The following is a 57,671-nucleotide window of genomic DNA, read 5'->3' on the forward strand; positions in this document are numbered from 1 at the left end:
CCAACATTCTGGGAATCCCCGTCTCGGCTGATGTAAGGATCAACAACAATGCCTTCAACTTTTCAGGCATGGAGACCAATATCAGTCGGCTGGACGCGTACGGCAACCAGAAGAAGTTTAAACTGGAAGTAGAAATTGCGTTGGGTGGGGATGAGGCGGCGTCTTTGTATGCTGAACATGCGGGTGGCACTGCATCGAACAATACTTATAAATGGTACAAAGACGGGACATTGTTCAGAACGACAACAAACGGTGGAAACTATATTGTAGTCCCAACCGGCGTTTACCGGGTAGAAGTGACAAACAGCCTGGTACCTGGATTGACTTTAGTTAGTGGTGACGAAGTAATTGCTGCAATGCCGGTAACGCTCGTTTCCTTCGATGGGAAACATGAATCCAACCAAACCAAACTCACCTGGAAAACCACTTCCGAAACCAATAACAAAGGCTTCGAAATCGAGCGCAGCGCCGATGCGCGGACGTTTGAGAAAATCGGTTTTGTAGATGGAAGCGGGGATACAAAAGAGGATCAGTTTTATCACTTTACCGATCTCAATCCGCTGGCGACGGGCTATTATCGGTTGAAGCAACTGGATTACGATGGACAATTCGAGTATTCGAAAATCACCACCGTGAAAAGCGGTAATGCAGTGCTCAAAATGTATCCCAACCCTGCCACGAATGAAGTCACCGTTTCAGGCGTTGAAGAGGGGCAGGATTTACATATTCTAAACGAGGTCGGCAGAGTGGTTCTGAAAGCGCAGACAGCCAACGGAAAACCGATGTCGGTGCGGGCGCTGAAACCGGGCTTGTATGTGATCCGGGCTGGCGCGGGGACCGGAAGATTGCTGATTGGTAGGTAGTATAAAAATTTTGTAACCGAATCTGATTTTAAATGCAAAAACGGGAACTTTACAAGGTAGCTATTCTTGTAAAGTTCCTCTATGAAACAAATTCTATCAATCCTTCTTCTTTTTTGTTCCATTCATTCTCACGGGCAGACACTCGAGGGTGACCGTCAGGCATTGGTGGCTATCTACAATGCAATGGGTGGTACGGGATGGTATTCCGAACGAGACGAGCCCTGGCCAATGCCCAGTCAGCCTGGCGACAACCCTTGCGGATGGTATGGAGTTACCTGTGAAAATGGACGAGTTACAGATCTTAATTTAAATGGAAACGAAATAACTGGCTACATCCCGGCCGAAATAGGCAACCTCACTGCGCTGCGGAACCTGGGTTTAACATCGGGAGGAATTATGGACCGGCCTCCTCTGGCAGGGAAAATACCAGCGGAATTCGGCAATCTGGTTAACCTCGAAACCTTGACCCTGGAATATAGCAAATTCGATTCCGATGGGTTCGATGTGCTCTGGACGCTTACCAGCCTGAAAGATTTGACATTCTCTCCCACAGGCCCCGTTTCGGAATCGATCGGAAATCTGACCAACCTCGAATCGCTTCTGCTGTATTCTGCCAGCACGACCACTCCAAACAACATAGGCAGCATTCCGGCATCCATCGGTAACCTCACCAAACTGAAAAAGCTGTCCATTTTAAACAGTGGCTTTTCTGGCCCGCTGCCCGCATCCCTCGGCAACCTCACCAGTCTCACCGCCCTCGATATCTCCGGTTCTGAGCTTTACGGCCCGATTCCAGGTAGCATTGATAAGCTGGTAAACCTGAAAACATTGAGCATCACAGGTCTTAAAAATGGCGGGCAGATTCCGGAACAGATCGGTAACCTGGTAAACCTGGAAAGTTGGGACTTCTCCGGTAACGAGTTGACGGGCAGTTTACCCGCATCCCTGAATAAAATTACAAAAGCCTGGCAGATAAATTTAAGCGGGAATAATTTGAGCGGACGCATTCCCGATGTCTCCAAAATCAGAAGCAACCGATTGGGGATTGTGGGCAACAAATTCACATTTGACGGCATGGAGGAAAACTATTCCAGATTGTCTTCCGACATTTCTCAGCAAAACATAGGTATCTCAAAAACGAATCGCGTGCTGTCGGTCTACGCAGGCGGGACGTTGGCCAACAATACCTATCGTTGGTACCGCTTCGGGGAGTTGGTGGCAACCAAAGTCGGTGACAGCACTTTTCTGGCAACGGAGGATGGAAATTACCACGTCACTGTAACTAATTCGACCGTTACCTCACTCACACTGATGAGTGAAACGAATAGCATGACGCTCCCCGTTACCCTCGTCTCGTTCGAAGGCAAATCCGAAAACAACCAAACCAAACTCACCTGGAAAACTGCCTCGGAAACGAATAACAAAGGCTTCGAAATCGAACGCAGCGCCGATGCGCGGACGTTTGAAAAAATCGGTTTTGTGGATGGAAGCGGGGATACGAAAGAGGATCAGTTTTATCACTTTACCGATCTCGATCCGCTGACAATCGGTTATTACCGCTTGAAGCAACTGGATTATGACGGGAAATTTGAATACTCGAAAGTCATTTCTGTAAAAAGAGGCGGCGCTATTGTAAAGATTTATCCCAACCCGGCGCAGACGGAACTGACGGTGGAAGGCGCCGCGGAAAATGAACCGGTATCAGTATTTACGCCGACGGGCGGGTTGGTGGTTGCGGACACGAAACTGTCGGGCGGGAAACTCGATGTGAAGGATTTGAAAGAAGGCATTTACACCCTCAAAATCGGCGATGTCGCAAAGAAATTGCTAATAAAGCGATAGCGCAGTAAGGTTATTTTTCTTTTTCGTGGTCTGAACTGTAACAAACATGGTTCAGACCATTTGTTTTATACCGAAACTTCCAAATCTCACATTAATTCTCGATTTATTTCAACATGCAGGATACAACAGGACGGTGTGCATTGCTAAGTTTCCTAATCTTGCACATACGTTCAGAGTAGTATTAATCTGTTAAAATCCTTTCAGGAAAGAAGAACTTATACCTCAAAAATGATAAATAATCAGGAAACAAATATGAGCAGTTCTAAAGTAAGCCAGTACAGGTACGTAAGCTATTTATGGGATGAAGAGAAAGCCGCTTCCCTGGGTGATGATCAGGTTGCACTTCTTCTGTACCGTTCAAATCTGTTGGGTGCCGATCTTCGCCTGACCAACTATGCTGGTGGAAACACGAGCTGTAAAACCATCGAAAAAGATCCGTTGACGGGTAACCCTGTCGAGGTAATGTGGATCAAGGGATCGGGTGGTGATATTGGTACTTTAACAAGAAGCGGACTGGCCGGTCTGTACGTCGACCGCCTGCACAGCCTGAAAAACATCTACCGCGGACTGGAATTCGAAGATGAAATGGTGGAGCTGTTCAACCATTGCATTTACGATCTGAAATCGAAGGCGCCGTCCATCGATACGCCGCTGCACGGTTTGCTGCCTTTCAAGCACATCGATCACCTGCACCCTGATGCATTGATCGCGATCGCTGCATCGAAAGAAGGCGAGGCTATTACCAAAGAACTGTTCAATGGCGAGCTGGCGTGGGTACCCTGGCAACGTCCCGGTTTCGACCTCGGGCTGCAACTGGAACAGGCATTGAATGACAACCCCGGCATTCGTGGGATCGTTTTAGGCGGTCACGGATTGTTCACATGGGGTGATACCGCTTACGAATCTTACATCAATACGCTCGACACGATCGAAAGGGCGTCGGAATACCTGGCTGAAAACTATGGCAAGAGCCGTCCTGTTTTCGGTGGCGCACGCCTGGAAAGCGAGCCGAAAGAACGCCGCGCTGCTATCGCTGGCAAACTGGCACCTTATTTGCGCGGTTTGGCTTCCGAGAAACAGGCGATGATCGGTCACTTCACCGATGATGAGCGTGTGCTGGAATTCATCGCAAGTCATGACCTGGACAAACTGGCCCCGCTCGGTACCAGCTGCCCCGACCACTTCCTGCGCACGAAGATCCGTCCGCTGGTACTCGACCTGCCATTTGAGAAACTGGAAGCGGCCGATGCGGAAATCCTGGATCACATTCGTCCGCAATTCGAAGCATATCGCGAGGATTACATCGCTTATTACGAGCGTTGCAAGCATTCCAACAGCCCGGCAGTGCGTGACCCGAACCCGGTGATCATCTTGTTGCCAGGCGTGGGTATGTTCTCGTTCGCGAAAGACAAGCAGACTGCACGCGTTGCGGCTGAGTTCTATATCAATGCAATTAATGTAATGAAAGGCGCCGAGGCGATCTCTTCTTACGTTTCACTGCCTGAACAGGAAGCATTCGACATCGAGTACTGGTTGCTGGAAGAGGCGAAATTGCAGCGTATGCCGAAAGAAAAATCGGTATCCCGCAAAGTCGCATTCGTAACCGGCGGCTCGGGTGGTATCGGTAAGGCAATTGCTCAGAAACTGTTGCAGGAAGGTGCTTGCGTGGTGATTTCGGATATCGATGAAAAAGCATTGGCTGAAACCAAAGCGGAATTCGATGCGAAATTCGGCAAGGATTTCTCCGACACCACCGTAGCGAACGTACTCGACGACCAGGCTATCAAAGCCGCATTGCACGCTACCAAATTGAAATACGGTGGCTTGGATATCGTGATCAACTGCGCAGGGTTGTCGATCTCGAAACCATTGGCGGATACGACCATCAAAGACTGGGATATTTTGCAGGATGTATTGGTAAAAGGCCAGTTCCTGGTATCGCAGGAGTCGGTGGCGATTATGCGTCAGCAAGGCCTGGGCGGTGATATTATCAACATCGCGAGCAAGAATGGAATCGTTTCCGGCCCGAACAACGTGGCTTACGGAACGGCGAAAGCTGCTCAGCAACATATGTCGCGTCTTTTGGCTGCGGAACTCGGTCCGGACAAAATCCGCGTAAACGTGGTGAACCCCGACGCGGTAATCGCCGGAAGCAAGATCTGGGAAAGCGGCTGGGCAGCCGGACGTGCGAAAGCATACGGTATCAAAGTAGAAGAACTGCCGGCTTATTACGCGAAAAGAACCGTGCTGAATGCGGAAATTCATACGGACGACATTGCAAACGGCGTATATATTTTCGTGAGTGGCCTGCTCAACAAGAGCACCGGAAACGTGATCAACGTCGACGGCGGTGTTCCTGCGGCATTCCTTCGTTAATGATCAAAATATGTTAAATCAGACTTGGCGGGTTGTTCCAACTTGCCAAGTCTTTTTAATTCTATCCAGATGAAAATTGAACAATATCAGATCGACCAGCACAACGACAGCCTGTTTTCGCGGCATAACAACCAGTTTATCTTCTTACAAGAGCAACTGGGCGAGCAGGGTATCAATGCGAAAGACATTGTAAAAGGGCTGGAAGCATTCCAGGTAGCGATTCCTAGCTGGGCATTGGGCACCGGCGGTACGCGTTTCGGACGGTTTTCGGGCGTAGGAGAGCCGCGTTCGCTGGAAGAAAAAATCGAAGATGTGGGCTTGCTGCACGCATTGAACCGTTCGAGCGGTTCCATTTCGCTGCACATTCCCTGGGATATTCCCGGCCAGGCGCAGCCGATCATCGATCTGGCAACGTCTCTGGATTTGAAGTTTGATGCGGTCAATTCCAATACTTTCCAGGATCAGAAAGACCAGGAGCATTCTTACAAATTCGGCTCGCTCTCGCATGTGGACGCGAAGGTGCGCAAGCAGGCGGTCGAACACAATATTGAAGTAATTAAACACGGCGAGAACCTCGGTTCAAAAGCATTGTCGATCTGGTTGTCGGACGGTTCCTGCTTCCCAGGTCAGTCAAATTTTGTAAAAGCATTCCAGAACACGCTCGAATCTTTGCAGGAAATCTACGCCGCATTGCCCGACGACTGGAAAGTTTATGTGGAATACAAAGCCTACGAGCCTAATTTCTATTCGACCGTGATCCAGGATTGGGGCAGTTCGCTGCTTTTCTGCCAGAAACTCGGCCCGAAAGCGGACGTACTGGTTGATTTAGGACACCATTTACCTAATGCAAACATCGAGCAGATCGTAGCGACACTGATGATGGAAGGCCGCCTCGCCGGTTTCCATTTCAACGACTCCAAATATGGTGATGATGATTTAACGGTAGGTGCCATTCGCCCATATCAACTGTTCCTGATCTTCGTCGAACTAGTGGAAGGTATGAAACGCGCCAACCGCGCCAGCGATACTTACGCCTGGATGATCGACGCGAGCCATAATGTGAAAGATCCGTTGGAAGACCTGCTGCAATCGGTAGAAGCGATATTGATCGCACAAGCGCAGGCATTGTTAGTAGACAGAAAGAAACTGGAACTGGCCCGCAACGAAAACGATGTGGTATTGGCCCAGCAAATATTGCAGAATGCATTCCGCACCGACGTGCGCCCGCTCGTACGCGAGGCCATGCGCCTGAGCGGCGGTTCGCTGGACCCGATTGGCTTGTACCGTCACATCGGCGTTCGCAACGAGTTGCTGAACGAACGTGGCAAATTGACGGTAGCCACCGGTTTGTAATACTCTGTCACGCTGAGCGGAGTCGAAGCGCATGTACGACGTCATGGTACTGACTGTCTTCGACTTCGCTCAGACTGACATCCTTCGACTTCGCTCAGACTGACATCCTTCGACTTCGCTCAGACTGACATCCCTTGACTTCTCTCAGAATAACACTACTCAGGGTGACATTACGCAACGAGACATCCCTCAAAGCGACTTCCGCCTGATCAGCGTAAACGGGTTTTTGACCAGTGCTCGTTTTCCTTCCTTGATAATCTCCGCGGCGGTTTTTCCCATTTGCTCATGATCGGTCGAAATGGTCGTAATACCGTCGAGGAGGATTTCTTTCAGGGGCGTCTCATTGTAGGAGATAATACCGACGTCCTTCCCGACCACGAGCTGTTGTTCCTTACATTTCTTGATCAGGTTCACCAGGTCGTTTTCTTCTATCACCACATAAGCGGTATCTTTCACCGCCATGCCGTTTTCGTGAAAATCATACATGATCTCGTGCTCGAACTCGTGCTGGATGCAGAATATCCGGAAACCTTTGATGATTTCCTTCGGATAGCGGATCATGGTCGGGAAAATGAGGATCAGCTTTTTGTAAACCTTCAATAAATCCACCGCTTCGTTGAGCGCATAGACAATGTCTTTTTCAAAATTCTGGAAAACAGACGAATGCTTTTTGCTGTTGAACTCGATGTCCTTGTCGAGCAGGATAAGCTTCTCGGGCGGGATCATTTTCAGCGTTTCGATGGCCTCCTCAGCTTTTTCGTAGAAATGCGGCATGATCACGTAATAGTCGTATTCGCCCAGACTGTTTTTGATCAGGTTTTTGAAAATATTGGTATTCGAGTGATGAATATGCAGGTCGACATTCACATTACGGCCGATGTTTTCGACAAATGCATTATAGACCTGCTTTTTGTAATTGCTTATCTTGTTAAAAACCAGCAGAATACGCAGCGAAGTTTCGATATCCACGCGGTTGATAAAATAGCCTTTTCCGCGAACTGAAATCAGCACGCCGTCCTTGATGAGGTGCTTGTAGGCCTTTTCGACGGTATCGCGGGAAAGCAGGTATTCCTCACTCAACTGGTTAATAGAAGGGATCTTATCGCCTCGTTTCAGCTTTCCTTTACTAATCGCCTGCAACAGCGATTTGATAATCTGCATGTACTTGGGTGCACTCTCCTTGAATTCAATGTCAAATTGTATTTCCATTCAATACCGTGGGTTGGGGATCAGGCTAAAAATAACATTTTTATCTGTTTCCAAAGCGTAAATCGAAAGTCTTCATAAACAAAAACAACCCGGCGGAAAATACTACTATCCCGCCGGGTTGTTTTTATGTTAAGGGCTGAAATTATCTCGGTCCCCGGCCGCTGCGTTCGCTCGAACCGCCGCCACCGCCACGGTTTCCATTATCGGCACCGCCGCGGTTTCCGCCTCCATTGTCGCCGCCGCGATTACCGCGGTCGTTGCTGCGGGGCTCCGGTGCACTTCTCTCCTGGCGTTCCACGCGCGGTGCCGGTTCGAATGTCCGGTTGCTGCGTTCCTGTCTTTCAGGGCGTTCGACGTTCGGACGTTCTACGCGTTCGGGGCTGTTGCCAGGGTTGCCGAAGTCGCGGTTACGTTCAGGACCATTGCCCGGGTTACCAAAATCGCGGTTGCGTTCCGAGCGGTTCGGCGCTTCGTTGCGCTCATTGCGGCCCGGATTGGGCGCTTCATTCCGGTCGTTACGGCTATCAACAGGCGCCGATTCGCGGTTGCGGTCGTTGCGACTGTCGCGGCCATCGAATGGGCTACGCGAGCCACGTCTTGAATTATCACCGGGTTCGATGCGGTTGTCGTCGTTGCGATTGCTGCGGTCGATGCGCGGGTTGGCGTCGATCGTGCGGTTTCCACGGCCATGATCGCGGGTACCGTAGTCGTAGCGGCCATTTCCGCGATCCGCGATGATCACCCGTCCACGGCCTCTCGGGCTGGCGTCGATCGTACGTATGGGGACGCTCCTGCGGGTAATGCGCTCGATCTCGTCACGGCGCGGGCCGTACACATAGGTGCGGTTGTTACTGCGGTAATAGTTGTTGATGACGACGGTATTGTTGTAGTAATGCGATACGCGTCTTTGCGGAGCGCAGTACGAACGCCACCCGGGACTCAGTACATAGCGTTGCGGCACAAAAACCCACCAGAACGACGGAATGTTGATCGACACATTGATATTCACACCCGGCCCCAGCGGTGCCCAGCCGTAATAGCCGCCACCCGAGCGCCAGTTAACCCACGCAGGGCCCCATTCGTAGTCGGGTACCCAAAACCAACCGTAATAATCGTCGTACGACCAGCGGCCGTAGTGGAACGGTGCCCAGCCCCAGTCATATTCCGAAACCCAGGTATTACCATATTCTGTTTGTTCCCAGTAACCCGCGGTGGAGTAAGGCTGGAAACCGCGGGGCACGTCGGGGATCCAGACGGAGCCATAATGCGGATTGCGAACCCAGCGGCCGTAGGGGGAAAGCTCGTCGTAGAAAGTTTCAAAAGAAATCCTGAAACCGGGCTGTGCTTCGGTTTTGTTAGAAACCGAAACGCCGACGAACATCAAAATGAACAGGCCGATTATCCTTAATGTACGCATGGTGTCCATTGCTTTATTCTTTTAATTGTTTTCCTGTTGTTTAAAAATCGATTCTTGGACGTTACTTTTAGATCCTGGTTTAATGGCCCCGCCGGACATTAACACGTGTTAACAAAACTTAAAATACAAATGATCGATCCTGAAATCCTGCACACCGAACTGGTCTTCCAGACAGCCAGGAGCGGTGGTAAGGGGGGGCAAAATGTGAATAAGGTAGAAACAAAGGTAGAACTGCGTTTTGACATCCCGAATTCGCAATTCCTGACCGGCGAGGACAAGCAAAGGCTGACCGAAAAATTATCCAACCGATTAACGAACGGTAAAGTGCTCGTATTATACCACCAGACCGAGCGCTCGCAGCTGGCCAATAAGGAAAAGGTCGTCGAGAAGTTCGACCGCCTCGTCCGCCAGGCACTTACGGTTGAGAAAGACCGCAAAGCTACCAGACCCACACTGGCTTCCAAACTCGAAAGATTAAAAGTCAAACAGCGCAACGCCGCCATTAAATCGCTGCGCCGCAAGCCTTTTGACGAATAAACGAAAACACCTTTATGACCGCCGTCACTCCTGTTCAGCCTAAACTCAGCGCCGTTTTTACACTGCCCGTTATCGTAGCCTCACTCGGCTATTTCGTGGATGTTTACGATCTGCTGCTTTTCAATATCGTGCGCGTCCCGAGCCTGAAAGACCTCGGACTTTCGGAGGAAGAAATCTCGCAGATCGGCGCCAACATTTACAATTGGCAGCAGGCAGGATTGCTGATCGGTGGTTTTTTATGGGGGATATTGGGGGACAAACTCGGCCGCCGATCCGTGCTATTCGGCTCGATATTGACCTATTCGCTCGCAAATATCGCCTGTGGTTTTACGCAAAATGTGGAAATCTATTCGATACTGAGGTTTATCGCGGGGTTTGGTCTCGCAGGAGAATTGGGCGCCGGCATTACCTTGATCGCCGAAATCTTGCCAAAAGAACTACGCGGCTACGGTGCCTCGGTAGTGGCCAGCGTAGGCCTCGCCGGGGCCATTGCCGCGTTCTTCGCCGTCAAACTGACGGATTGGCGCATGGCCTATTTCATCGGCGGCGGAATGGGCCTGATATTGTTGATCCTGCGCGTGAATGTGCTGGAATCCATTGTTTTTAATAAAAGCCTCGAAAAACGGGGCTCCAAACCTGTACCCTGGTGGACGATCTTTACCAGTTGGTCGAGGTTTGTGCGCTACGTGCGCTGCATGGGCATCGGCTTACCAACTTACATGGTGATCGGTATTTACTCGACATTCGGTAACGAGTTCGCGAAGGCATTGGGCATTACGGAGGAAATTCAGGCGGGTACGTGCGTGCTATACACGTATATAGGCGTGGTCACCGGCGACTTTTTCAGCGGGATACTGAGCCAATGGCTGCATTCGCGGAGGAAAGCGATATTGGTAATGATGCTGATGACGCTGGCCGGTGTGGCCTGGCTGCTTTCGGGTGGTATCCATACCGCGACCACCCTTTACATTTGTTACGTATGGCTCGGCTTCTCGATCGGCTACATTGCGATGTTCCTCACCACCACGGCCGAGCAATTCGGTACCAACCTCCGCGCGACGGTCACTACTTCGGTGGCCAACAATGTGCGGGCGACCGTGTTACTTACCCTGCCATTGTTCCAGTTTTTGAAAAAGGACTCGGGCGTGTTGCATTCCGGCGCAATCGTAGGCGCAATATGCTTTTCGCTTGCATTGCTTTCGCTCTGGCGAATGGAAGAAACCTATGGTAAAGAGCTGGATTACGAAGAAGCGTAACGACTCATTCTTCTGGCGTTTTGCCGAATATCAGTCTGTCGGGAGTAGGGTAATCGAGCAATTTGGTAAAATCCACTTTCCAGAAATCCAGGTCGAGCAAATGGCCGTTGCTGTCCTGTGTTAAGGTGATTACGACCGGCGTATCGTCGATATCCACGTACTCGGCCTGGATGAGATCGCCCGCGTAGCCATTCACATCGCCGCCGAGGCTGATACTGCCCATTTTTCCACCTTCGTACTCGTCAACCATTTCGGATACCGGGAAATCGATCGGGTCGAGGTTCAGCTTTTCGAGGAGGAAATGAATAAGGTCGAGTTCTTCGCCACGGATCGGTCTGATATTGCTCATGATAATGTTTTTGTACTAAGAATAAATGGATTATCCTGTGGTTTTGCCGCGCCATTGCTCGGCTTTTTTGGCCACAAACCAGAAGGATAACGCCAGCAGCGCAAAGAAAATCCCCGCATTGGTACGATCCCAGAAACATTCGAAATAGCGGGTATAAATATTCAAAAGGAAGAAAACCAGGCAAAGGTCGCGCAATGTTTCCTGCTTGTATTGAAATGCATAATAAAGCATTCCGGCGAGAACCAGCGTAAAACTGAGTGCCCAGAACCAGAAATGGCTTTGTTTAAGCGCCTTCCAGCCTTCGTAATCGGCATAGTTTCCAAAAATCGAAAGCGTCCAGCCAGCGATTAAAAAGAGGAGCAGTCCAACCGTATAAGTAACTTCTTTCAGGAATGCGGTCGGCTGGATTTTGCCGATGACAAACGACGATGCCCAGATTACCAGGCCAAAAACCGTCATACGAAGCGGATAATTCATGCCCATAAAACGATAGCTGCCTTCCGACCAGTAATGCGTCTGCGCGCCCCACCAGCCGGCCAGCGCGACGATCGCCGCCACCCAAAGCAAAGTCGAACGAAGGAAAATGGCAATGCCGGCGTAAGCCAGCGCCGCAAAAAGTAGGGGCAAAGCATAATTCCCCGGCCCATCCAGCAAGCCGCGCGTCCAGTAAGTGATTGCTATTGCGACGGTCAGTATGATGGCGATGTTATAGACCTCATTGCTGATTTTAGCGCGCGAGGTTTTATTGATACGCCGCTTGGCGAGGTACACAAAAAGTCCGGCTACGGAAGTGAACAGGATCCCGACAATATTTTCCGAAAAGCCCCAACGCTTGCGCAGCAACTCGATCCATTTTTCATCCAGCACCAATGCTCCGAACGCCAGCAACCCACAGGATACCGCGGAAATCAATGCATAAATAGCGATTGCATCCACATTTGCATTCCGGACGCTGTAACTGCCACGTAGTTCCGTCGCCAGTTCCTTCGATATGCGAGCCTCGTCTTCCCAGGACTGTATTGCCCGGTTCACGACCTCAGCCTCTTTTTTGTCGAGTTCCATTCAAATTTTTTGGTGTTGATGAATTAAAATCGTGCCGGGAACGCTAGTTGAATGCTTCAATTTTGTCGTTGAAAACAACTACGAGTTTATAGCTGCGGCTAAGCTCTGTAACCTCATCCCATACCTGTGAAATGAGTGCATGAAATGCTTTCATTGAAATGTTTCCGATGCGGAAATGAATGACGCGGGGAGGTGGAGATGAGACCAGGATTCTGGTAGCGAAATCTGAATCTTTCGTAACTACCGTTAGCTGTGACGTTTTCGCATAAGACCATATATCGGAGTCTTTCGCCGTACGCCCGATGTCCAACTGGTGAATGAATTTGGCGGTATTCCAAACCGAAAAGTAGTATGGTAAATTAACGTCGATCAGATATTCAGGCGACATGCTTTATATCTTTGATAAAATAGTTCCTGTTCATCATCTCGATCGCAAATTCATAACAAGCGTCAATGTCTTCGTTTTCGAGCGCAGGATATTGGTACAATAGTTCCTCCCGCGTAGTCCCGGCAAAAAGAAATTCCAGCACCGTTTGCACTGTGATCCGCATTCCCCTGATTATAGGACGGCCATTGCAAATATCAGGATCAATGGCAATTCGCTCGGTCAGATAAGCTGTCATGATTTAACTTTTTTCAAATATACCCAAATCATAGAGATAACAAACAGCGGCAAAAATTTGTCTATTAACATAAAAATAAACCCCGGGATCCTAAAATCCCGGGGTTTGTGCTTTAAGGTACTTTTCGGTTACTTCTTCAAACCCGAGAGGAATTCCACCACATCCCGTATTTCGCGTTTAGACATGATATTGCCCATAGGCGGCATGCTGGATGGTACGTTTTCGCGTTTCGCAATGCGTGAAGTCGCGATTTTCAATGGCTCGGCTTCCGAGGTTTTCAGGATCAGTTCGTGCTCGTTTTCCTGGGCCAGGATACCGGCTGCGGAGGTTCCGTCTTTCAATGTCAGCATTACCATGCCGAAACCAGGAGAAAGGCGCGCGCTCGGTTCAACGAGTGCCTGGAGAATTTGTTCGCGCGCGAGGACATTACCAATGTTCGAAAGGTTAGGACCTACTTCTCCGCCCTGACCGCCGATCGAGTGGCAACGCACGCATTCGGCAGCCGAGCTGGTCATAAAGTAGCGACGGCCCGCCTGCGCGTTCCCGCCGAACAATGCATCCTGGTAGTCGGCCGCAGTGTTGCCTTGCTTGCGCAGCGGCGCTATTTTGGCGATCAACGTGCTCGATTTGGTGGAGTCGACCGCTTCGCCCAGGTCGAGAAGCAGGTTTTGCGGCAGCTTGTTATCCGCCATTTTGCCGATCAACCCGTTGAAAATAGGCTCCGTTTTGGCTACCGGCAGGCTTCCCAGTACTTTCAGGATTTGCTGTTGCTCGCGCACGCTGCCTTTCTCGAAAATGGTATTCGAAATGTCCGCCAATGCTTCTTTAGACATATTCACACTTCCTACCATGCCCAAAGCTGCGGTACGAACGTCGGCGTCGGAATCGCTCATGCCTTTTTTCATGACGGTTTCCATATCCGTATATTTCAGATCGTTCAGCGCTACGAGCATTGCCGCGCGTACTTTCGGATCATTGCTGTCGTTCAGGATTTTCGCCAATGTTGCGTTGTTATCGCTCACATTCAGGTTCGTCAGCATTTGCGCCGTAGCGATCAGGATCGCCGGCTCATTTTCCTGCAAAAGATCGGCCACCATAGGCTTGATCTTCGCTTTTACGGCAGCAGGATCACGCTCCATCGGGCCGTGGTAGCGTCCGTCCACACGGTCGGTTACGGATGGGCTAGCCCAGGTTCCCAACGTTGCCAATGCTTCGGCACGCATTGCTTTGTCTACATCCTTCCGTTTCGCGAATGCAATCAGGTCGTTCAGTTGCGTATCGCCGCCCACACGCAGGGCTGCGTTGATGGCGCGGCGCAACAATGGCTCGGAAGTGAATCCTTTCTCGTTCAGCACCGCCGCCAATGCAGGCAATGCGGCAGGAATGGAAAGATCGTCGTTGATACCGCGGGCGGCTTCTGTTACGATGTATTCGTCCTTGTCTTTCAGGAATGCGCTGATCTGCTCGTTTTTCATGCGGCGAAGCACCAGTACTCCGGCAATGCGAAGCGATTTTTCAGGGCTGCTTGCCAGTGCGGCGATCGGTGCGGCTTCGCCTATGCGCGAGAGCGCCAGCACGCCCGCGTGGCGGATGTATACGTCCTGATCGTTATTCGCTTTGACCATATCGATCAATGGCTGCACGGCATTTTTGTCTTTCACCCGGCCAAGTGCCTGCGCCGCGAAGAATTGCACGCGCGGGTTTTTGCTTTGCAACATCGGGATCAGCATCGGTGCGGCTTCTGCGATTTTGGCATCACCCAGCACTTTCGCAGCCTGTACCGTAATTTCTTCGTCGGAATCCTTCAACAAGGTCATTAATACATTGGCATACGACTTATCCTGACGTGCCAGTTGCCCCATTCCCCAAATCCCGTGAATGCGGCCGAACTGGTTGCCTTTTTGTTCAATGGCTTTGTTCAACACCGCAGCGCCTTTCGCACCTCTTGAAGCAAGTTCAAACTGTGCCTTCTGGCGAATGCGCATGTCTTCATAGGAAAGCAGCGGCAGCAATGCGTCGTCGGATTGTTTGGTATAATCCAGTTGCATTAACCGTTTCGTTTCTGTACGGATCGCTTTCAGGTCGTTTTTCTCGTCGGTAACGTCGAGTTTCCACACGCGGCCATAGTTTTTGGTATCCCAACCATTGATCCAGTCGGCCACGTACAATGCACCATCCGGACCGAAACGTATGCCGGTCGGCAGGATACCTGTCAGAATGTTTTTCTCACCATCCAGCACGAATGAAGCGCCCTTAGGTTTCAAACCAAACGACCAGATCGGCGAACGCGCAGGGTTGCCCACGAATTCAACCAGGAAGAACTTGTTTTTCCAGTCCTTACCCAATGCCGTTCCCGGGTTGTATTGCATACCGGTAGGGCCATTGTGGAAGTTTTGAATAGGAGGGATGATATATGCCGCCTGACCGTCCCAGCGTGGTTTGAAGAGCTTTTCGTCCATCCATACCTTGTAGCTGTTGTTTTTCGGGTCGGTGTACTTGCCATATTGCCAGTTGGAGCGCCAGCCTGCGTCGGAGCCTTCCACTACGTGCACCAGACGCTCGCTTTCACCCGGGTGGTCACCGTCGTTATCGGAGCTGATGAGGTTGCCGTATTCGTCGAACACGAATTCGTGCGTGTTACGCAACCCGTGCGCGAAGATTTCGAAATCGCTGCCGTCCGGGTTGGAGCGTGCGATGATACCCGAGTTGGGGTGCTCATGTTTCACGCCTTCCGCAGTGGTAATATTGGCACCAATGTCGCCGATATTCCAGTAAATCTTCCCATCCGGCCCTTCGATCGGGTTCGACATCCCGTGCCCGCTGAAACCGATATGCACGCCGTAACCATGGCTGATCGATGTTTTTTCGTCTAGCACGCCGTCTCCGTTGGTATCTCTCAAACGCCACACATCCGGAGCGATGGCTACGAAAACGTCCTTCGCACGCACGAGCAAGCCGCCCGCCACATCGGAAACTTCGTCGAAGAAATCGTCGAGGATACGCATCGATACGTCGGCGATGCCGTCGTTGTCGGTGTCTTCAATGCGCCAAACCTCGTCTTTTTCCACGGCGAGGTCTTTCCAGTCGTGCGATCCGTCGCCGTTGAGGTCTTTCAGCCAGTTGTTTTCTTTACTTTTTTCAGGGGCGAAAGTCTTGTGTAAAAACTTGCGGCGATCTTCCACCGTCTGCAATGCTATGGATTCAGTGATCCAGTTGCGGTGGCCCCGAATGTCGAATTCGGAGTTTTTCTGGCGATTGGTACGGTTGAGGTACACCCTTCCCGCATCGTCCATCGCAATCGCTACCGGGTCCGGTGCGAGGGAATCGGATGCCCAGAGGTCGAGCTTCAACCCGTCGGCCAGTTTCACCACCGTCTTTTCACGGATTTCTTTGGCTCTCGCCTTGCCCGTCGCGGCGTCTTCTTTGACGACCACTTTGGTACTGTTCGTTTTCACGACCGGTCCCGAAGACATCGGGGCCATTTTCATACACGACACTACCGCCACCGCGGTAGCCGCCATCAGGGTTAGAGGTGTTCTGAGATGTTTTTTGGAGATCATTGAGGACGTTGCTTAATGCAGATTATTCAGGTTCAGTCATGAACCAGGTACAAAGGAATTAAAAATAGCGGTAAAATCTGCTTTTACCTTCTGTAAAGAATGCAGATATAACTTGGAAAGATGATTATTTGGGGATCTGGGTGGATAACAGTTCCCGCACCGAAATATCGAAATCTTCCATTACCGGATGTGCCGAGCAAATGTCGTGTTCTGTGCAGATTTTGACATTCTTTCTCGAAGTATAAACGTATACCACTTCATTGTCGGGGTAAATATGCCAGACGACCTTCACGGAAGAGTCGAAATATTCGGCCAGCTTTTCTTCTACTTTCTCGGCGTCGTCAGTGGGAGATATTACTTCGATGAGGAATTCAGGAACTGGCTCCTCGTCCGAGTTGGCGGAGTCGTCAATTTGTTTACCGGAGAAGAAGGCGAGATCGGGCCGGCGCATTTGAATGCCGCTCAACATCACATCCTGCTCCATAATCAGCGCGCCGCCTTTGGAGAATGCGGCTGTACCGAAGAATAGTTGTTGAAGCCTTCTGATGATGAAGAGGTGTTTTTTCTTCACTTTCCCGAATCTGATGATTTTGCCGTCGTTCCATTCATATTTAAATCCATCGACGGCCTCCCACTGGACGAATTCATCCAAAGTGCGGGGCAAAACCGAAGATGTGGAACGGAGTATCATAGCTTGGGTATCAGTTATTGTACTTGATATTCAGTTACAAAGACTATTCTAAAATTACGAATCAATTCCCCACCATCAAAACAACTCCAACTGCCCGTCCCAGCCCTTCGGTTTCTTCACTTTACCTTTCACAGTCCGGCCTTCGTACTTCCAGGAATCGTCGCGTTCCTTTTGGACAATGTCGTTGAAGCGGTTATTGGGCTGGAAATCCTTTTCGAGTTGGGCGGAGACCTTGGACAGGTTTTTCAAAGCATCGGATTTGTCCTTATCCCCCATTTTGGCAAGTTGAATGGCCCGGTCGAGGGTGAGAATGGATTCGTCGTAAACGGTAATGGGTACCGGAAACGGATGGCCGTCTTTGCCTCCGTGAGCGAACGAAAAACGCGCCGGATCGCTGAAACGCGAGGGCGTACCGTGGATAATCTCACTCACAAGCGTGAGCGACTGGATCGTACGTGGGCCCACGCCTTCGAGCATAAGCAGCGATTCCATATTATCGACCGGGTTATCGTGCGCCAATGCCAGTACCGCGCCCAACCGTTTAAGGTTCACATCTTCCGCACGGACGTCGTGGTGGTCGGGCATGACGAGCCTTGAAACTTCCCGCATGATCTTGTCCGGATTTTCTTTGGTGAGGTCCAGAATACCGGAGCGGGTTGGAGCGGCAGCTTTGGCGGTCAGGTTGAGGATATTCCCCTGATTTTGCCCATAAATGAATGTATGAGGCTCTTCAATGAACGACCGGATATTTGGAGAATGCCAGTGGTAACGACGGGCAAGTCGGTCGTCGGTGTTCATGCCTTGCTGAATGACGGCCCAGTTACCTTCTTTGGAAAGAACAAATGAATGCAGGTACAGCTGAAAACCGTCCTGAATGGCAGTATTGTCGACTTTTGCAGACAATTTGCTGTGATGAACAAGGAGGTTACCGTCGAGCCCGGTTTTATCCGCGATGGCGAGCAGTTCCGATGGGGTTTGCCTGGAATATTTACCCCGGCCACCGCAGATGTAAATACCCAGGTCGGACGATCTCCGGTTCACCGATTGCTTCAATGCGCCCATTACGGAGGTGGTAATGCCCGACGAATGCCAGTCCATGCCCAGCACACAGCCCAACGACTGAAACCAGAACGGATCGCTCATTTTTTGGAGCAATGCATCGCGCCCGTATTCCATCACGATTGCCTCCACAATGGCACCGCCGAGCGCGCTCATACGTTGCGCGAGCCAGACGGGCACTTTCCCGTAATGCAGGGGTAAATCGGCGTGGCCACTTTTCATAGGGGTTCCATCGGGGATTCCATCAGGATTCCATCGGGGATTCAATTTACGAAAATTCGGGGTAGTAGCGGGTAACCGGAAATGCATTAATGGCGGTCGCGGTTTCTCAATGGTACAATTTTTTGTTAAAATGCAGCTTTAAAACGCATTTTCACTTCAAAACGGATTCACCGGCCTCCATGCTTTTACAGGTTATCATTACCCTTGTACTCGTTCTGCTCAATGGTTTTTTCGTCGCTGCCGAGTTTGCAATAGTCAAAATCCGCGCCTCGCAGCTCGAACAGAAAGCCCAGGAAGGGAACCGGATGGCTATTCTTTCTAAACAGATTGTCTCGAATCTCGACGGCTACCTGGCGGCAACGCAATTCGGGATTACGCTCGCGAGCCTTGGATTGGGTTGGATAGGAGAGCCGGTCGTTTCGAAAATGATCATTGGTGCCATGGACCTGGTGGGGCTTTCGGTCGATCCCGAGCTGGCGCACCATATTGCATTACCAACCGCATTTGCCATTATCACGGTTCTGCATATTGTATTTGGTGAGCTGGCCCCGAAATCGATCGCGATCCAGCGGCCGGAATCGACGACCTTGGCTTTGTCCTATCCACTGCACGGCTTTTTCCTGGTATTCAGGCCGGTGGTGTGGTTGTTAAATGGCATTGCCAATGTGATTCTCAAAGGCGTAGGCATCACACCGTCGCACGGCAGCGAAGTGCATAGTAGCGACGAGCTGCGCTATCTGGTTCAGCAACAGAAAGATAGTGGAATGATCGAAGCCGCAGATTACGATTTGATCAAGAACGCATTCGATTTTTCCGAAAGGGTAGCAAGGCAGATCATGATCCCGCGGCCACAAGTCGTAGGCATCGACGTGAATGATTTTACAGAAGCCAAACTTGAAAAAGTAATAGAAGAAGGGTATTCCAGAATGCCGGTTTATGAAGATACGCTGGATCAGATAGTGGGGGTTTTGCATTTGAAAGATCTTTTACTCAAAATGCGGCAGGGCAAGGAGATCGTTCTCCGCGACTTGATAAGGCCCATCGCTACGGTGCATGGTTCGAAACCTATCGGGGCATTGTTGCGAGAGTTTCAGTTGAACCGCCAGCAGATGGCGGTGATTGTCGACGAGTATGGCGGCGTGGATGGTATCGTCACAATGGAGGATATCCTGGAAGAGCTGGTTGGGGAGATTCAGGACGAATATGACAATGAGGTGCCGATCGTAAAGAATGAAGCTGATGACACTTACACCGCGCAAGGTGCGGCGTCCATAGCGGATTTAAATGATAAACTTCCCCACGACATTACAAGACGCCCCGATTATGAAACGCTTGCAGGTTATCTGATCTGGAAGTTCGGGCGTATTCCGGCGGTAGGCGAGAAGCTTAAAACGAAGCATTATGAATTTACCGTGCTCAAAAGGCAGCGCAGTACCATTTCGCAGGTAAAGATTGCGATTTTGGAAAGTTGATGGTCAGGGGTTGTCGGGTATGGTCAAGGGGTGTCAGGTTTGGTCAAGGGTTGTCGGGTTTGGTCAAGGGTTGTCGGGTATGGTCAAGGGTTGTTGGGTACGGTCAGGAGTTGTCAGGTATGGTCAGGAGTTGTCAGGTATGGTCAAGGGTTGTCAGGTATGGTCAAGGGTTGTCAGGTATGGTCAAGGGTTGTCAGGTATGGTCAAGGGTTGTCAGGTATGGTCAAGGGTTGTCACGTAGGACCCGGCTGCTGTCAGGCTTCGTTGTAGAGCTTCAAAACCGTTTGACGCAATTTTTTTCCTGTATCACTTAATATGAATGCAATACCTTCGGCCATATCCGTGGCGGGGATCCATTTGCTGAAATCGGAGTTTGGCATGGCTGCGCGGTTGTCGGGCGTGTCGATAATGCTGGGTACAATCACCGTCGCGGTAATGTTCTTCGACTTCCCCTCTGCATTAATCAGATCGGCCATTTGGAAGATCAGCGTTTTCGCAAGTGTGTAGGCAAAACTTCCCGTACCCGCCTCAGGGACGAGCGCGGGGCGCGCGCCTATGAAGATAAACTGCCCGCCGCCATTTGCTTCGAAATGCTTCATCAAGGGCTTCACGATGTGGAATGCCGTTCTGAAATTCATCGTCAGCATTTGCTCGATGTCGGCGTCATTCGTGTCGGTCAGTTTGGCCATCGCGAAACCTCCGGCCAACAATATTCCAGCTTCTACTTTACCGGCATTGGTAATGGCTTCTGCGACGAATAACTCCGCCTGTTCAGCGCTCGCAAGGTCGGCGAGGTAGTTGGAGACGTTCGCATTGTCGGCGTATGCGTCGGTTTTGCCTTCGCGGACATTGATATGCAAGCCATAACCAAGCGCTGTAAGTTTTTTGACAACATCTTTACCAAGGTTTCCGGTGGCTCCGCTGATGATGACTTGTTTAGGCATGGTTATGGCTTTTTAAATGCTTATTTATTTAAGATATCAACCAGGAATTGCCGGAATGGTTCAGCAAATTCCTTTCTTTTCAATGCAAACTCAACGGTTGTTTTGAGATAATCCAGCTTATCGCCGATATCGTGGCGTTTGCCTTCGATATGGTGGGCAAAGATATTCTCGCGTTTCAAAAGGAGCAACAGCGAGTCGGTAAGCTGGATTTCGTTGTTCTTGCCCTTTGGAGTTTGCTCGATGGTGTTGAAAATTTCAGGCGTCAGCACGTAACGTCCGGCGATGGCCAGGTTGGAAGGCGCTTTATCGATCGCCGGTTTTTCAACAAGCGTGCTGAGTTCCAGAATAGAGTCGCTCAGCGAGGTTCCGCCGACGATACCATATCGGTTCACCTTATTGGCAGGTACTTCTTCCACCGCGATCACCGAGCCGCCGTATTGTTCGTAGGTATCCATCAATTGCTGTGTTACCGGGATCACCGAATCCATAATAGTGTCTCCCAGCAAAACCGCAAATGGCTCGTTACCAACGTGGTGTCGTGCATAGTAAATCGCATCGCCAAGGCCATTCGCTTCTTTCTGGCGTACGAAATGTACATTGGCCATATCGGCCAGGCGGCGCATTTCATTGAACCACAACAGGTCTTCCTTCTCTTCCAGACGGCTTTCGAGCTCCACGTTACGGTCGAAATGGTCTTCGATGGCACGCTTGCCTTTTCCTGAAATGATCAGAATATCTTCAATACCCGAGTCTACGGCTTCCTGCACCACATATTGAATGGTAGGAATGTCGATAATCGGGAGCATTTCTTTCGGCATCGATTTGGTTGCCGGCAGGAATCGGGTCCCAAGCCCGGCAGCAGGTATAACGGCTTTGCGAATCATAGTTTTGGTTGTGTGCCGCGGCATAAGACCACCGGCATTGTTTTGATTAAGTTTAACAGGCGATCAGCCATCCGCTTCCCGCCATTTTTAAATATAGTTGAGTAATAAAAAACAATTAATGCCCGTCGCTTACAACGCCTGACCACTCCTGACAATACTTACCACTGCCGACCTACACCACAAACGGCCTGATTACCCTTGCGTTGTACTTTTTCAACTGCACGAATAACTGGTTGAGCATATCGTCGTCCTTGTAAATGCCGATAATGGTACCGCCGGAGCCGGCAAATTTGGCGGAAGCCCCGCAGGCGCGCGCTGCGCTGATGAGCTTCTTATTGGATTCGGGCACGTTATAAATCTTGCAGCGGAGGTCGAAATTTTCGTTCATCAGCGAATGCAGATCGTCTGGGCGGCCTTCTAGTAATGCCGTGCGGCCGTCTTCGGCTTTCTGGGCAATCTGGCCGAGGACATCGATCACGTCCTGCTCGCCGCGGTCGTAACGCGTGCGCACGTCGTTATGCACCTTGCCCGAGACCTTGCTAAGGTTGGTATTGTAGGCGACGTACAGTTTTGGCAATAGTTCAGGGTTAATGCGTTCGTAGCGCCCGTGGCCCTGCGTCTGGATCATGGTTTTGTCAAAATCCATATACACACAGCCTTCGTAGCATTGGATCACGCGGTCCTGCAAACCGGCGGTAATGCCCAACTCTTCGGTCTCGGTCACCATTACCAGCTGCGGCAGTATTTCCAGGGGTATTTCAACCTTGTAAAACTGCATTAATGCCCGGAACAATGCGACAATAATCGCGCTGGAACCGGACATGCCTACCTGGCGTGGGATCGATGAGCGGTACCGGACAGTGAAATTCTTGTTGGGAAGGCGGATATTGTTTTCCTCGCAATAGTCGCCGAACTTCTTGATACCGGCCTTAATGAGCGGAATACCGCCATTGTACCCCAGCATATTCACCGAATCACGCAGGTGGAAAATGCTGCGGAAGGTGTTCAAATCCTGCGGCTGGGGCTCGATATGCAGCTCGGGCGACTCGTAAAGCGAAATGGAAGCCCCGAAATTTCTGACAGATATGGAAATCGTTTTACCGAAAAAGCCGTCGGAAGGATTGCCTAGTAGCCCCGCACGGGCATAGGCGCGTGTTTCAATGATCAATGTAAAGCGTGTTTAGCCGGAAGTAATAACTACTTGGACGATAGAATACCATTTTGCCCTTATAAGCAGGTATTTCAGAATTTTACCCAATGCGGCTTGAAATCTATGAATGAACGCGCTGGAAACAAAAAAAGCGCGGATAAAAATATCCACGCTTTCGTAAGAGGAACGGTTTATTAATATTATTGCTTCACGACCTGGACGTTCGCGATCAGTTTCACTTCGTCACCGACAACCACACCACCTGCTTCGGTTACAGCGCTCCATTCGAGGCCGAATTCCTTGCGGTTGATTTTACCGCTGATCTCGAAACCTGATTTGTTGTTGCCGTAGAAGTCGGTCATGTTACCGCCGAACTCCGCTGCGAAATCAACGGTTTTCGTTACGCCTTTCACGGTCAGTGAGCCGGTCAGGTTGTAGTTATCATCTCCTTTTTTGGCCAGTTTCCCTGTGAACGACAGTTTTGGGTGGTTCTCAGCGTCGAAGAAATCGGCCGATTTCAGGTGCTGGTCGCGTTGAGCTTGTTTTGTATCTATACTTTCTACATCAGCAGAAAAATGGACGGTAGCACCGTCGAAATCTTCACTAGTTGTTTCAACGCCGCCTTCGAAGCTATTGAATGCACCTGTTACAGTGGAAATCACAAGGTGTTTCACTTTGAACTGGATTTCTGAATGTGTTGGGTCGATTACCCATTTAGTAGTAGCCATTGTCTTTGTTGTTTTTCTGTGTAATAACATTTAATGTATATACATCTATTTGTAAAGTTTAGTTTCAAAAGGGATAAAAAAAATCCCGGAAAAATTTTCCGGGATTCGAAAAGCTTTATTTGGAGCTTCTATTGTGGCATTTCGAAAATTTTGGGATCGATCTTCGGGTTGACTTCCAGCGCTGTGATTTTAAGTGCCATCTTGGTGCCGGGCATTGCGGAGGTCGATACTTCGGAGGCGAACGGATAATAAATGCCATCTACTGCACGAAAATCCGATTGCACATTTTCTGACATAATCTCTTGTCCGTTCATCGATGTCTGAGCCACAATTTTCAGAATATAGAAAGTGTCTTTTGAAATGTAATTGATCCTGCGGACACCGCTTGGTAAAACCATGGTTACCTTGTAAACTTTCGCGCCTGCGAGATCTTCTTCCCCGTCGAGCGTCACTTTGTAGCCTTTTTCTTTATAGTTATAGAGTCCGGTAAGGTCGGTTTCATTGGCCAGCGATTTTACCGCATCCTCGGGCAATGCCGTAGGTTTCGTATTGCCGGCCATGGGGTTGATCGTCCAGCCGGTAGTGCCGCTCACCGCCTGCACGACCGTCATACCCTGCACGGTACTCTCGCTCCTGAAACCTTTGTTTTGCACGATAATCGTGGTGATAGGGACTTTCATATTCATAATGTCCATTTCAGCCGATATTTTCATGCTTTGCAGCTTGCCCAGCTTCTCACCGCCCATGGCTTTGACGTGTTTGGCTATAATGTCATCGACTGTTTGCGCGCTAACGGCATTTGCGATGCAAGTGATGATCAGGAATGCGAGTAGTTTGAAAAGGTTTTTGGAATGTTGCATATGGTGTGGTTGGTTTTGATGATTTTAAGACAGGACTTCAATTCTATCGCGGTACACTGTTACCAGCTTGTATTCATTGCATAACTCGGTAATATTAGGCCAATTCTTATATAAAACCTCGAAAAGCTCTGCTGCTTTTACATTACCTAGCCGGAAATGAATGATCCGGGGAGGAGGTTCGCTAGTGCTGATGCGAATGGAGAAGTCTGCATCGCGGGTTACAATAGTCAGGTGATTTCTGCGCGCATAATCCCAAATCTGTGAATCCAGCCATTCGTCGTCAAGATCTTTTTGATGAATGAATTCAGGATTGTTCCATAAGGAGCAATGATAGGGCAGATTTACATCGATCAGATATTTGCGCATATCAGGCAGCTGTGGGGTAGCTGGCAAAATTCCTTCCGGCCATTTGCGCGGCGAAATGCAGGCACGCGTCTATATCCGCGTCTTCAAGGGAAGGAAATTGAAACAGGATAGTTTCCCGGTCGTCGCCGCCTGCAAGATGCTCTAATATGGTTTGAACTGTTATCCTTTTGTTTCTGATCGTCGGCTTTCCATTGCAGAGATCAGGATTTATGGTAATTCTTTCAATTAAGTCAGCCATTATAATCAAATTTAAATGACAATACTGCATTAGTAAAAGAACAAAAAAACGGCCGGATTGTTGCAATCCGGCCGTTTGGAATATGGTTTGGGGTAACCTTAGTTTTTCAATGCCTCGGCACCACCTACGATTTCGAGGATTTCCTTCGTGATCGCGGCCTGACGCGTACGGTTGTAAACGAGGCGCAATTCTTTCAGAAGTTCCTGGGCGTTTTCCGTTGCCTTATCCATCGCTGTCATACGTGCTCCCTGTTCCGATGCATTGGATTCGAGCACTGCGCGATACAACTGGATTTTCAGCGACTTAGGGATCAACTCTGCAAGGATTTCTTCTTCGGTCGGTTCGAAAATATAGTTAACCTCCGTCTTTCTAGACTTGGTCGATTTGTTTTCAGCTACGATCGGCAAATAGGGATCGGTGTGGATGATTTGTGTAGCCACATTTTTAAATTCGTTGTACACGATATCCACCGCGTCGTAACGGCCTTCCGAGAAATCTTTCATGATCTCTTCGGCTGCGCTTTTCACGTTTACAAAGCTCAAACGGCCGAAAAGATCGGTGTAGGCAGTGTTTACGGTATAGCCGCGGCGTACGAGCGACTCTGCGCCTTTTTTACCGATGGCAAAAATCTCTACATTCCCTTTCGCTGCCTGAGCCGCATATTTCGACTCGATCAGCTGGATTGTAGCCTTGATAATATTGGTATTGAATGCTCCGCACAATCCACGATCGGAAGTTACGACGATGATCAGCACCTTTTCCACCGCGCGAACGGCTTTCAACGGGCTGTCGGCTGCGCTTTCCGATGCTGACGAAACTGTCAGAAGCATTTCTCCAAGCTTCTGTGCGTAAGGGCGCATTTGCAGAATGCTGTCCTGTGCACGACGCAGCTTGGCTGCCGCCACCATTTTCATGGCTTTGGTGATCTGCTGTGTGGAATTAACCGAAACAATACGGTTACGTACTTCTTTTAAGCTTGCCATTCTCTGGGTGTTTTAAGCGATCCGGTGATCCTATTATATATGTACTAGGAAAATGCCGGAACGGGTTACGCGCCGGCATTTTTACCGGTTAACGATATTTTACAGCAACTTCTTTAGCTACTTTCTCGATAACGTCTGTTACGCTGTTGTCCAGTTTTCCGGCACGCAAAGCAGCGAGTGCATCTTTATATTGTGCAGCCAATACGGTCGTGAAGTCTTTTTCGAATTCTTTCACACGAGCAACATCTACGGTATCCAGCAAACCTTTGGTGGAAGCGTAAACGGTCGCTACCTGCAATTCAACAGGAACGGGCGCGTATTGAGCTTGTTTCAAAACTTCCTGGTTGCGGCGTCCCCGGTCGATCGCCAGCTTGGTAGCGGCATCGAGGTCGGAACCGAATTTCGCAAATGCTTCGAGCTCGCGGAACTGTGCCTGATCCAGTTTCAGGGTACCCGAAACTTTCTTCATAGACTTGATCTGCGCGTTACCACCCACACGCGATACCGAAATACCTACGTTGATCGCAGGACGGATACCCGAGTTGAACAGGTTGGATTCGAGGAAGATCTGACCGTCGGTGATCGAAATTACGTTCGTTGGAATGTAAGCCGAAACGTCACCAGCCTGTGTTTCGATGATCGGAAGGGCCGTCAATGAACCACCACCTTTTACTTTACCTTTCAATGAAGGCGGAAGGTCGTTCATGTTGGCAGCGATGTTATCATCCGCGATGATTTTCGCAGCACGTTCCAAAAGGCGGCTGTGGAGGTAGAATACGTCACCTGGATAAGCTTCGCGGCCCGGAGGACGACGGAGTAGCAGGGACACTTCGCGGTAAGATACCGCTTGTTTTGAAAGGTCATCGTAGATTACGAGTGCAGGGCGGCCGGTGTCACGGAAGTATTCACCAATCGCAGCACCTGTAAACGGAGCATAGAATTGCATCGGAGAAGGGTCTGAAGCACCCGCTGCTACGATCACCGTGTAATCCATCGCGCCGTATTTACGGAGCGTAGCTTCGATCGACTTGATAGTCGAAGCTTTCTGGCCGCAGGCAACGTAGATACAGAATACGGGTTCTCCCTTTTCGTAGAACTCTTTCTGGTTAATGATGGTGTCGATCGCAACCGCAGTTTTACCTGTCTGACGGTCACCGATGATCAACTCGCGCTGTCCGCGTCCGATGGGGATCATCGCGTCGATCGACTTGATACCGGTTTGAAGCGGTTCGGTTACCGGCTGACGGTAGATTACCCCCGGCGCTTTACGCTCGATAGGCATCTCGAAAGTCTCACCGGTAATAGGTCCGTTTCCGTCGATCGGCTCAGCCAGCGTGTTTACTACGCGGCCGATGATTCCGTCACCTACTTTCACGGAAGCGATTTCTTTGGTACGTTTTACAGTAGCACCTTCTTTGATGTCACTGAAATCCCCCAGCAATACGGCTCCCACATTGTCTTCCTCGAGGTTAAGAGCGAGGGCCTTAAGGCCGTTCTCGAAAACAAGCAGCTCACCTGCCTGTACCTGGGAAAGACCATAAATGCGGGCAACACCGTCACCAACCTGAAGGACTGTTCCTACTTCTTCGAGTTCTGCTTCTGATCGAGCGCCTGCAAGTTGTTCGCGCAGGATGGCCGAAACTTCATCCGGTCTAACAGATACCATAGTATAATTGACTTATTTAGAGTATAGTAGTAAGTTTTCTGAAAACTGCCGCAAAGGTAGAGTTTTATTTTGGTAAAAACAGAATGATTTGACTAAAACCTGCGATATAAAATTAGATTTTTCCAAGGATCGGGACAGAAAGGCATCACCGAAGGCAAATTTACCGTTTATCAGCTTCTAATAACATTTTTAAAACTTTTTTAGGTACTGATTGTGTTTTTGTTGTAATTGAGATCGTTAATAACACTTATCTGTTAAATTTTAATCTTTTCGACCGTCTTTCAGTATAATGTACAAATTAGAAAAAACCATTTTAGCAGCCCTGGCATTTGGAGTATTGGCAATCGCGGAAGGCAACGCACAGACTATCAAGAAAACAACGAAACCCGCTGCAACTGTAAAGAAATCAGCGGCAACACCTGCAAAAACATCGGCAGCTCCTGCAACATTGAAAACACAAGCCGACTCTTTGTCTGCGGCGATCGGAGTGAGCTTCGCAAACTCGATAGCATCACAAGGAATCAAGGATTTGAATACCGACCTGCTTACACAGACCGTAAAAGCGGCTTTGAAAGGCGAGAAAACGGCTTTTTCATCGGATGAAGCGAATATGTTTATTCAGACGTATTTCACCAAAATGATGGAGGAGAAAGGTGCGGTAGTGCGCGTGGAAGGCGAGAAGTTTTTGGAAGAAAACAAGAAAAAGCAAGGCGTCGTAACTACCGAAAGCGGCCTGCAATATCAGATTATCAAGACAGGCGACGGTCCAAAGCCGGCGGCTACGGATAAAGTAAAAACACACTACCACGGTACATTGACCAATGGAACGGTTTTTGACAGCTCGGTCGACAGAGGCGAGCCGGTTGAATTCCCGGTCAATGGCGTGATCAAAGGATGGACCGAGGCGCTTCAGTTAATGCCTGTCGGATCGAAATGGAAGCTTTTTATTCCATATCAGCTGGCTTACGGTGAACGTGCGGCGGGCCCTCAGATACCGGCTTATTCAGCCCTCGTATTTGAGGTTGAATTATTGGAAATCGTAAAATAGCAAAACGTGCAAATGAAAAAGTATCTTATCACTCTTATTCCGGTTGTGCTGCTGGGTTGGCAGCGGGGCCCTGTACAGGAACGAGTGGGGGCAATGGCACCAGCGGCCGCTTCCATGGATGAAGATATCAAACCGATTCCGGCGCAATATAAAGCGGAGGAGCTGACAACGAGGATCTTATCCGGGTATCATTACAGAAAAACGAAGCTGAACGATTCCCTTTCGGTAGCGATTTTCGATAAGTATATCGATGCGATAGACCATGGAAAGCTCTACTACCTGGCTTCCGACCTCGCGGATTTCGAGCAGTATAAGAACTCTTTCGATGACTATTTGCAAAAAAGAGAGCTGGACGTTCCCTTCCAGATGTATAACGTTTTCAGAAAGCGCTATAAGGAAAGAAGCGAGTATATTCAGACTTTGCTGAAAGACGCAAAACCGTTCGACTTCAATCAGGACGAATCGATGAATACCGACCGCGAAAAAGCGGCCTGGGCCAAAAACACCGACGAACTGAACGATACCTGGCGCAAATACCTGAAAAGCGAGGCATTAGACCTCAAACTGTCGGGTAAAGCGGACACAGCCGTAATCAGCACGCTCCGCGACCGCTACAAAAGCCGTGACCGCGCATTGGGCCGTATCCGTACCGAGCAGGTATTCCAGATGTTCATGAATGCCTATTCCGAGTCGCTCGACCCGCATACCAGCTACATGGCGCCTACTTCGGCGGATCGTTTCAAGCAGGAAATGAGCCAGTCGCTGGAAGGTATCGGTGCATTGCTTCGCGAGGAAGATAATTATATCAAGATCGTAGAGGTGATCCCCGGTGGTCCTGCATTCAAAGGAAAACAACTTAAAAAAGAGGATAAGATTGTAGCGGTAGCCCAAGGCGACGAAGGTAAGTTTGTAGATATCGTCGGCTGGTTTGTGGACGATGCCGTAAAATTGATCAAAGGCCCGAAATCGACCGTGGTGCGTTTGCAGATCATTTCTGCCGATGCATTAGCCGGATCGGCTCCGAAGGAATATCGCCTTGTGCGCGAGAAGATCAAACTGGAAGAGCAGCGTGCGAAAAGCGAGATCGTCTCCATTAACAATGGTAACAAAGACTACAAAATTGGTGTAATCGATATTCCGTTGTTCTACCGCGACTTCGAAGGTGCGCAACACCGCGAGAAAGAGTTTTCGAGCACTACCCGCGACGTTCAGAAACTGATCACCGATTTGCAGACATCGAATGTGGACGGTATCGTAATCGACCTTCGTAACAATGGCGGTGGTTCGTTAACCGAAGCTGTTTCTTTAACCGGGTTGTTCATTAATCGCGGACCGGTAGTTCAGGTGAAAGAAAGCCAGGGCGAGATCGAAGTGCAATCCGACAACGACCCGAGCATCGCTTACGATGGCCCGCTGGCTGTAATGGTAAACCGTTTCAGCGCATCGGCGTCGGAAATCTTCGCAGCCGCGATCCAGGATTACAAACGTGGCCTGATTGTAGGTGAGCAGACTTACGGAAAAGGAACCGTTCAAACCTTGATCGACCTGAACCAATGGGTGCCGAAAGAGCAAGACCAGCTTGGCCAGGTGAAACTGACCGTAGCGAAATTCTACCGCGTCAACGGCAGCAGTACCCAGTTGAAAGGCGTAACCCCTGATTTGGAACTGCCTACCGCATTCAAAGTAAATGAATACGGCGAAGGCTCGCAGCCAAGCGCATTGCCCTGGGACCAGATCGCTTCTTCGCGTTATGATGTGACGAACAATATCAATCCTAAGATCGTCGAACAGCTTCGCGACAAATACAAGCACCGCCTCAAAACCGACGAGGAGTTGAAAACGCTTGTCAAAACGCTGAACGATTTCAAAGAAGCTCGTGAAAACAAAATCGTGTCGTTGCAGGAATCCAAACGCAAAGCGGAACGCGACGAAGCAGAGAAAAAACGCGCAGCTATGAAGCAGCTCGGAGAAGATAGTGTCGACGGCGATGACGAGGACGAAGCTGATGCCAAAGTAGCCGACGCTCCGAAGGACGCGAAAAAGAAAAAGGATATTTACCTTACTGAAACCGGCAGAATGCTCGCGGATCTGATCGTGATTTCGAAAGAGCCGAGTTTGGCCGGGACTAAGAAGAAACAGTAATATTTGAAATATTTGTAAGTGAAAAGAGCACGGGTCGTTAGGCCCGTGCTCTTTTTGTATTTAGTCAACAAAATAACGCTACTCCCAGCCGCCACCCAGCGCCCTGTACAATTCTACCAATGCCAGAAACTGGTCCTTCTGCACATTAGTCAAATTCAGCTCCTCCTGCAAAACACTCCGCTGCGCGGTGATTACTTCCAGGTAGGAAGCATAACCGGTTAGAAACAGGTCCTTGGAAGTTGCCACGGCTTGTTGCAGCACTTCAACCTCCTGTCTCTTCAAATCGCCGATCTGACGTGTGTTTTCCAGCTTTTTAAGGCTGGTACTAACCTCGCGGAAACCATTCAGGACCGATTTGTTATAAGCGTAAAGCGCTTCGAGGCTTGCGGCTTCGGCGCGTTTCTGGTTGGCTTTTAATGCTTTCCGGTTTACCAATGGGGCTGTCAGCCCGCCTAGCGCGCTGTATGCGAGCGAACCGGTCGAGAAAAGCAGGTTGCTTTTAAATGCATTGAAGCCCATGAATGCGGTGATGTTCAGCGAGGGAAGAAATGCCAGCTGTGCGGCCTGCTGCTCGGAATAGTTGGCGAGCAGGTCGAGTTGAGCTTGCTGGATGTCGGGCCTTCTTCGCAGCATTTGCACGGGTATGCCTGCGCTGATAGATGGCGGCATTGCCTGCTCCATCGTGGCGCCTCGCGTAATGGGTTGTGGGAAACGTCCTGTCAGCAGGTTTACATTGTTCTCGATTTCGATGATCCTTTGCTGTACTTCAAATTCGAGGCTGCGGGTGTTGAGTAACTGGGCGGTGAGCTGGCGTACGCCGAGTTCGTTGGCGCGACCCGCCTCTTTCTGGATTTTAATGGTTTCAACCGCCGACTCCTGCAATGCGATGTTTTTGCGGATAATGTCGAGCTCAGTATCGAGCGCCATCAGTTCGTAGTAGGAGCGGGCTATTTCGGCGATGAGGCCGGTAATGATCGCCTGGCGGCCCTTTTCGCTGGCCAGGAAACGTGTGTAAGCCGCCTTCTTTTGATTTTTAAGTTTACCCCATATATCGATTTCCCACGAGCTGCGCAGGCCGACGAAATAGTCGGGCATGAAGGGGTCCGGCAGGCGCCGGTCGTTGTCGAGATTCTGGGAAAAATTGGTATCGTAGTTGCCCACGCCGTCCATGGTGTAATCGCCGAATTTGCGTCCCCCGCCGGATACGTCGCCTGTAATGACCGGCAGCATGGCGCCGTGTGCGATCATGATGTTGGTTCGGGCCATTTCAATGCGTTGGGCGGCCATTTTCAGGTCCAGGTTATTTTGCAATGCGGTGTCGATCAACGCGACGAGGTGCCGGTCGTTGAAGAATGTTTTCCATGGCAATGAGGCGATACCTGTTGAATCGCCCTGGCCTGCGAATGTCGCCGGGGTTTTGATCTGTGCGCGCTGTTCTACGGGCTGCGTGAGCTTGCAACCTGTAACCGAGATCAGGATCGCGGCGAACAGCAGGCCGGAGGCGTACTTATTATTTCTTTTCATCAATGTTAAATCTGATTTGAAAGGCCGCGGAGCAAGCCCCGCGGCCGAAACTGGATTCGAGGGGGCTTAGTGCAGCAATGCTTCTTCCTCCGCAGCTACTACCGGAGGAGGCGTTTTTTTCTTTTTGGCCATACTCGCAAACAAAACGTACAATCCCGGAATGATGATCACCCCGAAAATCGTCCCGATGAGCATGCCGCCCGCCGCCGCCGCGCCGATCGACCGGTTCCCGATCGCTCCGGCGCCGGATGCCATTACCAGCGGAATAAGGCCCGCTACGAATGCAAACGAAGTCATCAGGATCGGGCGGAGACGCTCGGTGGCGCCTTCCAGCACGGCCTCTATGACGGTGCGGCCCTCCTTCTGCCGGATAATGGCGTATTCCACGATCAGGATGGCGTTTTTACCTAACAGACCAATCAGCATGACGAGCGAAACCTGGGCGTAAATGTTGTTTTCAAGGCCCATTAATTTCAATGCAAGGAATGCACCGAAAACACCGGTAGGAAGTGAAAGTATTACCGGCAGCGGCAGTAGGAAACTCTCATATTGCGCCGCAAGCAACAGGTATACGAATACCAGACAGATCGCGAAAATGAATATGGCCTGGTTGCCGGAAAGGATTTCCTCCCGCGTCATACCCGACCAGTCATAGGTATAGCCCTTTGGCAAACTGGTTGCAGCAACTCGCTCGACGGCCTTGATGGCGTCGCCGCTACTGTAACCCGGAGCCGCGTCGCCATTGATCATCGCCGACGTATACATATTATAGCGCGTCAGCAATTCGGGACCATATACCCTTTCAAGCTTAATGAAAGTCGAGAACGGTACCATTTCGCCCCGGTTGTTTTTGACATATAATTTGAGAATATCCTCGGGGTTTTTGCGGAAACTCGCGTCGGCCTGCACCATTACCTTGTACATCTGCCCGAAACGGATGAAGTTGGAGGCATAATAACTACCGATCATCGTTTGGAGCGTACTCATGGCAATGTCGATCGAGACACCTTTTTTAGCAGCAATATCCGAGTCGACGTGGATCATATATTGCGGAAAGCTGGCGTCGAAGCTACTGAATGCGGCCGCGATCTCCGGTGTGGCAGCGAGGTCTTTCACAAATCGGTTGGTAACCTCTGCTGTCTTCTGCAAATCCTCATTACCGGAGCGATCCTGAACCCTTAGTTCGAAACCGCTGGAATTACCAAAACCAGGAACGGTAGGAGGCGGGAAAAACTGGATTTCGGCATCGGTAATGTGCTTTGTTTTGGCCTCCATTTCCTTGATCACATCCTGAACCGAAGCTTTCCGCTGGTCCCAGGGTTTCAGGTTGATCATCGCCATTCCATACGACGAGCCCGCAGATTCGGTCAGCAAGCTGTAACCCGAAAGTGAGGAAACGGATTCGACAGGTTCGAGGCTTTCTGCCACTTTTTGAATTTCATCCAAGACAACTTCGGTCCTTTCGACGGTTGCGCCCACCGGTGTCGTTACGTTCACGTTGATAACGCCCTGATCTTCCGTAGGGATAAAGCCGCTCGGGAGAATGCTGTTGATACCAAATGTGGCGACACAAAAGCCGATCAGCAGTCCGATAGTGATCATCCGGCGGCTTACTATGGACGAGAGCAGCTTCCGGTAGCCATTCTGAACACCGTCGTAACCTTTATTGAAGCCATCGAAAAACCGGGTAAGCGGGTTTTTCTTCACAGGTTGCCCGTGCGTATTCTTTAACATCAGCGCGCATAATGCGGGCGTGAGCGTGAGGGCATTGATCCCGGAAATAACAATGGAAATCGCGAGGGTAATGGAGAACTGCCGGTAGAAAATCCCGACCGGGCCTGACATAAATGCAACCGGAACGAATACCGCCGACATTACCAGCGTGATCGCGATGATCGCGCCGCTCATTTCCTTCATCGATTCGATGGTCGCTTCCATCGCGTCCAGGTGCTTTTCGGCCATCTTGGCGTGCACCGCCTCGACGACCACAATGGCATTGTCGACCACAATCCCAATAGCCAGTACCAATGCAAAAAGCGTCAGCAGGTTAATCGAGAAGCCAAACATTTGCATAAATGCGAATGTCCCCACCAGTGCCACCGGCACCGCCAGGGCCGGAATGAGCGTCGAGCGGAAGTCCTGCAAAAACAAATACACGATCAGGATCACGAGTATGAATGCCTCGATGAGCGTACGGATTACCTCGTGAATGGAGGCGTCGAGGAAGCGGGAAACGTCGTAGGACACGAAATAGTCCATTCCGGGCGGAAATGTGGTCGCTTTAAGCTCCGCCACTTTGGTCTTGATATTTTGAATAACCTCCTGGGCATTGGAGCCCGGGCGTTGTTTGATCATAATCGAAGCGGAAGGACGTCCATTCGACTTGGAAGCCATATCATATTCCAGCGTCCCGAATTCGATTTTGGCGACGTCTTTCAGTTTCAGAATAGAACCATCCGGGTTCGAGCGGAGCACGATGTTCTCGTACTGTGCGGGTTCGAAGAGCTTCCCTGTATACTTCAATACATATTGCAATACATTCTTTTCACGACCGGAGCTCACGCCGGTTTTGCCGGGCGCCGCTACCACGTTCTGGTCGCGGATGGCCTGGATCACTTCGTCGGCGGAGACATTATAGCTGTTCATGCGGTCGGGTTGCAGCCATACGCGCATGGAGTAGTCTTTGCTACCCATGATCTGCGCCCGGCCCACACCGTCGATCCTTTTCAGCTCTTTGAGGATATTGATATCGGCGAAGTTGTACACGAAATCCTCGCCGACAGTGCTATCGGAGCTCATAATATCGAGATACATGAGCATACTGTTCACCTCTTTTTCGGTGGTTACACCGGCTTTGATGACCTCTTCCGGAAGCTCGTCGATGACAGTCTGTACGCGGTTTTGCACGTTCACCGCAGCGAGATCGGGGTCGACGCCGACGTTGAAGGAGATATTGATCGTGGTGACGCCGTCGTTACCGGAGACGCTCGTCATGTAAGTCATGCCGGGCACGCCGTTGATCGCCTTTTCGAGCGGAACGGCCACGGCATCCACGCATACTTCCGCATTCGCGCCCGTGTAGGTGGCCGTTACGACGACCGAGGGTGGAACGATGTCTGGGAATTGGGAAACGGGTAGTTCCAGCACTGCCAGAATACCGAGCAGGGTAATAAATATGGAGATGACCAGCGATAAAACCGGTCGCTCAATGAATTTTTGAAACATAATCTACAATTCAGGTGATAGAAAGAATGCTACCGCGCGGTAAGCTCGATTTTCTCAGCCGACACCGTGTCGGTAGAGACGGTTTTCGGGTTGATCGTCGCCCCGTCGCGCAGGGATTGAAGCCCCTCACATACAATCGTTTCGCCTGATTCGAGACCTGATTTTACAACATAAAAAGTAGATAACCGGGATTGCGGCACAAAGCTGCGCGTCTTGATCTTGTTATCCTTGCCCAATACATACACAAAGTTTTTGTCCTGAATTTCGAATGCAGCCTGCTGCGGGATCAGGATCGCATTCTCGACCGTGTTCGTCAGGCGGATGGTGCCAGTCGAGCCATGTTTCAGCAATTTTTCCGGGTTCGAGAAGCGTGCGCGGAATGCAATGGAGCCCGTACCCTCATCGAATGCGCCTTCCATGGTTTCGATAATGCCTTTGTGCTTGAAAAATGAGCCATCGGCGAGTTCCAGTTCTACTACGGCTTGTCTGGTAGCAGCTTTGTCGCGGGCTTTTACATATTCCAGGTATTCGTTTTCGGATACATTGAAATATGCGTAAACCGTTTTGATGTCCGACAACGTGGTGAGCAACGTGCCTTCGTCGATCAGGCTACCCATTTTCGTCGGCAGGCGGTCGATCACACCATCGAATGGTGCCTTGATCACGGTATGCGCCAATTGAATGGCCGCATTCGACTTTTCAGATTTGGCTTCTTCAATTTTAGCATTGGCTGCGGCGAGTTTTGCCTGCGCTACTTCCAGTTCGCTTTTAGCGACAACATTCTTATCAACCAGCAGTTTTACACGCTTTACTTCCAACTCGGCGCCTTTCGCGTCGGCAATCGCGCTTTGCAGGTTAGCCTTTGCTTTGGCCAGCTGCGCTTCATATTCTTCATTGTTAATGCGGAACAAAGTCTGTCCTTTTCTGACTTCCTTACCCTCGTCCACATACACTTCTTCGAGGTAACCTTTCACGCGGGCATATATTTCGACGTTCCGCAGGGCGTGGATGTTGCCTACGTATTCGCGGTGCAGTTCGGTTTTCTGAGGCCTGAGTTCCGTTACGGGGATGGTAGGAACACTGTCTTTTGTCTCCGAGAGCGTTTCACTTTTCGAAGCACAGCCGTAGGCAAAAATGCTGACGAGCAAAAGCAGCGGCCATTTTAAGTCTTTCATCATGATGCGTTTGTATAAATTGGTTGGCGGTAATGCAAGGGGAATAGGAATAGCCCTTTGGCCGTGCGGGAGTGCCGCGCAGCAAAAGGAATAGCATGAATGTCCGGAGCGGTCCGTATATGCGCGAATGGGCATAACGAGACAGTCCGTCAGCTACGGGAATGGGGGATTAAAGAACGCTTGCGGCGAGTTCAAAAAGGGCAAAGGCGATGGAGAAAGCTGTAATAATCGGGCAGCGTAATCTCTCCATTGCTAACGAAAAGCAGTTGGACGGACTCCCTGATAACTTTGGGAATCCGGGTAATTTCGTACTGGGGCGCTGTTTGTGAAACCAGCGTCAGGAAGCGGTAGGTAGAATGCCGGTGACGTAAAAGATCGGAAAGAGATTCTTTCCATTCGGTTTCATCGGCCCTTACGATCGTTTCGTTTTGACAGATCGTATCATCGATTAACACAATATCCCCGCTACCGGGCTTCTCCTCGATTTCGAAGGGAGAGAACGCCTCGGTTCCTATATCAATCTTGCACGCGACGGCCCTCTGCTGCCCCAGGAGCAGCGAAACGGCGAATTGTGCTAGCCAGAAAAACAATACAAAAGTTCTTTTTGTCATGATGCTGATGTAGATCAGGTCATTGAAAAATTCATACTTTTATAATGAATTCAAGAATGATTGGAACTATTGGGACGGAATTGTGATACAAACGGGTAATAATTCAAATATAACGTTTCAAATGTAGATTGCAAATTTTCGGGATTGTTAATGCATGTTAACAAAAAATATTTGACTGGTAATGAATGCAAAACCGTGCTTTTTTGTAAGGGAAGTGGTGCGTGAATAGTCTGCTTCAAACTTGTGTTTTTCCGCTCAAACAGAGATCTTGGCCTTATAAAAACCCGGGCAGAAAATAATGTAACTTTTTTGGATAAAAGTGTATATTGACAAGACTATCCGGTTGCCCTCAAACACTCAATGTTGCACAGAATGGTCGTTACACCTATATATACGGAACATTTTGTACTGACCAAAATGACGGCCGGAGACGGTGACAAGTATTTCAGGCTGAGCAATAATGCCAATGTGATGAAATATGTGACGGGCTATTCGCTTACCCGCGAGGAGTCGGATAATATGCTCAAAAGTTTCCTGGAAGAGTACGGGATGGACACGTATTTGGGGCGATATCTGATCGAGGACAGGCATTCGGGAGCATTGATAGGGGCGGCCAAGCTGGATAAGGTAGGATCGGCGATCGAGATCGGGTACCGGGTCATGGAGGAGTACTGGGGAAAGGGAGTGGCTACGGAAATCGCCAGGGGGCTCATCCGGTTTTCTCAGAATGTGCTGAAAGCGAGAGATGTAATCGCATTTGTGAATGTCAATAACATTGCCTCAATCCGTGTGCTGGAAAAGGCGGGAATGACCAATACAGAGTTGATCGAAGACCTTGATGAAGTCAAGTACAGGTTTAATTATTCACAAAAAAATGCCTCCCGTATGAAAAAAGTGCTCTACATTATCCTGGGACTCATTGCGTTGGTCCTGATTGCTGCTTTCATTATGCCGAAAGATTACGCTGTCGAGCGTGAAATCGTTGTAAACAAACCCAAAGCGGAGGTTTTCGAATACCTCAAATCCCTTAAAAAACAGAACGACTGGAGTGTATGGGGGCGTCGCGATCCGAAGATGGTTAAAACTTTCTCGGGCACCGACGGTACCGTGGGCTTCGTTTCGATGTGGGAGGGTAACGACGAGGTTGGTAAAGGCGAGCAGGAAATTACCAAAATTGAAGAAGGCCAGCGCATCGACACCCAGCTGCGTTTCCTGAAACCGTTTGAGAGTACCAGCGACGCTTACATGGTGACGGAAGGCATCGATTCGTCATCCACCCGCGTCCGTTGGGGCTTTACCGGTAAAATGCCTATTCCGATGAATATCATGCTTCCTTTTATGAATATGGAGGAAGCAATAGGAAAGGATTTTCAGGAAGGATTGACGAATCTGAAAGGAATACTTGAAAAACAATGAGTAATACCGACCCGCGCATTGATACTTACATTGTCAAATCCGCCAGCTTTGCCATACCCATACTCGAATACCTGCGCGCGCTCGTACACGAGACGTGCCCGGAAGCGAAGGAGACCATGAAATGGAGCTTCCCGCATTTCGAATACAAGGGTAGCATCCTTTGCAGCATGGCGTCATTCAAGCAGCATTGCGCATTCGGTTTCTGGCTGGAATCACGCCTCAACGACCCGAATAGCCTGCTTGCCGTGAATGGCGAACGGGTAGGCATGGGAAGCCTGGGGAAAATTGCCGGTATGGAAGACCTTCCGGCGGAAGCACACCTGAAAGGGTTTATCCTTGAAGCTATGCGGCTGATCGACAGCGGCGTGAAGCTGAAAAAGGATAGCAGGCCGCAGGAAACGAAAGAACTTGTCGTTCCGGCCTATGTTACCGAAGCGCTGGCCGACAATCCAGCTGCTAAAAGGGTTTTCGAAGGTTTCAGCTATTCCAACAAAAAAGAATATGTGGAATGGTTCGAAGACGCCAAAACCGGGGCCACACGGGAAAAACGCATTGCGCAGGCGCTGGAATGGCTGGCAGAAGGAAAGGTACGAAACTGGAAATACGTCAGATAACAAAAAAATCCCGGAGCGATCCGGGATTTTTGCATTGAAGGGGTTGGATGTGACTAAAACTTCCCGTCCTCACCCGCAATCGTGTATCTGAAAGTGTAGTAGCTGGACTCTTCCGTAGGCACATCTTCCGGCGCGCCTTTATAATAGCTGATGATCTCCACCTTGGCCAGTTTGCCGCCGGCGGTTTTGACCAAAAGCGTTCTGCCCGGGATCGGCAGGATCGCGTGGACGCTCATATCGTATTTATACCAGCTGTTGCCACTCCCGCCCGGAATGGCGAAACCTGCGTCGCCGTCGGTTTTGTAGCCATCTTTGGGGGCTTCGCTTACCTGGTCGAAAGGTTTTTCCAAAACGATCGCGCCGCCTTCGCCCGGGCCGCTGGTACCGCTGTTGGTAGCAATGGTGGTTTTGCTGAATGCAATGTCCCAGTTTTTCGTCTTCGCCTCGGCGGCAGCTATTTCCTTACCGGTTGCAAGACTGAAATAGATGTAGGACTTGGTATTCGCATTCAGATCTTTAATGACTGTGATCTCAGGTTTCGCAACGGCAACGGGCTGAGTTGCGTAAAAAGAAGCAGTCATCTCCGGCATTGCGGCCAGCATGGAAGCTGAAAGAAAAATGGTTTTGAATATCATAATCTATCGAATTTTAATTCAAACGGCTACCAGTCGGAAGCTGATAGCCGTTCGAACGAAGTTTTTGAGCATTAGGCTCCTTTTTTAACAAGCTTGTATTCCAATTTAGGCTTGCCGCGCTCGCCGCCGTCGTTCGCGTGGAAGCTCACGAAACGAAGTTTGTAAATGTTGCCGGCCGGATCTTTGATGAGGTAGAAACGATCGGTTTTCACGCCCACGGTTCCGCCGGAAGTAACACGCCATTTCGAGCCGATCGCATCCGCAGCCTTGCTGAATGTAATGCCGGTAAGGTTGCTTTCGGCAAATGCATCGTAAGTAGCGGCGGTGGTGAGTACTTCGGCCGCTTCCACACCTGCGAGGCTGTTGGTAAATACCAGGTCGGAGAAGCCGTAAGGGATCAGGCCTGCGCCGAAATTGGTGAAATACATGCTGTAACCCCATTTCAGATCCCAGCGGTCTTTCGCGGGCTCTACTTCGACGGTCGCACCTTTTTCAAGCGAAACAAATTCGAAGTTATAAGCCGCGTCTTTGGTGATATCCAGGGTTTTGAAAGTGGTTTCATTTACTTTGGCATACTGCAATGTATAACCTGTGCCTTTGCGCAGAATACGTATTTTGTACAAATCAGCCACCGGAAGGACGTCCATCGATCCGCCTTTGCGGTTGAGAATATAAACCTTGTTGTCGGCGTCGGTAGCTGATACGGCCGCGATCACAGTTTTGGTAAGGTCGCCGGTAGCGTCGTCAACAAGTGCCAGTTTGCCTGCTCCCTGGCCGATAGCCAATGAATCGGTTTTGAAATCCTTATCGGAAACGGCGTTGATATCCGATTTGTTAATGACCAATGCGGAAGCGCCATTAGTACCATTGATCGTCACGCGGAAATCGGCGCCATTGTAAAATCCAAGATCCCAGCTGCTGCGGAGAACGGGCGTTTGTGCGTTAGCACTCAGGTCGAGGAATACCGAATTGGCGGCGCTGCTACCAGGCTCGCTGCCCGCGATACCATTCAACTGAATGCTGGTCCCGTCGGAAATGATGGCTTTAAAGCTCAGTTTCAATGCAGAATTGGTGCCAACCAGCACCGGAGTACCTACCGAAGCGATTTTGAACGCAATGCTCTCGTCGCCATCCAGCAATACACCCGATTTTTTGCTCACTTTGAAAGAAACCGATGATTGTCCGGCAGGTACGGATAATGTAATCGTGTTGTTTGCTGCCGCAGGTGTAGTGGTAAACTCGGTGTCGTAAGTCAGCTGTGTCGGGGTTAATGTCACAGAAACGGGTGTAGCGGCATCCACTGCCCTCGTAAGCGCGATTTTGATCTCTGTTTCTTCACCTTCAAAACCCTTTTCGGTAGCCTCGAAAGCTGCCAGGTTATCCGGTAGTGGTGGTTCGTCGTCGCTGCACGCATTGAATGTTCCCAGGAATGCAACTAGTAATAGCGACCGGACTATTTTCTTCATAATGTATTGGAGTTATAATGAAAGGGTATTTGATTGTTAATGCTTTGTCCATTGGAAATTGAGGCCCAGGAAATACGACCGGCCAAACGATTGCGGTACCGCTCCGCCCGTGCTGTGCGCGCCGCCCGTGTCGGTAGAGGTATTGCGCAGGTTGGTGACATCGAAAAGGTTTTTCGCGCCTCCGAGCAGGTTGACATATTTGCCCAGCGTCTTGCTGAACGTCAGATCGGCCATGTGAAAGCCCTGGGTTTCGGCCAGGTGGATGTTAGCAAGGTCCGAGATTTCGTAAACAGGACGCTTGCCGGAGAATTTGTAAAACAGGTTAATGGTTGCGCCGACTTTTTTGAAAGTGTAAAGGAGGTTTGCATTGACTTCGGTCGACCAAACGAACTTGGGTAGCTGGCCGAAATCTTCCGGTGATTCCGAAAATTCATTGTAACGGCCGATGTAAGTGGCGCCCAATGTCGCTTGCAGGTTTTTCCAGAATATCTTGTTGTCCAGCGAAATTCCCGTGGTTTTGAATAAATGGATATTCAGATAGGTAGTCTGCGTCCGGTCATTCGGGTCGAAACCGGTGTCGATCAGGTCGTGGAAGACGTTATAAAACCCACCGAGCGTGGAGCTGACGCGTAGCCCTTCACGGCTGACAGCCTGCCAAACGAGGAACGAGTTGAAGCTGTTGGAGTATTCTGCTTTCAGGTTGACGTTCCCGTTAATGGAATGCGAAGCGTCGTGAAAATCAAAATACAACTCGCGCAGCGCAGGCGAGCGGAAGCCGCGTGCGTACCCGAAGCGGAAATCAAGCGATTTGCTCAACGTCAGTTTCCCATTCAGCGACGGGATCACGGGCGGGGCGTCGTAAACCGAGTTTTTCAGGAAGCGCAAGCCGGGCGTGAGTTTGAAAAACTGCCCAAACCGGATTTCGGGAGCTATAAATAACGCGTATTCATTAATAGCAGGAGTGCCTTTGATCCGCGCACCCGACGCATCATTGTTCGAAAAATCGACGCCGCCCAATATCGAAAGATAGTCGCCGACTTTGTAAAAGGCTGTTCCGCGGAAAAATGTAGTCGTGAAAATGGATTTGTCCTGCGAGCCGGGTTCGAGGGACAATGTACGTCGACCGGTTGAATCGATCTTTGTGCTCAACGTCCTGCGCGAGTAGTCAGTATAGGAGCCGACCGCCGTAAGGGCTAATCTCTCATTGACTTTCCATTCCGACTGTACCTGGTGAAACCAACGTTTGCTAATATATTCCTGATCACCAGCTTCGTTTAATAGGTTCAAGTTGCCCAGGCTTGTGATCGTTTCATCGGTACCGTTGAATCGATACCAGACGTTCCATTGCTTGCCTGTAAACCGGGTGCCTGCCGTGTAAAGCATCTGGTCTTTCGGCTTCCAGGCTTTGGCGCGTCCTGTGGAGGCACCTTGCCAGCCTCCGAAGTTATTTCGGGTTACATTGCCGGATAGCTGCAAATGTGCATTCTGCCAGGTTAGGCCGAGTCCCTGGTTATGAGTTCCTTTTTTGGTCAATGCATTGTATTCATCGCCCGCTGTCTCTTCCTGTAACCGCGCATTCACGGTGATGACGGAGCCGTTTTGCGCCTTTTTGGAGATGATATTGATCACTCCCGCCAACGCATCTGTTCCGTATATGACCGACATGGGGCCTTCGACGATTTCGATTTTTTCAATGGTGTTAATATCCACTTGTCCCAGACTTTCGCGGCTATCGCCCCGGTCGGTGAGTGGAATGCCGTCGAGGAGGATTTTGATACCACGGCCTGTGATGCCCATCAGCTGAATATCGCTGGTGCCGAGGGTTAGATCATTGGAAAACCGAATTCCCAGCTCGGTATTGAGGATAGTCTGCAAGTTGGTAGCACCACGGAGGCGAATGCGTTCGCTATCGATCGTGCGAACCTGGTATACCGAGTTCCGGAGCGATTGGGGCTCGGACTGGCCGGTAACTACCACTTCGTTGAGAGAATGCGTGTTCGCCAGTTTGGTGGTGTCGGAGGTGTGGGCATCAGAATCCTTGCCGCCCTGTGCCCTCAGGCCACTGATTACCAGCAAAAACAATGTGATGGTAAAATAATATCTCACGAAGAATTTAATTTAGACTAATTATAATCGCAAAGGAAAATATTATTTAGACTAATTACAATTACAATGAAATATTTTTTGTGAACAAAGAGATTGACTTTTCAGAATACGAAAGATTGCTACTTGATCGTCGCTTGCAGATTGACGGTCACGACGTCTTTCAGTTTCCAGTCCTTTTCGCCGATTTTGTAGTCGAGGCGGTTGACATCGAAGGAACTGGTGAGGGAATAGCTGCCGTCGGCATTCTTTTTGGCTTCGAAGGGGAGGGTTACCGTTTTGGAAACATCGCGCATCGTTAATGTGCCGGTAGCCTGGTACTTGTCGCCTTTCTTCTCGACTTTGGAAGATTTGAAATGAATATCGGGATATTTCTCGACCCAAAAATACTTGTCGCTCTTCAAGTCCTTATCCCGCGAATTGTTGTTGGTTTTGAAAGTATTAGCCGCGATCCGGACGTCAAACGAAGCATTTTCAGGGCTTTTCTCATTAAAAACAGCTTCGCCCCGCGGCGCGTCGAATGTGCCGTTGCAGGTACCCAGGATAAATTTGATACTGAATTTCGTGGAGCCGGAAACGATTTTGGAAGTCTGAGCGGACACCTGACCGGTGAATGCGGCAAGCAGGACCCACAAGGTAATTAGGAATCGCATTTCAATTTTAGTTTGGATGAATATCAAAGTTCTTCCAGCAATGATTCGCCTTCCGAACAATCGCCGGAAGTCCATTGCCATTTTTCATGCATACGTATTTTGCCGTTCGGAAGTTGCTCGGGCGTCGATTTGCAAATGCCTGTCGTGATCTCGCCCTTGTCGTTCACCTGGTGGTAACGCATATCCAGGTTCCCGCGCTCGTCCACGAGCGCGATCAGGTGCCCGCTGCGGATTCGCCCGCCCGCGTACGAGGACGTAACGATATTGCCCGTTTGCCGGTACACGAATTGCATGGTCAGATCCACCTCGCCGTTTTCGGAATTGGACAATGGGACGAATACTTTGTTGTTATAATCGATCATAGGAAAAATGCCGTCTTAATATGCTAAATATAGGTATTAAGACGGCATTTCGGTCAAATCACGGAGGTTATCCACCATGTGTTGCCGCATGGATCGGACACACCGCAGCTCCGGCCGTAATCCTGGTCCGCGGGTGGCATTATGCTTGTGCCACCGGCTTGCAGCGCTTTTTCGTAGCTAACGTCGGCACTTTCCACATACACGAACAGGTTAGCAGGCTGTGCCGGCCATTCGGGGCGTGCGTCGCAGAACATAATCACGCTGCCGCTGATCGAAACTTCGGAGTGTTTGATCATTTCGGGTGCATCTTCCTGGTAATGCGTGGTGGAGATCGTACCGTCGAACACTTTGGTAGTAAATTCCTTGAAGCGCGCCGCGCCGTCCAGCATCAGGTAAGGGATCACAGCCTGGTGGCCGTTCGGGATTTTTACATTGCTCATGTCTTTTTTTGCTTTTGGTTTAAACAAAAGTAGGCGGGCTGTCAGCCCGGAAATTGGAAAAATACGACATCATACATCCCGGTAACCCATCCCTTCCGCATTGCCGGAGAAATAGGTTTTGGGATGATCGCCCGAAAATGCCTTGAAATCGTGAATGAAATGCGACTGGTCGTAGTACCCGCATTCGTAGGCGATCTCTGTCAGTGATTTTTCTTTGTTACCATATTCATTGAGGGCCGAATGGAACCGGATGATCCGGCTGAACAGCTTGGGCGAAAAACCGGAGAATGCCAGAAATTTCCGTTCGAATTGCCGGGTGGAGAGAAAACTCTGTGCCGCGAGGTCCGGTATTTTGGCTAAGCCATTGGAACGGATCACGCTGCTGATTACCGAAAAGACTGCCGGCTCGTGCACTTCGTGGCTGCGAATGCATTTCCTCAAAAATTCCGAAACAATTTCAATGCGCCTGGTGTGATCGGCGGCAAGCATGACGCGCTCTTCGAGCTCCGTCCCCGCCTGGCCGAGGAACGTAGTGAGGTCGGGCATCTGGTTGCTCAGTTCCGTGGCGGGAATGCCGAAAAGCGCCGGAACAGCGAAAGGGTAGAGGTATACCCCGAAAATCCCGAAATCTTCGTCGATGCGGAACCGCCGGAATGATTGCGACTGCCCGTGAATGCCCGCGTGAAAGGAAAGTTCCGACTGGTCGGTTTTCAGAATTTCATCGAACCGGCCTTTGAAATGAAATACCATTTCCGCGCAACCGTCGGCCATTGTCCGGTGAAAATAAGGTTCACTGTCAGCGAGGTTATGTTCCAGCACCCAGAAGAAGCGGACATACCGCGCAAGGTCAGCCGAGGGAAGTATCGTGAAATATTTCATGCGTAACCTATTTAGTCTATCTGGTTTAAGGATATACTTTTATTATATTTTGCGAAATTTATATTTTTGAAATCTGTTTAATACATTTGACCGGATATTATGTTGGGTTTTAGGCCCGGACGCTTATCCTCCCGTTATGGTTGAAAATGTAACGGTATTCCATAAATAGTCGATTACCTACTCAGTTTCTTGCTATGAAATTAGTGCCAATAGAAAAGCGCACCGGACTTACGCGCGAAGAATTCATCGAAAATTACTTGAAACCAAGCCGCCCGGTAGTATTTACCGACCTGGCGAAAGATTGGCCTGCGGTTCAGAAATGGACTTTTGACTGGCTCCGGGAAAACCATGGTAACCTGGATGTTCCATTGGTCGATAACCACATTCACGACGCCGACAAGTATTTCCAGATTGCCAAAACGATGAAATTCGGCGATTACCTGAGCCTTATCGAAAAAGGCCCGACCGATCTCCGTATTTTCCTTTTCGACATTTTCAAGAAAATCCCTGAGCTGGCTGACGACATTCGTTTTCCGACGATCATGGATGGCTTTCTGAAATCCTACAAGTTTGTATTTTTTGGTGGGGAAGGTTCTATCACGAACCTGCATTACGATATGGACTGCTCAAACGTTTTCCTGACGCAATTCCAGACCCGCAAGCAGGTTATTTTGTTTTCGCCGGAAGAAAGCCGTCGTCTTTATCATCACCCGTTTACGGTAATGAGTAAGGTGAACCCGCTTGACCCGGATTACGAGAAATTCCCGGCATTGAAAGGTGCGACAGGGTACGAAACGATTCTGCAACACGGGGAGACGATCTTTATTCCTTCGCTCTGGTGGCATTATATTCGCTATGTGGATGGCGGTTTCAGCCTCGCATTGCGCGCGAACAATTCTATTTTTACGGCAGTGCGCGGTGGTATGAATCTCGTGCGTCACACATTTGTCGATAAAAGCATGACCAAATTGCTCGGTCTCGACTGGCAGCATTGGAAAGAAAAGAAAGCCGTCGAGAAGGCCGAAGAGTTGCTGCAAAAACAGGCATAAGGAAATCGGGCGGTCAAAGACTAGCCGTCCGCGACTAGCCGTCCGCGACTAGCCGTCCGCGACTAGCCGTCTGCAACTAGCCGTCGGCAATCAGGAACGCATTTCAAAGAAACTAATCTATCTTTGAAATGCGTTCCTTTTGTATTGCTTCACGACTCGCTATGAACTTCGAACTCACGTCAGAATACCAGCCAACGGGCGATCAGCCGGAGGCGATCAAACAGTTACTACAAGGTCTTGAAAACGGGGAACCTGCCCAGACGCTGCTCGGGGTGACGGGTTCCGGAAAGACATTTACGGTGGCCAATGTAGTGTCAAAAATCAACAAGCCGACCCTCGTATTAAGCCACAACAAGACGCTTGCCGCCCAGCTTTACGGCGAGTTCAAGCAGTTTTTCCCCACCAACGCCGTCGAGTATTTTATCAGCTACTACGACTACTACCAGCCGGAAGCATTCATTTCCAGCACCAATACCTACATCGAAAAGGACCTGATGATCAATCAGGAGATCGAGAAGCTGCGTTTGCACACGGTATCCTCGCTCATGAGCGGGCGCCGGGATGTGATCGTGGTGGCGTCGGTTTCTTGTATTTACGGTGCGGGAAACCCTTTGGAATATAAAAAGAGCATTGTTAGCGCCAAGCTGGGCGATATTGTGAGCCGCAACCAGTTTCTGTTCAGGCTGGTGGAAATCCTTTACAGCCGGACGGAAGTGGAGTTTAACCGCGGTACTTTCCGTGTGAAAGGCGATACCGTCGATGTATTTCCAGGCTATGCGGATTTCGCTTACCGGTTTATCTTTTTCGGGGATGAAATCGAGGAGATTCAGCGTATCGAGCCTGAAACGGGCAAGAAACTGTCTTCTGAAAAGGCAATAGCGATCTTCCCCGCTAACCTGTTCGTGACGGGTCGGGACGTTTTGAATCAATCCATTAAAGAAATACAGGACGATCTGCAAAACCAGATCAAGTATTTTATCGCGGAAGGCAGGCTTGCCGAAGCCGAGCGTGTAAAAGAACGGACCGAGTTTGATATGGAAATGATGCGGGAACTGGGGTACTGCTCCGGTATCGAAAATTACTCACGCTATTTCGACCGCCGGATGCCGGGCCAACGTCCGTTCTGCCTGCTCGATTATTTCCCGGAAGATTTCCTGATGGTCGTTGATGAAAGCCACGTAACGATGCCGCAGATCCGCGCTATGTGGGGCGGCGACCGCTCGCGTAAGGAGGCTTTGGTCGAATACGGTTTCCGCTTGCCATCTGCATTGGATAACCGGCCACTGACGTTCCAGGAATTCGAGGATATGACGCCTCAGACTATTTTCGTGAGCGCGACGCCGGCAGATTATGAGTTGAGAAAGTCAGAAGGTGTTGTAGTTGAGCAAATTATCCGTCCTACCGGCTTGCTGGACCCTGAAATTGAAGTAAGACCCAGCCTGAACCAGATCGACGACCTCCTGGAAGAAATAAACGAACGCATTAAGCTCGGCGACCGCATTCTGGTAACCACACTTACGAAGCGGATGGCCGAAGAATTAAGCAAATATCTGGACCGCGTTGGCATTAAGTGCCGCTACATTCACTCGGAAGTAAAGGCACTGGACCGCGTAGAGATATTACGAGAATTGCGTTTAGGTATTTTTGATGTACTGGTGGGTGTAAACCTCCTGCGCGAGGGCCTCGACTTACCGGAGGTTTCGTTAGTAGCCATTATGGATGCCGATAAGGAAGGCTTTTTGCGCGATACCCGCTCCATGATCCAGACGATCGGCCGCGCCGCCCGTAACGACCGCGGGAAGGTGATTATGTATGCCGATACCATGACCGGCTCCATGCAACTCGCGATCGACGAAACGAACCGTCGCCGGAGCATTCAAATGGAGTACAACCTGGAAAACGGCATCACGCCGAGAACCGTTCGGAAATCGAAGGAGGCTATTATGGAACAAACTTCCGTGGCCGACTCCAAAGTCCGCAAAGTATACGTCGAGCCGGAAGAAGTCCGCATTGCCGCCGATCCTGTGGTTCAGTACATGGGTAAAACCGATCTGCAAAAACTCGTTGCCGAAACCCAGCGGAAGATGGAAGCGGCCGCGAAAGATCTCGACTTTTTGGAAGCTGCGAGGTTAAGGGATGAATTGTTGCAGTTGAAAGCGCGGGTACAGGAGCAGGGATAGCTGTGTGGAATTGTAAAGTGTTGATAATTGTTTAATTTTAGTAAATATCTTGTCGATTAGCTCATGATCAGAACATTGATTACGCCTGAAAACACAAGCATTTCGCTGGAAGTACCTGCTTCTTTTATAGGGAAGCAGGTAGAGGTGATTGCATTTACGCTCAGTGAATCTGTGGAAGAAGATCTCGAGCGGGATCACACATTAACACACTATGCCAGCCAGAACTCCCTGTCAAATGACTGGCTGACCGATGACGAAGACAAAGCATGGCAAGATTTGTAAAGGGCGAAGTCGTAGTCATTCCCTTCCCATTCTCTGATTTATCCGGTTCAAAAAGACGACCGGCCCTTGTGCTCGCAGACCTGATAGGCGATGACCTCCTGCTATGCCAGATTACGTCGCAAAGTTCCAAAGACATTCACGCAGTCCCGCTATCGATAACCGATTTTCTAAACGGGTCTTTGCCAGTCGACAGCTTTATCCGACCCATGCGCTTGTTCACTGCCGACAAGAATATCGTCATTCGGAAAGCCGGGCTTCTAAGGGCAAAGCTCGTCGATGATGTAACCCGGACGATTGTCAGGGTCATCCAATGACCTGATGAGGCTCTTCTAATTTTTCAAGCAACTCCAACACCTCTTCCCAGTTATTCACCCGCGTGTGCCGTTCAACACCCCTGTTATGCCCGGCGGTGAAGAGAATGGGCTTGCCTTTATGAAAATCCAGGTTTTTGAAGTGATCGTCGATCAGGTAATCCGTGTTGATCACACTTTTGTCGCCGCAGAAGATGATGTTCCGCCAGGTAATGGACGGGAAATGCTCTGCCAGCCAATCGTATTTTTCGGGTAGCGAATTCGGGAATTCCATGGCGGCGGAGACGATGTAGACATCATAGTTTTCCTGCAATTTGATAATGGCTTCTTGTGCGCCGGGAATTACCGGTGCAAATCGGAAAAAACCGGGTTTGTAGAGCAGGCTGCGTGCCGCCAGCGGGTCTGGAAATGCTTGATCTTCGGGGATGCCGTGCATGGCTTCCTTGGTGACTGTTATACCAAACGCGTCCGCGTAATGGTTGATCCAGTTAGCTTCAATGTCGACAATGACATTGTCCATATCCACTGCAATCGATTTTTTCATAATGTAGGAAATTAGTATTTGCAATAATTTGCAACAAATGTAATGTATTTATGCAGTATTTTGCAACATTAAATTTAAAATGTTTGCTAAATTTGCAAGAATAATCGAGCGTACCTATGTTAAAAGAAGAACGTTTCCAGATCATACTGGATCAGTTGGGTCATGAGCAGAAAGTCTATCTGGGGCACCTGAGTACGCTTTTGAACGTGTCTGAGGATACTGTCAGGAGGGATATCAAGGAGTTGGCCGATCAGGGCTTGCTCAAATCGGTGCGCGGAGGCGCGGTGCCGCATTCACCCGGTCCCCATCATTTCCGCGACCGGATCAAATATGACAATGATCAGAAGCAAATTATTGCAAAAAAGGCATTGCAGTTTCTGAAAGAGAACCAGGTCGTGATCTTTGACGGCGGGACCTCGGCGATGCTGATCGCCCAAACGCTTCCCAAAGACCTGAAATTGACAGTTATTACGAACAGCTTTCCCATCGCGTCCATTTTGGAAGAACACGAACATGTAGATGTGCTGTTCGCCGGAGGGCGGTTGCTGAAAGACTCGTTCGTGACAATTGGTAACGACGCTATCCAGTTCTTCAAGAAGTTTCGTGCAGATATCTGCCTGCTCGGTATTTGCAGTATCCATTCAGACCTCGGCGTAACCGGTCCTGATTTTGAAGAAAGCGAAGTGAAACGGACCATGATCGAATCTTCCAGGGAAGTGATCGCCTTGGCTACGACTGAAAAGCTGGGTACCGCGGAAGCGTACTATGTTTGCCCGACAGAGCGGCTATCGATGATCGTAACTGATAAGGAGCCGGAAAACGAGGAGTTTGATATTTATCGAAAGTTGGGAATCAGTTTAGCCTGATTCCCAAACCCGTTATTTTTTGGTAGTTTCCTCGATTTTAAAGGAAGTATCGTCGATGCTCTTCGTATCCTGATTAATGGCATTCGAAAACCCGAGCATAAACGAAATAGCTATCCGCAGAAGCCATTTCCGCAGGAAGAAAGCTGTTCGTTTGATTCCCATTTTCCATTTGATTTAAATGAAACGTAAAGGCTATGCGCATAGCACACAGCCCGGATGCGTTTTGCGCATCGTTACAGGCATCCGTGAAATACGGATGCAGGATTACGATTGGAAAATGGAATTATCGTCGCAGGACAGCGTACGGCTGCGGAAATGTTGATTTTGAATGTAAATGTACTTGATAGCCGGGTAGAGTCTTAGTGCCGGATGGATGTCGGCGGCCTCGCTTAGCATCAGTGAAAGGCAAGAAAAACGAGCGGATTGTGCATTTTTGAAATGAGCAAATAGCTCAGACGGGTTAGCAGAAGGTTTGAAATGTTTGAAGCTGAAAACATTCTTTCTGCTAAAATGCCCATTATTCGAAGTCTGCTCGAAACGGTAACGACCGGCTGGGCTGGTTTCACGGAAATGCAGGACACTGACGGACAACACCGTCAGGAATAGCCATTTTAATAAATAGTGTCCTCTCATATTCACCGGGTTTTAACTATCTGGGAGCCATTCTGATCGCCCCGTCCAGACGGATCACCTCGCCGTTCAGCATCGGGTTTTCCACAATGGACTTGGCCAATAGCGCATATTCGGATGGTTTTCCGAGCCTTGATGGAAATGGAATTTGCTGCCCCAATGAAATGCGCGCTTCTTCGGGTAAACCCATTAATAACGGCGTTTCAAAAAGCCCCGGCGCAATGGCCATTACCCGGATGCCGGATTTGGCAAGATCGCGTGCTACGGGAAGCGTCATGCTCACAATCCCGCCCTTGCTCGCTGCATATGCAACCTGCCCCATTTGGCCGTCATAAGCTGCTACCGACGCCGTGTTGATGATTACGCCGCGCTCGCCTTCCGCATTCGGCTCGTTTTTCTCCATTGCAAAAGCCGCCAGCCGCATCACATTGAATGTGCCGATCAGGTTAATGCGAATCGTTTTCTCAAAAAGCTCGAAGGAATGCGGGCCGTAAATGCCATCGACCTTGCCTACGATCTTACTTGCAGGCGCAATACCCGCGCAGTTGACCACGACTTGAATGCTGCCGAAAGTTTGCAATGCAACTTCCAATGCATTTTGAACCTCGCCTTCGCTCGTGACGTCGGTTTTGATGAATTTAAGCTGGTTGGGGAATTCGCTTTCAAGTGCTTGTCCGGCTGCTTCGTTCAAATCAAGAATGGCAACTCTGGCACCGTTGGCTATGAATAACCGCGCAGCAGCTTCGCCGAGACCTGACGCGCCGCCGGTGATGATTGCGGTAGAGTTTTTTAGTTGCATAAGGTGGTTATTTCCTCCTCAGCATATGCTCGGGAATGGGGTGTTCTTCGAGAAATTTACGAGCACGCTCGACTTTGGCTTTAACAACGGGATTCTCTGACAAGTCTGGGAGCGAGTTGTCTATCGTAACTTTTCCAGGAATGTTGGGTAGCGGAACGAACTTTTTTTCGAGGACTTTCATATTTAGCGTATGTTGAATTTACTAATCTAGCAATTTTCGTCCAATCAAAAAACTTTCAAATGAGCCGTTAGGTTCAAAATCAGACCATTGCCCATTTCTGTAACCCTTGATTAATAGGAATACTTGAACATCAGGAAACAGTTTCCCTAGTGCAATTTGATAAAGCCGGGTTCTGGAATCACTGTTGCCCTGAATAAAGACTGTTTGATAAGGATTTTGAGCAAGAAAGTGAAGTGCGATTTTTAGCACAGTAGCGAGCACTTCCCGCATATCACCATTGTCAGTAATGGTATCGTCGGAATATTCTCCCGTTTCCGGATTGAAATCAAGCAATGCCAGATTGTAAACATTATCATTAAGAGGGGAAAACTCAATAGCTTTCTCAAACACACCGCGTTTGCCGATGCTTTGAAAATGATAGTGTGTTTTCCCCTCATTGAGGACAAATGGATATGCCTCGTATTGTTGCATTCTTAGTGTTTATACCACCTCAATCTTCACCTTCAGCAAAAACTCATCCATCTCGATTTCCGTCGCTTCGCCGTTCAGGTCGCCTACGAGGTCGAGGTCCAGGGCTTGTACTTCCTGGCAGATATAGTCTTTGTTGGCGGTTACTGCGCTGGCGAGGAGGCCGTCGTTGTTTTGTAATGTGATACGGATTTTGTCGGTCACTTCGAAGCCGCTGTCTTTACGGAGGTTCTGAACGCGGTTTACGAAATCACGGGCGATACCTTCGAGACGCAGGTTTTCGGTAACGGTGATGTCGAGGGCAACGGTCAGGCCGCCTTCGCTGGCTACGAGCCATCCCGGAACGTCTTCTGCGATAATTTCCACGTCGGTCAATGCGATTTCGATCGGGCCGCTGGTTGCTGCCAATGTAATGGCGCTTTTGGCTTCGATTGCACGGATTTGATCTTCGTCCATGGCGGAAATAGCGGCTGCTACCTCCTTCATTTTCGGGCCGAATTTTGGCCCGAGCGTTTTGAAGTTAGGCTTGATTTTCTTTTTCAGAATGCCGCTGTCGTCATGTACGAATTCAATATGTTTCACATTCACCTCGGAAAGGATAATGTAAGCCACCTGCTCGATCTGGCGTTTCGTTTTGTCGCTCAATACCGGGATCAGGATTTTGGACAATGGCTGACGAACTTTCAGTTTATGCCCCTTCCGGATCGAGTGTACAAGCGAGCTGATGCGCTGCGCAAGGTCCATCGCCTCTTCCAGGTCGGTATCCACCACTTCAACCTCGATTTTAGGCCAGAAAGTAAGGTGTACCGATTCATATTTGAATGGCGCATTGTGTGTGATCGAGGCTTCCCGGTCGCTGTCTGTCAGGTTTTTATACAACCATTCCCCAAAGAACGGAGCGATCGGCGACATCAATTGAGCCACGGTTACCAGACAGTGGTGCAAAGTTTCGTAAGCGGCTGCTTTATCGTCCGTCAAACCAGCACCCTGTTCTGCCGACGGGTTCCAGAAACGACGGCGGTTGAGACGGATGTACCAGTTCGATAGCTGGTCGGTCACGAAATCCTGCACGAGGCGGCCCGCTTTGGTCGGGTTGTAATCGTCGAATTGCTCGCCTACTTCTTTAATTAATGTATTCAGTTTGGACAAAATCCAGCGGTCGAGCTCCGTACGTTTTTCGATGGGTACTGAATTGGCTTCGTGGAATTCGTAACCATCGAGGTTCGCGTACAATGCGAAGAAATTGTAAGTGTTCACCAACGTTCCGAAGAACTTGCGCTGCACTTCACCGATACCGTCGATGTTGAATTTCAGGTTATCCCAAGGCTCCGCATTGGTGATCATGTACCAGCGCGTCGCGTCCGGACCGTATTGTGCCAGTGTCGCAAACGGGTCGACTGCGTTACCGAGGCGTTTCGACATTTTGTTACCATTCTTGTCGAGTACCAAGCCGGTCGAAACCACATTTTTGAATGCTACCGAGTCAAACAGCATGCCCGCAATGGCGTGCAGGGTGAAGAACCAGCCGCGGGTTTGGTCCACACCTTCCGAAATAAAGTCGGCCGGATAAGCCTGATTAAAGATCTCCTGATTTTCAAACGGGTAGTGCCATTGCGCATACGGCATCGCGCCCGAGTCGAACCAAACGTCGATCAGGTCCGGTTCGCGGTGCATAATGTGGCCCGTTTTACCTATCAGTACCACATCATCCACATACGGACGGTGCAGGTCGTAATCCCCGTGTTCGAGTTTTTGCAGGTAATCCGAGTTATGCAATGCCTGCTCGCGGGTAAGGTGGCCCGAAATAATGGCTTCTTCGAGCAAGTCTTTCAGTTCTTCAATCGAACCAACACACACTTCATCGCCATAATCGTTCCGCCAGATCGGCAGCGGCGTGCCCCAGTAGCGCGAGCGCGAGAGGTTCCAGTCGACCAGGTTTTCGAGCCAGTTACCGAAGCGGCCGGTTCCGGTGCTTTCCGGCTTCCAGTTGATACTTTTATTTAATTCAACCAACCTGTCTTTCACCGCTGTTGTGCGGATAAACCAGCTGTCGAGCGGGTAGTACAGTACCGGCTTGTCGGTACGCCAGCAATGCGGGTAAGGGTGTTCGTATTTTTCGACTTTAAATGCCTTGCCTTCTTCTTTGAGTTTGATGGCGATGAGCACGTCGGTAGGACGGAACTCGGGATCGTCCTGCTCCGCCTGTGAGTAATATTCAGGCTTTACAAAACGGCCTGCATAATCCGTGATCTCCTTTACAAATCGGCCCTGACGGTCGACGATAGGCACTTCTTTGCCGTTTTCGTCTTTCACCATAATGGCCGGGATGCCATTGGCCTGCGCTACCCGGAAGTCGTCCGCACCGAAGGTAGGGGAGGTGTGAACCACACCGGTACCATCTTCGGTCGTTACGAAATCGCCAAGGATTACGCGGAATGCGGGGGTTTCAGGCTGAATGTAGGGGAGAAGCTGTTCGTACTCGATGCCTTCGAGGTCTTTTCCTTTAAATTCTTTCAAAACCGTCCATGGAAGCACCTTTTTGTCGCTGGCTGCATAACCTTCGAAATCGCCGTCGTGGCCTTTTTCGGAGAAATATTTGCCTGTCAGGTCCTTCGCGAGCACAACGGCCACGGCCTCGTGCGTGTAAGGATTGAAGGTTTTAACCAAAACATAATCAATATTGCCACCTACGGTCAATGCCGAGTTCGCGGGAAGCGTCCAGGGCGTGGTCGTCCAGGCGAGAATGCGGATATCCTCATTTGCGGAAGCTTCCAGTACCGGCCATTTTTCGGCATCTTTCACCTTGAACATCGCCACGATGGTGGTATCCTTCACGTCTTTGTACGTGCCCGGCATGTTCAGTTCGTGCGATGAAAGCCCGGTTCCCGCCGCCGGAGAATAGGGCTGGATCGTGTAGCCTTTGTAAAGCAAGCCTTTATCGTACAGCTTTTTGAGCAGGTACCAGAGGCTTTCGATGTATTCGCTTTTGTAGGTAATGTAAGGATCGTCGAGATCGACCCAGTACCCCATCTTTTCAGTCAGGTCATTCCACTGGTCGGTGAATTTCATGACCGTCTGGCGGCATTTTTCGTTATAATCCGCTACCGAGATTTTCTTCCCGATATCGTCCTTGATAATGCCGAGTTCTTTTTCAACCTGCAATTCAACGGGTAGCCCATGCGTGTCCCAGCCGCCTTTGCGCTTCACCTGGAAGCCTTGCAGCGTTTTATACCGGCAGAAAATATCCTTGATCGCCCGTGCCATCACGTGGTGAATGCCCGGCGTGCCGTTTGCCGACGGCGGCCCTTCAAAGAATGTAAAAGTAGGAGCGCCTTCGCGGGTTTCTACCGACGCCTCAAAAATCTTCTTGTCTTTCCAGAATTGCAGTACTTCGTCCCCTATTTGCGGGTAACTCAGATTTTTATATTCGTTGTATTTCATATGGGTTGTTAGCGTCGGGCATTTACCCTTGCCGGTCTTGTAAATAGCACTATTTATAACCCTCTCCGGATTTTAAGAGTGCAAAATTACGGATTTTTTTCCGCTAAAAGGATGTACGCTTTTGAATGAATCTGAGAGAGATTGTATTATTTTGGTACTTCAACCATCAATCACAAAATGGAACTCATTAACCGTCTACTAACCGCCAACAAATCCTGGGCAGCCCGGCAACTCGAAGTTGACGAAACGTATTTTGACAATCTTGCGAAGGATCAGAAGCCCGATTTTCTCTGGATCGGGTGCTCCGACAGCCGCGTACCTGCCGAAGACCTCACGGGCTCGCAACCGGGCGAAATGTTCGTGCACCGGAATGTGGCCAACCTCGTGGTACATACGGATATGAACATGCTCAGCGTACTGCAATATGCGGTGGAAGTGTTGAAAGTGAGGCATATTCTGGTGGTAGGGCATTACCAATGCGGCGGGGTGAAGGCATCGATGATGCACAAAGACCTGGGCCTGATCAACCGCTGGCTGCACAATATCAAAGACGTTTACGACAAATACGCAACCGAACTCGACGCGATCGAGGACGAGAAGAAGCGCTTCGACCGCCTCGTGGAGCTCAATGTGATCCAGCAGGTAAACAACCTGGCGCAGACGAGCATCGTCCAGGGGGCCTGGCACGCGGGACAGGAAGTGCATTTGCACGGCTGGGTGTTCGGCCTCCACGACGGGCAACTGAAAACGCTCGCCCACATGCCGCCGACGACCAAAGTGGAAGGCATTTACCGATATGACTTTTAGTAGACGCTTGTCGAGCCTGTGCAAATCTCCCGATTTGTACGCACTATTCGCAGGCCTCCGGCCGGTCAACATGGAAAAGCGCTGTTGCTTTACCGACCGGCGGGAGGCCT

Annotated in this window: 53 protein-coding genes; 17 read left to right on the plus strand and 36 right to left on the minus strand. The window is 49.9% G+C overall.

Annotated elements, in window-relative coordinates:
• From BMW93_RS31715 to BMW93_RS31730, 4 genes are all read left to right on the plus strand, one after another.
• The coding region (locus BMW93_RS31715) for a T9SS type A sorting domain-containing protein (RefSeq protein ID WP_143061760.1) at positions 1–863 on the plus strand (863 nt) is incomplete at its 5' end.
• Between the two features lie 81 nt (positions 864–944).
• A complete protein-coding gene (locus tag BMW93_RS31720) occupies positions 945–2,705 on the plus strand; it encodes a T9SS type A sorting domain-containing protein (RefSeq protein WP_090386254.1) in 1,761 nt (586 codons plus the stop codon).
• Between the two features lie 252 nt (positions 2,706–2,957).
• Positions 2,958–5,081 (plus strand): bifunctional aldolase/short-chain dehydrogenase, encoded by a 2,124-nt coding sequence (locus tag BMW93_RS31725; RefSeq protein ID WP_090386454.1) that lies wholly within the window; start codon positions 2,958–2,960, stop codon positions 5,079–5,081.
• Positions 5,082–5,150: 69 nt separating this feature from the next.
• Positions 5,151–6,434, plus strand: coding sequence for a TIM barrel protein (locus tag BMW93_RS31730; protein ID WP_090386257.1), 1,284 nt, complete (start codon positions 5,151–5,153; stop codon positions 6,432–6,434).
• A gap of 189 nt (positions 6,435–6,623) precedes the next feature.
• Here BMW93_RS31730 and BMW93_RS31735 read toward each other — a convergent pair whose 3' ends face one another.
• Both BMW93_RS31735 and BMW93_RS31740 read right to left on the minus strand, forming a co-directional pair.
• Positions 6,624–7,643, minus strand: coding sequence for a GntR family transcriptional regulator (locus BMW93_RS31735; RefSeq protein WP_090386260.1), 1,020 nt, complete (start codon positions 7,641–7,643; stop codon positions 6,624–6,626).
• Between the two features lie 142 nt (positions 7,644–7,785).
• Entirely contained in the window at positions 7,786–9,060 is a 1,275-nt protein-coding gene (locus tag BMW93_RS31740) for a DUF6600 domain-containing protein (RefSeq protein WP_229241051.1), read from the minus strand.
• Positions 9,061–9,189: 129 nt separating this feature from the next.
• Between BMW93_RS31740 and arfB the strand changes: the two genes are divergently transcribed.
• Entirely contained in the window at positions 9,190–9,597 is a 408-nt protein-coding gene (gene arfB, locus BMW93_RS31745) for an alternative ribosome rescue aminoacyl-tRNA hydrolase ArfB (protein WP_090386264.1), read from the plus strand.
• Positions 9,598–9,611: 14 nt separating this feature from the next.
• Positions 9,612–10,853, plus strand: coding sequence for an MFS transporter (locus BMW93_RS31750; RefSeq protein WP_090386266.1), 1,242 nt, complete (start codon positions 9,612–9,614; stop codon positions 10,851–10,853).
• A gap of 4 nt (positions 10,854–10,857) precedes the next feature.
• Here BMW93_RS31750 and BMW93_RS31755 read toward each other — a convergent pair whose 3' ends face one another.
• The 7 genes from BMW93_RS31755 to BMW93_RS31785 all read right to left on the minus strand — a co-directional run bounded on the left by BMW93_RS31755 (position 10,858) and on the right by BMW93_RS31785 (position 18,419).
• Entirely contained in the window at positions 10,858–11,202 is a 345-nt protein-coding gene (locus BMW93_RS31755; RefSeq protein WP_090386269.1) for a DUF6984 family protein, read from the minus strand.
• A 30-nt stretch (positions 11,203–11,232) separates the two neighbouring features.
• Positions 11,233–12,264, minus strand: coding sequence for a hypothetical protein (locus tag BMW93_RS31760; RefSeq protein WP_090386270.1), 1,032 nt, complete (start codon positions 12,262–12,264; stop codon positions 11,233–11,235).
• 43 nt (positions 12,265–12,307) lie between these two features.
• Complete coding sequence (locus BMW93_RS31765) at positions 12,308–12,652, minus strand: DUF5615 family PIN-like protein (RefSeq protein WP_090386272.1); 345 nt, start codon at positions 12,650–12,652, stop codon at positions 12,308–12,310.
• Complete coding sequence (locus BMW93_RS31770) at positions 12,642–12,887, minus strand: DUF433 domain-containing protein (RefSeq protein ID WP_090386279.1); 246 nt, start codon at positions 12,885–12,887, stop codon at positions 12,642–12,644. The genes BMW93_RS31765 and BMW93_RS31770 overlap by 11 nt, the downstream gene beginning before the upstream one ends.
• 128 nt (positions 12,888–13,015) lie before the next feature.
• Entirely contained in the window at positions 13,016–16,447 is a 3,432-nt protein-coding gene (locus BMW93_RS31775) for a HEAT repeat domain-containing protein (protein ID WP_090386280.1), read from the minus strand.
• A 124-nt stretch (positions 16,448–16,571) separates the two neighbouring features.
• Positions 16,572–17,138 carry a Uma2 family endonuclease gene (locus BMW93_RS31780; protein ID WP_090386281.1) on the minus strand — a complete coding sequence of 189 codons (567 nt, stop codon included), beginning with the start codon at positions 17,136–17,138 and terminating at the stop codon, positions 16,572–16,574.
• A gap of 75 nt (positions 17,139–17,213) precedes the next feature.
• Positions 17,214–18,419, minus strand: a complete 1,206-nt coding sequence (locus BMW93_RS31785) for a DUF763 domain-containing protein (protein WP_090386456.1) — start codon at positions 18,417–18,419, stop codon at positions 17,214–17,216.
• A 179-nt stretch (positions 18,420–18,598) separates the two neighbouring features.
• On the opposite strand from BMW93_RS31785, the gene BMW93_RS31790 reads away from it, so the two are divergent.
• Positions 18,599–19,891, plus strand: coding sequence for a hemolysin family protein (locus BMW93_RS31790; protein ID WP_090386458.1), 1,293 nt, complete (start codon positions 18,599–18,601; stop codon positions 19,889–19,891).
• 254 nt (positions 19,892–20,145) lie between these two features.
• Here BMW93_RS31790 and BMW93_RS31795 read toward each other — a convergent pair whose 3' ends face one another.
• The 9 genes from BMW93_RS31795 to atpA all read right to left on the minus strand — a co-directional run bounded on the left by BMW93_RS31795 (position 20,146) and on the right by atpA (position 27,710).
• Positions 20,146–20,835, minus strand: coding sequence for an SDR family NAD(P)-dependent oxidoreductase (locus tag BMW93_RS31795; protein WP_090386283.1), 690 nt, complete (start codon positions 20,833–20,835; stop codon positions 20,146–20,148).
• Between the two features lie 20 nt (positions 20,836–20,855).
• Positions 20,856–21,719 carry a UTP--glucose-1-phosphate uridylyltransferase GalU gene (gene galU, locus BMW93_RS31800; RefSeq protein WP_090386460.1) on the minus strand — a complete coding sequence of 288 codons (864 nt, stop codon included), beginning with the start codon at positions 21,717–21,719 and terminating at the stop codon, positions 20,856–20,858.
• 172 nt (positions 21,720–21,891) lie between these two features.
• Positions 21,892–22,887, minus strand: coding sequence for a mevalonate kinase (locus tag BMW93_RS31805; protein ID WP_090386285.1), 996 nt, complete (start codon positions 22,885–22,887; stop codon positions 21,892–21,894).
• Positions 22,888–23,069: 182 nt separating this feature from the next.
• Positions 23,070–23,597, minus strand: a complete 528-nt coding sequence (locus tag BMW93_RS31810) for a YceI family protein (protein WP_090386287.1) — start codon at positions 23,595–23,597, stop codon at positions 23,070–23,072.
• A 128-nt stretch (positions 23,598–23,725) separates the two neighbouring features.
• Entirely contained in the window at positions 23,726–24,457 is a 732-nt protein-coding gene (locus tag BMW93_RS31815) for an outer membrane lipoprotein-sorting protein (RefSeq protein ID WP_090386289.1), read from the minus strand.
• Between the two features lie 24 nt (positions 24,458–24,481).
• On the minus strand, positions 24,482–24,823 hold the full coding sequence (locus BMW93_RS31820; RefSeq protein WP_090386290.1) for a DUF5615 family PIN-like protein: 342 nt from the start codon (positions 24,821–24,823) through the stop codon (positions 24,482–24,484).
• A gap of 1 nt (position 24,824) precedes the next feature.
• Positions 24,825–25,061, minus strand: coding sequence for a DUF433 domain-containing protein (locus tag BMW93_RS31825; protein WP_090386292.1), 237 nt, complete (start codon positions 25,059–25,061; stop codon positions 24,825–24,827).
• Positions 25,062–25,159: 98 nt separating this feature from the next.
• Positions 25,160–26,044, minus strand: coding sequence for an ATP synthase F1 subunit gamma (gene atpG, locus BMW93_RS31830; RefSeq protein ID WP_090386294.1), 885 nt, complete (start codon positions 26,042–26,044; stop codon positions 25,160–25,162).
• Positions 26,045–26,132: 88 nt separating this feature from the next.
• Entirely contained in the window at positions 26,133–27,710 is a 1,578-nt protein-coding gene (atpA, locus tag BMW93_RS31835) for a F0F1 ATP synthase subunit alpha (RefSeq protein ID WP_090386296.1), read from the minus strand.
• Positions 27,711–27,999: 289 nt separating this feature from the next.
• On the opposite strand from atpA, the gene BMW93_RS31840 reads away from it, so the two are divergent.
• Both BMW93_RS31840 and BMW93_RS31845 read left to right on the plus strand, forming a co-directional pair.
• A complete protein-coding gene (locus BMW93_RS31840) occupies positions 28,000–28,758 on the plus strand; it encodes an FKBP-type peptidyl-prolyl cis-trans isomerase (RefSeq protein WP_090386298.1) in 759 nt (252 codons plus the stop codon).
• A 12-nt stretch (positions 28,759–28,770) separates the two neighbouring features.
• Positions 28,771–30,900, plus strand: a complete 2,130-nt coding sequence (locus BMW93_RS31845) for a carboxy terminal-processing peptidase (RefSeq protein ID WP_090386300.1) — start codon at positions 28,771–28,773, stop codon at positions 30,898–30,900.
• Positions 30,901–30,978: 78 nt separating this feature from the next.
• Here BMW93_RS31845 and BMW93_RS31850 read toward each other — a convergent pair whose 3' ends face one another.
• The 4 genes from BMW93_RS31850 to BMW93_RS31865 all read right to left on the minus strand — a co-directional run bounded on the left by BMW93_RS31850 (position 30,979) and on the right by BMW93_RS31865 (position 37,435).
• Positions 30,979–32,424, minus strand: a complete 1,446-nt coding sequence (locus BMW93_RS31850) for an efflux transporter outer membrane subunit (protein ID WP_090386302.1) — start codon at positions 32,422–32,424, stop codon at positions 30,979–30,981.
• 66 nt (positions 32,425–32,490) lie between these two features.
• Positions 32,491–35,649, minus strand: a complete 3,159-nt coding sequence (locus BMW93_RS31855) for an efflux RND transporter permease subunit (RefSeq protein ID WP_090386304.1) — start codon at positions 35,647–35,649, stop codon at positions 32,491–32,493.
• 29 nt (positions 35,650–35,678) lie between these two features.
• Positions 35,679–36,824: an efflux RND transporter periplasmic adaptor subunit gene (locus tag BMW93_RS31860; protein WP_090386306.1), complete on the minus strand. Its 1,146-nt coding sequence runs from the start codon at positions 36,822–36,824 to the stop codon at positions 35,679–35,681.
• 191 nt (positions 36,825–37,015) lie between these two features.
• A complete protein-coding gene (locus BMW93_RS31865) occupies positions 37,016–37,435 on the minus strand; it encodes a hypothetical protein (RefSeq protein WP_090386308.1) in 420 nt (139 codons plus the stop codon).
• A 360-nt stretch (positions 37,436–37,795) separates the two neighbouring features.
• On the opposite strand from BMW93_RS31865, the gene BMW93_RS31870 reads away from it, so the two are divergent.
• Both BMW93_RS31870 and BMW93_RS31875 read left to right on the plus strand, forming a co-directional pair.
• Positions 37,796–38,851 (plus strand): GNAT family N-acetyltransferase, encoded by a 1,056-nt coding sequence (locus tag BMW93_RS31870; RefSeq protein ID WP_229241053.1) that lies wholly within the window; start codon positions 37,796–37,798, stop codon positions 38,849–38,851.
• Entirely contained in the window at positions 38,848–39,465 is a 618-nt protein-coding gene (locus BMW93_RS31875) for a YdeI family protein (RefSeq protein WP_090386312.1), read from the plus strand. Before BMW93_RS31870 ends, BMW93_RS31875 begins: the two co-directional genes overlap by 4 nt.
• A gap of 53 nt (positions 39,466–39,518) precedes the next feature.
• Here BMW93_RS31875 and BMW93_RS31880 read toward each other — a convergent pair whose 3' ends face one another.
• From BMW93_RS31880 to BMW93_RS31910, 7 genes are all read right to left on the minus strand, one after another.
• Entirely contained in the window at positions 39,519–40,100 is a 582-nt protein-coding gene (locus BMW93_RS31880; RefSeq protein WP_229241055.1) for an HmuY family protein, read from the minus strand.
• A 71-nt stretch (positions 40,101–40,171) separates the two neighbouring features.
• Entirely contained in the window at positions 40,172–41,566 is a 1,395-nt protein-coding gene (locus tag BMW93_RS31885) for an HmuY family protein (RefSeq protein ID WP_090386314.1), read from the minus strand.
• A gap of 36 nt (positions 41,567–41,602) precedes the next feature.
• The gene (locus BMW93_RS31890; protein ID WP_229241056.1) at positions 41,603–43,672 is read right to left on the minus strand and encodes a TonB-dependent siderophore receptor; all 2,070 of its coding nucleotides are present in this window, start codon (positions 43,670–43,672) and stop codon (positions 41,603–41,605) included.
• Between the two features lie 119 nt (positions 43,673–43,791).
• Positions 43,792–44,322, minus strand: a complete 531-nt coding sequence (locus BMW93_RS31895) for a YceI family protein (protein ID WP_090386316.1) — start codon at positions 44,320–44,322, stop codon at positions 43,792–43,794.
• Between the two features lie 23 nt (positions 44,323–44,345).
• Positions 44,346–44,684, minus strand: coding sequence for a n-acetylglutamate synthase (locus tag BMW93_RS31900; RefSeq protein ID WP_090386318.1), 339 nt, complete (start codon positions 44,682–44,684; stop codon positions 44,346–44,348).
• Between the two features lie 53 nt (positions 44,685–44,737).
• Positions 44,738–45,124: a glyoxalase/bleomycin resistance/extradiol dioxygenase family protein gene (locus BMW93_RS31905; RefSeq protein WP_090386320.1), complete on the minus strand. Its 387-nt coding sequence runs from the start codon at positions 45,122–45,124 to the stop codon at positions 44,738–44,740.
• A 69-nt stretch (positions 45,125–45,193) separates the two neighbouring features.
• Positions 45,194–46,003, minus strand: a complete 810-nt coding sequence (locus tag BMW93_RS31910; RefSeq protein WP_090386321.1) for a helix-turn-helix domain-containing protein — start codon at positions 46,001–46,003, stop codon at positions 45,194–45,196.
• 194 nt (positions 46,004–46,197) lie between these two features.
• Here BMW93_RS31910 and BMW93_RS31915 point away from each other — a divergent pair, with 194 nt between their 5' ends.
• From BMW93_RS31915 to BMW93_RS31930, 4 genes are all read left to right on the plus strand, one after another.
• Positions 46,198–47,052 (plus strand): cupin-like domain-containing protein, encoded by an 855-nt coding sequence (locus BMW93_RS31915; protein WP_090386323.1) that lies wholly within the window; start codon positions 46,198–46,200, stop codon positions 47,050–47,052.
• Between the two features lie 161 nt (positions 47,053–47,213).
• Positions 47,214–49,232 carry an excinuclease ABC subunit UvrB gene (gene uvrB, locus BMW93_RS31920; RefSeq protein WP_090386324.1) on the plus strand — a complete coding sequence of 673 codons (2,019 nt, stop codon included), beginning with the start codon at positions 47,214–47,216 and terminating at the stop codon, positions 49,230–49,232.
• Positions 49,233–49,295: 63 nt separating this feature from the next.
• Positions 49,296–49,514 (plus strand): hypothetical protein, encoded by a 219-nt coding sequence (locus tag BMW93_RS31925; protein ID WP_090386326.1) that lies wholly within the window; start codon positions 49,296–49,298, stop codon positions 49,512–49,514.
• Positions 49,499–49,828, plus strand: coding sequence for a type II toxin-antitoxin system PemK/MazF family toxin (locus tag BMW93_RS31930; protein WP_090386328.1), 330 nt, complete (start codon positions 49,499–49,501; stop codon positions 49,826–49,828). Before BMW93_RS31925 ends, BMW93_RS31930 begins: the two co-directional genes overlap by 16 nt.
• Here BMW93_RS31930 and BMW93_RS31935 read toward each other — a convergent pair.
• Positions 49,818–50,369 carry a 5' nucleotidase, NT5C type gene (locus BMW93_RS31935; RefSeq protein ID WP_090386330.1) on the minus strand — a complete coding sequence of 184 codons (552 nt, stop codon included), beginning with the start codon at positions 50,367–50,369 and terminating at the stop codon, positions 49,818–49,820. The genes BMW93_RS31930 and BMW93_RS31935 overlap by 11 nt on opposite strands.
• Before the next feature lie 116 nt (positions 50,370–50,485).
• On the opposite strand from BMW93_RS31935, the gene BMW93_RS31940 reads away from it, so the two are divergent.
• Complete coding sequence (locus BMW93_RS31940; RefSeq protein WP_177194257.1) at positions 50,486–51,235, plus strand: DeoR/GlpR family DNA-binding transcription regulator; 750 nt, start codon at positions 50,486–50,488, stop codon at positions 51,233–51,235.
• Between the two features lie 12 nt (positions 51,236–51,247).
• Here BMW93_RS31940 and BMW93_RS35625 read toward each other — a convergent pair whose 3' ends face one another.
• The 6 genes from BMW93_RS35625 to ileS form a co-directional block, all read right to left on the minus strand.
• Entirely contained in the window at positions 51,248–51,397 is a 150-nt protein-coding gene (locus BMW93_RS35625; RefSeq protein ID WP_177194258.1) for a hypothetical protein, read from the minus strand.
• A gap of 102 nt (positions 51,398–51,499) precedes the next feature.
• Positions 51,500–51,868 (minus strand): hypothetical protein, encoded by a 369-nt coding sequence (locus BMW93_RS31945; RefSeq protein ID WP_090386332.1) that lies wholly within the window; start codon positions 51,866–51,868, stop codon positions 51,500–51,502.
• Positions 51,869–51,884: 16 nt separating this feature from the next.
• Positions 51,885–52,664, minus strand: coding sequence for a 3-hydroxyacyl-CoA dehydrogenase (locus BMW93_RS31950; protein ID WP_090386334.1), 780 nt, complete (start codon positions 52,662–52,664; stop codon positions 51,885–51,887).
• A gap of 7 nt (positions 52,665–52,671) precedes the next feature.
• On the minus strand, positions 52,672–52,845 hold the full coding sequence (locus BMW93_RS35630; protein WP_177194259.1) for a hypothetical protein: 174 nt from the start codon (positions 52,843–52,845) through the stop codon (positions 52,672–52,674).
• Positions 52,846–52,866: 21 nt separating this feature from the next.
• Complete coding sequence (locus BMW93_RS31955) at positions 52,867–53,316, minus strand: DUF6934 family protein (protein ID WP_090386336.1); 450 nt, start codon at positions 53,314–53,316, stop codon at positions 52,867–52,869.
• 9 nt (positions 53,317–53,325) lie between these two features.
• Positions 53,326–56,754, minus strand: a complete 3,429-nt coding sequence (gene ileS, locus BMW93_RS31960) for an isoleucine--tRNA ligase (RefSeq protein ID WP_090386338.1) — start codon at positions 56,752–56,754, stop codon at positions 53,326–53,328.
• Between the two features lie 177 nt (positions 56,755–56,931).
• Here ileS and can point away from each other — a divergent pair, with 177 nt between their 5' ends.
• Positions 56,932–57,561 (plus strand): carbonate dehydratase, encoded by a 630-nt coding sequence (gene can, locus BMW93_RS31965; protein ID WP_090386464.1) that lies wholly within the window; start codon positions 56,932–56,934, stop codon positions 57,559–57,561.
• Positions 57,562–57,671: the final 110 nt, after the last annotated feature.

The sequence above is a fragment of the Dyadobacter sp. SG02 genome, assembly GCF_900109045.1.
In the GTDB taxonomy this organism is placed as follows: Bacteria; Bacteroidota; Bacteroidia; order Cytophagales; family Spirosomataceae; genus Dyadobacter.

What these genes read in the sequence shown, in the direction of transcription:
- BMW93_RS31720 (WP_090386254.1), top strand. Translation starts at nt 945, where the DNA reads ATGAAACAAATTCTATCAATCCTTCTTCTTTTTTGTTCCATTCATTCT.
- BMW93_RS31725 (WP_090386454.1), top strand. Translation starts at nt 2,958, where the DNA reads ATGAGCAGTTCTAAAGTAAGCCAGTACAGGTACGTAAGCTATTTATGG.
- BMW93_RS31730 (WP_090386257.1), top strand. Translation starts at nt 5,151, where the DNA reads ATGAAAATTGAACAATATCAGATCGACCAGCACAACGACAGCCTGTTT.
- BMW93_RS31735 (WP_090386260.1), bottom strand. Translation starts at nt 7,643, where the DNA reads ATGGAAATACAATTTGACATTGAATTCAAGGAGAGTGCACCCAAGTAC.
- BMW93_RS31740 (WP_229241051.1), bottom strand. Translation starts at nt 9,060, where the DNA reads ATGCGTACATTAAGGATAATCGGCCTGTTCATTTTGATGTTCGTCGGC.
- arfB (WP_090386264.1), top strand. Translation starts at nt 9,190, where the DNA reads ATGATCGATCCTGAAATCCTGCACACCGAACTGGTCTTCCAGACAGCC.
- BMW93_RS31750 (WP_090386266.1), top strand. Translation starts at nt 9,612, where the DNA reads ATGACCGCCGTCACTCCTGTTCAGCCTAAACTCAGCGCCGTTTTTACA.
- BMW93_RS31755 (WP_090386269.1), bottom strand. Translation starts at nt 11,202, where the DNA reads ATGAGCAATATCAGACCGATCCGTGGCGAAGAACTCGACCTTATTCAT.
- BMW93_RS31760 (WP_090386270.1), bottom strand. Translation starts at nt 12,264, where the DNA reads ATGGAACTCGACAAAAAAGAGGCTGAGGTCGTGAACCGGGCAATACAG.
- BMW93_RS31765 (WP_090386272.1), bottom strand. Translation starts at nt 12,652, where the DNA reads ATGTCGCCTGAATATCTGATCGACGTTAATTTACCATACTACTTTTCG.
- BMW93_RS31770 (WP_090386279.1), bottom strand. Translation starts at nt 12,887, where the DNA reads ATGACAGCTTATCTGACCGAGCGAATTGCCATTGATCCTGATATTTGC.
- BMW93_RS31775 (WP_090386280.1), bottom strand. Translation starts at nt 16,447, where the DNA reads ATGATCTCCAAAAAACATCTCAGAACACCTCTAACCCTGATGGCGGCT.
- BMW93_RS31780 (WP_090386281.1), bottom strand. Translation starts at nt 17,138, where the DNA reads ATGATACTCCGTTCCACATCTTCGGTTTTGCCCCGCACTTTGGATGAA.
- BMW93_RS31785 (WP_090386456.1), bottom strand. Translation starts at nt 18,419, where the DNA reads ATGAAAAGTGGCCACGCCGATTTACCCCTGCATTACGGGAAAGTGCCC.
- BMW93_RS31790 (WP_090386458.1), top strand. Translation starts at nt 18,599, where the DNA reads ATGCTTTTACAGGTTATCATTACCCTTGTACTCGTTCTGCTCAATGGT.
- BMW93_RS31795 (WP_090386283.1), bottom strand. Translation starts at nt 20,835, where the DNA reads ATGCCTAAACAAGTCATCATCAGCGGAGCCACCGGAAACCTTGGTAAA.
- galU (WP_090386460.1), bottom strand. Translation starts at nt 21,719, where the DNA reads ATGATTCGCAAAGCCGTTATACCTGCTGCCGGGCTTGGGACCCGATTC.
- BMW93_RS31810 (WP_090386287.1), bottom strand. Translation starts at nt 23,597, where the DNA reads ATGGCTACTACTAAATGGGTAATCGACCCAACACATTCAGAAATCCAG.
- BMW93_RS31815 (WP_090386289.1), bottom strand. Translation starts at nt 24,457, where the DNA reads ATGCAACATTCCAAAAACCTTTTCAAACTACTCGCATTCCTGATCATC.
- BMW93_RS31820 (WP_090386290.1), bottom strand. Translation starts at nt 24,823, where the DNA reads ATGCGCAAATATCTGATCGATGTAAATCTGCCCTATCATTGCTCCTTA.
- BMW93_RS31825 (WP_090386292.1), bottom strand. Translation starts at nt 25,061, where the DNA reads ATGGCTGACTTAATTGAAAGAATTACCATAAATCCTGATCTCTGCAAT.
- atpG (WP_090386294.1), bottom strand. Translation starts at nt 26,044, where the DNA reads ATGGCAAGCTTAAAAGAAGTACGTAACCGTATTGTTTCGGTTAATTCC.
- atpA (WP_090386296.1), bottom strand. Translation starts at nt 27,710, where the DNA reads ATGGTATCTGTTAGACCGGATGAAGTTTCGGCCATCCTGCGCGAACAA.
- BMW93_RS31840 (WP_090386298.1), top strand. Translation starts at nt 28,000, where the DNA reads ATGTACAAATTAGAAAAAACCATTTTAGCAGCCCTGGCATTTGGAGTA.
- BMW93_RS31845 (WP_090386300.1), top strand. Translation starts at nt 28,771, where the DNA reads ATGAAAAAGTATCTTATCACTCTTATTCCGGTTGTGCTGCTGGGTTGG.
- BMW93_RS31850 (WP_090386302.1), bottom strand. Translation starts at nt 32,424, where the DNA reads ATGAAAAGAAATAATAAGTACGCCTCCGGCCTGCTGTTCGCCGCGATC.
- BMW93_RS31855 (WP_090386304.1), bottom strand. Translation starts at nt 35,649, where the DNA reads ATGTTTCAAAAATTCATTGAGCGACCGGTTTTATCGCTGGTCATCTCC.
- BMW93_RS31860 (WP_090386306.1), bottom strand. Translation starts at nt 36,824, where the DNA reads ATGAAAGACTTAAAATGGCCGCTGCTTTTGCTCGTCAGCATTTTTGCC.
- BMW93_RS31865 (WP_090386308.1), bottom strand. Translation starts at nt 37,435, where the DNA reads ATGACAAAAAGAACTTTTGTATTGTTTTTCTGGCTAGCACAATTCGCC.
- BMW93_RS31870 (WP_229241053.1), top strand. Translation starts at nt 37,796, where the DNA reads ATGTTGCACAGAATGGTCGTTACACCTATATATACGGAACATTTTGTA.
- BMW93_RS31875 (WP_090386312.1), top strand. Translation starts at nt 38,848, where the DNA reads ATGAGTAATACCGACCCGCGCATTGATACTTACATTGTCAAATCCGCC.
- BMW93_RS31880 (WP_229241055.1), bottom strand. Translation starts at nt 40,100, where the DNA reads ATGATATTCAAAACCATTTTTCTTTCAGCTTCCATGCTGGCCGCAATG.
- BMW93_RS31885 (WP_090386314.1), bottom strand. Translation starts at nt 41,566, where the DNA reads ATGAAGAAAATAGTCCGGTCGCTATTACTAGTTGCATTCCTGGGAACA.
- BMW93_RS31895 (WP_090386316.1), bottom strand. Translation starts at nt 44,322, where the DNA reads ATGCGATTCCTAATTACCTTGTGGGTCCTGCTTGCCGCATTCACCGGT.
- BMW93_RS31900 (WP_090386318.1), bottom strand. Translation starts at nt 44,684, where the DNA reads ATGATCGATTATAACAACAAAGTATTCGTCCCATTGTCCAATTCCGAA.
- BMW93_RS31905 (WP_090386320.1), bottom strand. Translation starts at nt 45,124, where the DNA reads ATGAGCAATGTAAAAATCCCGAACGGCCACCAGGCTGTGATCCCTTAC.
- BMW93_RS31910 (WP_090386321.1), bottom strand. Translation starts at nt 46,003, where the DNA reads ATGAAATATTTCACGATACTTCCCTCGGCTGACCTTGCGCGGTATGTC.
- BMW93_RS31915 (WP_090386323.1), top strand. Translation starts at nt 46,198, where the DNA reads ATGAAATTAGTGCCAATAGAAAAGCGCACCGGACTTACGCGCGAAGAA.
- uvrB (WP_090386324.1), top strand. Translation starts at nt 47,214, where the DNA reads ATGAACTTCGAACTCACGTCAGAATACCAGCCAACGGGCGATCAGCCG.
- BMW93_RS31925 (WP_090386326.1), top strand. Translation starts at nt 49,296, where the DNA reads ATGATCAGAACATTGATTACGCCTGAAAACACAAGCATTTCGCTGGAA.
- BMW93_RS31930 (WP_090386328.1), top strand. Translation starts at nt 49,499, where the DNA reads ATGGCAAGATTTGTAAAGGGCGAAGTCGTAGTCATTCCCTTCCCATTC.
- BMW93_RS31935 (WP_090386330.1), bottom strand. Translation starts at nt 50,369, where the DNA reads ATGAAAAAATCGATTGCAGTGGATATGGACAATGTCATTGTCGACATT.
- BMW93_RS31940 (WP_177194257.1), top strand. Translation starts at nt 50,486, where the DNA reads ATGTTAAAAGAAGAACGTTTCCAGATCATACTGGATCAGTTGGGTCAT.
- BMW93_RS35625 (WP_177194258.1), bottom strand. Translation starts at nt 51,397, where the DNA reads ATGGGAATCAAACGAACAGCTTTCTTCCTGCGGAAATGGCTTCTGCGG.
- BMW93_RS31945 (WP_090386332.1), bottom strand. Translation starts at nt 51,868, where the DNA reads ATGAGAGGACACTATTTATTAAAATGGCTATTCCTGACGGTGTTGTCC.
- BMW93_RS31950 (WP_090386334.1), bottom strand. Translation starts at nt 52,664, where the DNA reads ATGCAACTAAAAAACTCTACCGCAATCATCACCGGCGGCGCGTCAGGT.
- BMW93_RS35630 (WP_177194259.1), bottom strand. Translation starts at nt 52,845, where the DNA reads ATGAAAGTCCTCGAAAAAAAGTTCGTTCCGCTACCCAACATTCCTGGA.
- BMW93_RS31955 (WP_090386336.1), bottom strand. Translation starts at nt 53,316, where the DNA reads ATGCAACAATACGAGGCATATCCATTTGTCCTCAATGAGGGGAAAACA.
- ileS (WP_090386338.1), bottom strand. Translation starts at nt 56,754, where the DNA reads ATGAAATACAACGAATATAAAAATCTGAGTTACCCGCAAATAGGGGAC.
- can (WP_090386464.1), top strand. Translation starts at nt 56,932, where the DNA reads ATGGAACTCATTAACCGTCTACTAACCGCCAACAAATCCTGGGCAGCC.